Annotated in this window: 56 protein-coding genes and 1 pseudogene (2 of these 57 cut by a window edge); 37 read left to right on the top strand and 20 right to left on the bottom strand. The window is 64.6% G+C overall.

The window, feature by feature from the left end:
* The 4 genes and pseudogenes from XH92_RS09640 to XH92_RS09655 all read left to right on the top strand — a co-directional run.
* Positions 1-295: the final stretch of a TetR/AcrR family transcriptional regulator gene (locus tag XH92_RS09640; RefSeq protein ID WP_194459007.1), read on the top strand. Its footprint begins 452 nt before the window's first position; only the last 295 of its 747 coding nucleotides appear in the window; its start codon lies beyond the left edge, outside the window; its stop codon occupies positions 293-295.
* Between the two features lie 19 nt (positions 296-314).
* A complete protein-coding gene (locus XH92_RS09645; protein ID WP_194459008.1) occupies positions 315-1,184 on the top strand; it encodes an ABC transporter substrate-binding protein in 870 nt (289 codons plus the stop codon).
* Positions 1,184-2,108 (top strand): annotated as a pseudogene (locus XH92_RS09650) (DUF1932 domain-containing protein). The gene XH92_RS09645 and the pseudogene XH92_RS09650 overlap by 1 nt, the downstream one beginning before the upstream one ends.
* A gap of 86 nt (positions 2,109-2,194) precedes the next feature.
* Complete coding sequence (locus XH92_RS09655; protein WP_194459009.1) at positions 2,195-2,974, top strand: SDR family NAD(P)-dependent oxidoreductase; 780 nt, start codon at positions 2,195-2,197, stop codon at positions 2,972-2,974.
* A 335-nt stretch (positions 2,975-3,309) separates the two neighbouring features.
* On the opposite strand, the gene XH92_RS09660 is transcribed toward XH92_RS09655, so the two are convergent.
* Positions 3,310-4,122 carry an enoyl-CoA hydratase gene (locus tag XH92_RS09660; RefSeq protein ID WP_194459010.1) on the bottom strand — a complete coding sequence of 271 codons (813 nt, stop codon included), beginning with the start codon at positions 4,120-4,122 and terminating at the stop codon, positions 3,310-3,312.
* Positions 4,123-4,560: 438 nt separating this feature from the next.
* Between XH92_RS09660 and XH92_RS09665 the strand changes: the two genes are divergently transcribed.
* Positions 4,561-5,211, top strand: a complete 651-nt coding sequence (locus tag XH92_RS09665) for a PilZ domain-containing protein (protein WP_194459011.1) — start codon at positions 4,561-4,563, stop codon at positions 5,209-5,211.
* 138 nt (positions 5,212-5,349) lie between these two features.
* On the opposite strand, the gene XH92_RS09670 is transcribed toward XH92_RS09665, so the two are convergent.
* Positions 5,350-6,249, bottom strand: coding sequence for an ABC transporter substrate-binding protein (locus tag XH92_RS09670; protein WP_194459012.1), 900 nt, complete (start codon positions 6,247-6,249; stop codon positions 5,350-5,352).
* Between the two features lie 327 nt (positions 6,250-6,576).
* Between XH92_RS09670 and XH92_RS09675 the strand changes: the two genes are divergently transcribed.
* Positions 6,577-9,030: a molybdopterin-dependent oxidoreductase gene (locus XH92_RS09675; protein ID WP_194459013.1), complete on the top strand. Its 2,454-nt coding sequence runs from the start codon at positions 6,577-6,579 to the stop codon at positions 9,028-9,030.
* Between the two features lie 142 nt (positions 9,031-9,172).
* Here XH92_RS09675 and XH92_RS09680 read toward each other — a convergent pair whose 3' ends face one another.
* Positions 9,173-9,877, bottom strand: a complete 705-nt coding sequence (locus XH92_RS09680) for a hypothetical protein (RefSeq protein WP_194459014.1) — start codon at positions 9,875-9,877, stop codon at positions 9,173-9,175.
* 183 nt (positions 9,878-10,060) lie between these two features.
* Here XH92_RS09680 and XH92_RS09685 point away from each other — a divergent pair, with 183 nt between their 5' ends.
* The 7 genes from XH92_RS09685 to XH92_RS09715 all read left to right on the top strand — a co-directional run bounded on the left by XH92_RS09685 (position 10,061) and on the right by XH92_RS09715 (position 18,147).
* Entirely contained in the window at positions 10,061-10,681 is a 621-nt protein-coding gene (locus XH92_RS09685; RefSeq protein WP_194459015.1) for a trans-aconitate 2-methyltransferase, read from the top strand.
* A gap of 23 nt (positions 10,682-10,704) precedes the next feature.
* Positions 10,705-11,115 carry a DOPA 4,5-dioxygenase family protein gene (locus XH92_RS09690; RefSeq protein WP_194459016.1) on the top strand — a complete coding sequence of 137 codons (411 nt, stop codon included), beginning with the start codon at positions 10,705-10,707 and terminating at the stop codon, positions 11,113-11,115.
* Between the two features lie 356 nt (positions 11,116-11,471).
* Entirely contained in the window at positions 11,472-13,853 is a 2,382-nt protein-coding gene (locus XH92_RS09695; protein WP_194459017.1) for a bifunctional diguanylate cyclase/phosphodiesterase, read from the top strand.
* 290 nt (positions 13,854-14,143) lie between these two features.
* Positions 14,144-15,103: a DUF2778 domain-containing protein gene (locus tag XH92_RS09700; protein WP_246788353.1), complete on the top strand. Its 960-nt coding sequence runs from the start codon at positions 14,144-14,146 to the stop codon at positions 15,101-15,103.
* A gap of 246 nt (positions 15,104-15,349) precedes the next feature.
* A complete protein-coding gene (locus XH92_RS09705; protein WP_194459019.1) occupies positions 15,350-16,399 on the top strand; it encodes an aromatic ring-hydroxylating dioxygenase subunit alpha in 1,050 nt (349 codons plus the stop codon).
* An 8-nt stretch (positions 16,400-16,407) separates the two neighbouring features.
* On the top strand, positions 16,408-17,154 hold the full coding sequence (locus XH92_RS09710; RefSeq protein ID WP_194459020.1) for a GntR family transcriptional regulator: 747 nt from the start codon (positions 16,408-16,410) through the stop codon (positions 17,152-17,154).
* A 12-nt stretch (positions 17,155-17,166) separates the two neighbouring features.
* Entirely contained in the window at positions 17,167-18,147 is a 981-nt protein-coding gene (locus XH92_RS09715; protein WP_194459021.1) for a PDR/VanB family oxidoreductase, read from the top strand.
* Positions 18,148-18,168: 21 nt separating this feature from the next.
* Here the strand turns inward: XH92_RS09715 and XH92_RS09720 are convergent, their stop codons facing one another.
* On the bottom strand, positions 18,169-20,130 hold the full coding sequence (locus XH92_RS09720) for a bifunctional diguanylate cyclase/phosphodiesterase (RefSeq protein WP_194459022.1): 1,962 nt from the start codon (positions 20,128-20,130) through the stop codon (positions 18,169-18,171).
* Positions 20,131-20,281: 151 nt separating this feature from the next.
* On the opposite strand from XH92_RS09720, the gene XH92_RS09725 reads away from it, so the two are divergent.
* Positions 20,282-20,638, top strand: a complete 357-nt coding sequence (locus XH92_RS09725) for a VOC family protein (protein ID WP_246788354.1) — start codon at positions 20,282-20,284, stop codon at positions 20,636-20,638.
* Between the two features lie 40 nt (positions 20,639-20,678).
* Here XH92_RS09725 and XH92_RS09730 read toward each other — a convergent pair whose 3' ends face one another.
* From XH92_RS09730 to XH92_RS09740, 3 genes are read right to left on the bottom strand one after another with little or no spacing between them, the layout of a single operon-like run.
* Positions 20,679-21,152, bottom strand: a complete 474-nt coding sequence (locus XH92_RS09730) for a heme-binding protein (RefSeq protein ID WP_194459023.1) — start codon at positions 21,150-21,152, stop codon at positions 20,679-20,681.
* A 39-nt stretch (positions 21,153-21,191) separates the two neighbouring features.
* Positions 21,192-22,697, bottom strand: coding sequence for an aldehyde dehydrogenase family protein (locus tag XH92_RS09735; RefSeq protein ID WP_210345545.1), 1,506 nt, complete (start codon positions 22,695-22,697; stop codon positions 21,192-21,194).
* A gap of 10 nt (positions 22,698-22,707) precedes the next feature.
* Positions 22,708-24,249, bottom strand: a complete 1,542-nt coding sequence (locus tag XH92_RS09740) for a hypothetical protein (protein WP_194459024.1) — start codon at positions 24,247-24,249, stop codon at positions 22,708-22,710.
* Positions 24,250-24,557: 308 nt separating this feature from the next.
* Between XH92_RS09740 and XH92_RS09745 the strand changes: the two genes are divergently transcribed.
* From XH92_RS09745 to XH92_RS09770, 6 genes are all read left to right on the top strand, one after another.
* Positions 24,558-25,325, top strand: coding sequence for a TenA family transcriptional regulator (locus tag XH92_RS09745; protein ID WP_194459025.1), 768 nt, complete (start codon positions 24,558-24,560; stop codon positions 25,323-25,325).
* Between the two features lie 21 nt (positions 25,326-25,346).
* A complete protein-coding gene (locus tag XH92_RS09750; protein WP_194459026.1) occupies positions 25,347-25,691 on the top strand; it encodes a 2Fe-2S iron-sulfur cluster-binding protein in 345 nt (114 codons plus the stop codon).
* Between the two features lie 3 nt (positions 25,692-25,694).
* Positions 25,695-25,991: a ferredoxin gene (locus tag XH92_RS09755; RefSeq protein ID WP_194459027.1), complete on the top strand. Its 297-nt coding sequence runs from the start codon at positions 25,695-25,697 to the stop codon at positions 25,989-25,991.
* Between the two features lie 12 nt (positions 25,992-26,003).
* Positions 26,004-26,333: a 2Fe-2S iron-sulfur cluster-binding protein gene (locus tag XH92_RS09760; protein ID WP_050401690.1), complete on the top strand. Its 330-nt coding sequence runs from the start codon at positions 26,004-26,006 to the stop codon at positions 26,331-26,333.
* Between the two features lie 127 nt (positions 26,334-26,460).
* Positions 26,461-27,270, top strand: a complete 810-nt coding sequence (locus XH92_RS09765; RefSeq protein WP_194459028.1) for a GntR family transcriptional regulator — start codon at positions 26,461-26,463, stop codon at positions 27,268-27,270.
* Between the two features lie 174 nt (positions 27,271-27,444).
* Positions 27,445-29,073: a GMC family oxidoreductase gene (locus XH92_RS09770; protein ID WP_194459029.1), complete on the top strand. Its 1,629-nt coding sequence runs from the start codon at positions 27,445-27,447 to the stop codon at positions 29,071-29,073.
* Between the two features lie 164 nt (positions 29,074-29,237).
* On the opposite strand, the gene hemE is transcribed toward XH92_RS09770, so the two are convergent.
* On the bottom strand, positions 29,238-30,281 hold the full coding sequence (gene hemE, locus XH92_RS09775; protein ID WP_194459030.1) for a uroporphyrinogen decarboxylase: 1,044 nt from the start codon (positions 30,279-30,281) through the stop codon (positions 29,238-29,240).
* Between the two features lie 120 nt (positions 30,282-30,401).
* Between hemE and XH92_RS09780 the strand changes: the two genes are divergently transcribed.
* Positions 30,402-30,587, top strand: coding sequence for a hypothetical protein (locus XH92_RS09780; RefSeq protein WP_097672975.1), 186 nt, complete (start codon positions 30,402-30,404; stop codon positions 30,585-30,587).
* Between the two features lie 205 nt (positions 30,588-30,792).
* On the opposite strand, the gene XH92_RS09785 is transcribed toward XH92_RS09780, so the two are convergent.
* On the bottom strand, positions 30,793-30,984 hold the full coding sequence (locus XH92_RS09785; RefSeq protein ID WP_246788355.1) for a hypothetical protein: 192 nt from the start codon (positions 30,982-30,984) through the stop codon (positions 30,793-30,795).
* Here XH92_RS09785 and XH92_RS09790 point away from each other — a divergent pair.
* Positions 30,977-31,204 carry a hypothetical protein gene (locus XH92_RS09790; RefSeq protein ID WP_194461720.1) on the top strand — a complete coding sequence of 76 codons (228 nt, stop codon included), beginning with the start codon at positions 30,977-30,979 and terminating at the stop codon, positions 31,202-31,204. The two genes, XH92_RS09785 and XH92_RS09790, sit on opposite strands and share 8 nt — an antisense overlap.
* Here the strand turns inward: XH92_RS09790 and XH92_RS09795 are convergent.
* Positions 31,201-32,859 (bottom strand): pilus assembly protein TadG-related protein, encoded by a 1,659-nt coding sequence (locus XH92_RS09795; protein WP_194459031.1) that lies wholly within the window; start codon positions 32,857-32,859, stop codon positions 31,201-31,203. The two genes, XH92_RS09790 and XH92_RS09795, sit on opposite strands and share 4 nt — an antisense overlap.
* A gap of 1 nt (position 32,860) precedes the next feature.
* Positions 32,861-33,274 (bottom strand): TadE/TadG family type IV pilus assembly protein, encoded by a 414-nt coding sequence (locus XH92_RS09800; protein WP_194459032.1) that lies wholly within the window; start codon positions 33,272-33,274, stop codon positions 32,861-32,863.
* Positions 33,275-33,670: 396 nt separating this feature from the next.
* Between XH92_RS09800 and XH92_RS09805 the strand changes: the two genes are divergently transcribed.
* Positions 33,671-34,537 (top strand): LysR family transcriptional regulator, encoded by an 867-nt coding sequence (locus XH92_RS09805; RefSeq protein ID WP_194459033.1) that lies wholly within the window; start codon positions 33,671-33,673, stop codon positions 34,535-34,537.
* A gap of 30 nt (positions 34,538-34,567) precedes the next feature.
* Here XH92_RS09805 and XH92_RS09810 read toward each other — a convergent pair whose 3' ends face one another.
* Positions 34,568-34,783 (bottom strand): SlyX family protein, encoded by a 216-nt coding sequence (locus XH92_RS09810; RefSeq protein ID WP_194459034.1) that lies wholly within the window; start codon positions 34,781-34,783, stop codon positions 34,568-34,570.
* Positions 34,776-35,528, bottom strand: coding sequence for a rhodanese-related sulfurtransferase (locus tag XH92_RS09815; RefSeq protein WP_194459035.1), 753 nt, complete (start codon positions 35,526-35,528; stop codon positions 34,776-34,778). Before XH92_RS09815 ends, XH92_RS09810 begins: the two co-directional genes overlap by 8 nt.
* Before the next feature lie 172 nt (positions 35,529-35,700).
* On the opposite strand from XH92_RS09815, the gene ggt reads away from it, so the two are divergent.
* From ggt to XH92_RS09830, 3 genes are read left to right on the top strand one after another with little or no spacing between them, the layout of a single operon-like run.
* Positions 35,701-37,287 (top strand): gamma-glutamyltransferase, encoded by a 1,587-nt coding sequence (gene ggt, locus XH92_RS09820; RefSeq protein ID WP_194459036.1) that lies wholly within the window; start codon positions 35,701-35,703, stop codon positions 37,285-37,287.
* A 34-nt stretch (positions 37,288-37,321) separates the two neighbouring features.
* On the top strand, positions 37,322-37,780 hold the full coding sequence (locus XH92_RS09825; RefSeq protein WP_194459037.1) for an FKBP-type peptidyl-prolyl cis-trans isomerase: 459 nt from the start codon (positions 37,322-37,324) through the stop codon (positions 37,778-37,780).
* A gap of 46 nt (positions 37,781-37,826) precedes the next feature.
* Positions 37,827-38,816 carry a D-2-hydroxyacid dehydrogenase family protein gene (locus XH92_RS09830; RefSeq protein ID WP_194459038.1) on the top strand — a complete coding sequence of 330 codons (990 nt, stop codon included), beginning with the start codon at positions 37,827-37,829 and terminating at the stop codon, positions 38,814-38,816.
* Positions 38,817-38,872: 56 nt separating this feature from the next.
* Here the strand turns inward: XH92_RS09830 and XH92_RS09835 are convergent, their stop codons facing one another.
* A complete protein-coding gene (locus XH92_RS09835; RefSeq protein ID WP_194459039.1) occupies positions 38,873-39,076 on the bottom strand; it encodes a CsbD family protein in 204 nt (67 codons plus the stop codon).
* A gap of 146 nt (positions 39,077-39,222) precedes the next feature.
* Here XH92_RS09835 and XH92_RS09840 point away from each other — a divergent pair, with 146 nt between their 5' ends.
* Both XH92_RS09840 and XH92_RS09845 read left to right on the top strand, forming a co-directional pair.
* Positions 39,223-39,747 carry a cupin domain-containing protein gene (locus XH92_RS09840; RefSeq protein WP_076866333.1) on the top strand — a complete coding sequence of 175 codons (525 nt, stop codon included), beginning with the start codon at positions 39,223-39,225 and terminating at the stop codon, positions 39,745-39,747.
* A 51-nt stretch (positions 39,748-39,798) separates the two neighbouring features.
* On the top strand, positions 39,799-40,536 hold the full coding sequence (locus XH92_RS09845) for an enoyl-CoA hydratase/isomerase family protein (RefSeq protein WP_194459040.1): 738 nt from the start codon (positions 39,799-39,801) through the stop codon (positions 40,534-40,536).
* Positions 40,537-40,623: 87 nt separating this feature from the next.
* Here XH92_RS09845 and XH92_RS09850 read toward each other — a convergent pair whose 3' ends face one another.
* Complete coding sequence (locus tag XH92_RS09850) at positions 40,624-42,150, bottom strand: amidohydrolase family protein (protein ID WP_194459041.1); 1,527 nt, start codon at positions 42,148-42,150, stop codon at positions 40,624-40,626.
* 216 nt (positions 42,151-42,366) lie between these two features.
* On the opposite strand from XH92_RS09850, the gene XH92_RS09855 reads away from it, so the two are divergent.
* A complete protein-coding gene (locus XH92_RS09855) occupies positions 42,367-43,383 on the top strand; it encodes an alpha/beta hydrolase (RefSeq protein ID WP_194459042.1) in 1,017 nt (338 codons plus the stop codon).
* 117 nt (positions 43,384-43,500) lie between these two features.
* Positions 43,501-43,923 carry a VOC family protein gene (locus XH92_RS09860; RefSeq protein ID WP_194461194.1) on the top strand — a complete coding sequence of 141 codons (423 nt, stop codon included), beginning with the start codon at positions 43,501-43,503 and terminating at the stop codon, positions 43,921-43,923.
* Positions 43,924-43,952: 29 nt separating this feature from the next.
* Here XH92_RS09860 and XH92_RS09865 read toward each other — a convergent pair whose 3' ends face one another.
* Positions 43,953-45,398 carry a HAMP domain-containing sensor histidine kinase gene (locus XH92_RS09865; protein ID WP_194461195.1) on the bottom strand — a complete coding sequence of 482 codons (1,446 nt, stop codon included), beginning with the start codon at positions 45,396-45,398 and terminating at the stop codon, positions 43,953-43,955.
* Positions 45,398-46,069, bottom strand: coding sequence for a response regulator transcription factor (locus XH92_RS09870; protein ID WP_194459043.1), 672 nt, complete (start codon positions 46,067-46,069; stop codon positions 45,398-45,400). Before XH92_RS09870 ends, XH92_RS09865 begins: the two co-directional genes overlap by 1 nt.
* 360 nt (positions 46,070-46,429) lie before the next feature.
* Here XH92_RS09870 and XH92_RS09875 point away from each other — a divergent pair, with 360 nt between their 5' ends.
* The 3 genes from XH92_RS09875 to XH92_RS09885 all read left to right on the top strand — a co-directional run bounded on the left by XH92_RS09875 (position 46,430) and on the right by XH92_RS09885 (position 48,952).
* Positions 46,430-48,163, top strand: a complete 1,734-nt coding sequence (locus tag XH92_RS09875) for a glycosyltransferase family 39 protein (RefSeq protein ID WP_246788356.1) — start codon at positions 46,430-46,432, stop codon at positions 48,161-48,163.
* 71 nt (positions 48,164-48,234) lie between these two features.
* Positions 48,235-48,558: a hypothetical protein gene (locus XH92_RS09880; protein WP_194459045.1), complete on the top strand. Its 324-nt coding sequence runs from the start codon at positions 48,235-48,237 to the stop codon at positions 48,556-48,558.
* 64 nt (positions 48,559-48,622) lie between these two features.
* On the top strand, positions 48,623-48,952 hold the full coding sequence (locus XH92_RS09885) for a hypothetical protein (RefSeq protein WP_194459046.1): 330 nt from the start codon (positions 48,623-48,625) through the stop codon (positions 48,950-48,952).
* Between the two features lie 118 nt (positions 48,953-49,070).
* Here the strand turns inward: XH92_RS09885 and XH92_RS09890 are convergent, their stop codons facing one another.
* Together XH92_RS09890 and XH92_RS09895 are read right to left on the bottom strand one after the other, a co-directional pair.
* Positions 49,071-50,234 carry a hypothetical protein gene (locus tag XH92_RS09890; RefSeq protein WP_194459047.1) on the bottom strand — a complete coding sequence of 388 codons (1,164 nt, stop codon included), beginning with the start codon at positions 50,232-50,234 and terminating at the stop codon, positions 49,071-49,073.
* A gap of 2 nt (positions 50,235-50,236) precedes the next feature.
* A complete protein-coding gene (locus XH92_RS09895; RefSeq protein ID WP_194459048.1) occupies positions 50,237-50,947 on the bottom strand; it encodes a FecR domain-containing protein in 711 nt (236 codons plus the stop codon).
* Between the two features lie 236 nt (positions 50,948-51,183).
* Here XH92_RS09895 and XH92_RS09900 point away from each other — a divergent pair, with 236 nt between their 5' ends.
* A complete protein-coding gene (locus tag XH92_RS09900) occupies positions 51,184-52,488 on the top strand; it encodes a phospholipid carrier-dependent glycosyltransferase (RefSeq protein ID WP_194459049.1) in 1,305 nt (434 codons plus the stop codon).
* A 61-nt stretch (positions 52,489-52,549) separates the two neighbouring features.
* On the opposite strand, the gene XH92_RS09905 is transcribed toward XH92_RS09900, so the two are convergent.
* Positions 52,550-53,182: an OmpA family protein gene (locus XH92_RS09905; RefSeq protein ID WP_194459050.1), complete on the bottom strand. Its 633-nt coding sequence runs from the start codon at positions 53,180-53,182 to the stop codon at positions 52,550-52,552.
* A gap of 161 nt (positions 53,183-53,343) precedes the next feature.
* Between XH92_RS09905 and XH92_RS09910 the strand changes: the two genes are divergently transcribed.
* The 3 genes from XH92_RS09910 to XH92_RS09920 all read left to right on the top strand — a co-directional run.
* A complete protein-coding gene (locus XH92_RS09910; RefSeq protein ID WP_194459051.1) occupies positions 53,344-53,586 on the top strand; it encodes a hypothetical protein in 243 nt (80 codons plus the stop codon).
* A gap of 105 nt (positions 53,587-53,691) precedes the next feature.
* Positions 53,692-54,855: a winged helix-turn-helix domain-containing protein gene (locus XH92_RS09915; RefSeq protein ID WP_194459052.1), complete on the top strand. Its 1,164-nt coding sequence runs from the start codon at positions 53,692-53,694 to the stop codon at positions 54,853-54,855.
* Between the two features lie 215 nt (positions 54,856-55,070).
* Positions 55,071-56,120: the 5' portion of an MFS transporter gene (locus XH92_RS09920; protein ID WP_194459053.1), read on the top strand. The gene runs 276 nt beyond the window's last position; only the first 1,050 of its 1,326 coding nucleotides appear in the window; its start codon is at positions 55,071-55,073; the stop codon falls past the right edge of the window.

Genomic DNA, 56,120 nt, shown 5'->3' on the forward strand with positions numbered 1-56,120 from the left:
CGACGACACCAGCCATGCCTTCATCGACGCGATCCATGAAAGCCTGCCGCATATTCCGCGTACCGATCTGGTCTGGCGCGGTCACTTCCTGCTCGGCGCGCTCTACTACACGCTGGTGACGCCGGAGCGTGTCACGCGCCTGTCGCGCGGCTGCGCCGACGGCACCGATGCCGGCCATGCCATCGAGGAGCTGGTGCGCGCGACCGTCGCTGCGCTGCAGGCCGCGCCGCTCGATCAAGCGCCGCCCGCTCCGCGCAAGGCGCCGGGCACAAATCCAGGGCGAGCACTGACCTGAACCAGCGGAGTTCGTCGCCATGGAGAAACTTCGGCTGCGCACGGTGCTTGGCGATCACCCGCATATCCAGGCGGTGAAGAGCGGTGAGTTGCGCTCGGAGCTGTTCGACCTCGACTTCACCGAGTTCACGCCGACCAACGCCGCGTTCAAGCCGATGGTGCGTGAGCAGGCGTTCGAGGTCTGCGAGATGGCGATCGTGACCTATCTGATGGCGAGGGCGCACGGCAAGCCGCTGGTGTTGCTGCCGGCAGCGATGGTCGGCCGCTTCCAGCATGGCTACGCGCTCTATCGCGCCGACCGCGGCACGCTCACGCCCGCGGATCTCGAAGGCAAGCGGGTCGGCATCCGCTCGTTCACCACCACGACGGGCGCATGGATGCGCGGCATCCTTGCCAACGATCACGGCGTGAACCTCGACCGCATCGACTGGGTCACGTTCGAGGGTCCACATGTCGCCGAATATGTCGACCGCACCGAACGGGCCCCGAAGGGCAGGGCCATCATCGAAATGCTCAAGGACGGCGAGCTCGATGCCGTGCTGGGCGAGACCTCGAACGATCCGGCGCTCAAGCCGTTGTTCGCCGACCCGGCGGCGGAGGCGGCGCGGTGGTACGCGCAGCATCGTATCGTGCCGGTCAATCATCTGGTGGTGGTGACGAGGCAGCTTGCGACATCGCGGCCCGACGTGGTGCGGAGCCTCTATGAACTGCTCAAGCGCAGCAAGGCAGAGGCCGGTTCCGCTGATGTGCCGGACCCGCTGCCGTTCGGTGTCGATGCCAACCGCAGGCCGCTCGAATTGATGATCGACTATTGTGTCCAGCAGGCATTGATCCCCCGGCGCGTCACGGTCGACGAATTGTTCGACGACACAACACGGGACTTGAACTGATGGCAATCTCCAGCGATCCGCGGCAATGGCAGATCGGCATGCTCGGCTATGGCGAGGTCGGCCGCATCCTTGCCGAAGACCTGCGCAAGCAGGACATGAAGGTCGTTGCCTACGACATCAAGCTCGACCGCGAGCAGGGCGCGCCGCTCCGCGCGCATGCGGCAGAGACCGGCGTCGCGCTCGCACAGTCCCATGCCGATCTCGCGGCGCGGGCCGATTTCATCATCTCGGCGGTGACGGCGAGCCAGGCGGTGCCGGTCGCCGAAGCCTGCGCGCCTGCGATCCGGGCACGGCGCCTGGTTTCTCGATTTCAACTCGGCCTCGCCCGGTGCCAAGCAGCGCGCGGCGGCGCATATCGACGGTGCCGGCGGCCGCTATGTCGAGGGCGCGGTGATGACCTCGCTGCCGCCGTACCGGATCAAGGTGCCGCTGCTGCTCGGCGGCCATGGCGCGCGGGAACTGGCGCCGCAGCTGGTCGCGCTCGGCTTCGCGGCGAAGGTCGCGAGCGATGAGCTTGGGGTGTCCTCGGCGATCAAGATGTGCCGCAGCATCATGATCAAGGGGCTGGAAGCCATGGTGATCGAGAGCTTCACCACGGCGCGCGCCTACGGCGTCGAGGATGCGGTGCTGGCCTCGCTCAAGGAGACCTTTCCCGGCATCGATTGGGAGAAGCAGGGCGCCTATTTCTTTCAGCGGGTGATCGAGCACGGCCGGCGGCGTGCCGAGGAGGTGCGCGAAGCGGCGGAGACCGTGCGCGAGGCCCACCTGACGCCGTGGTCTGCCTCCGGCACCGCCGAGCGGCAGGGCTGGATCGCCGATCTCGCCGATGAGGGCGTGTTCGGGGTCAGGGGCACGCCGGACTTCGCCCGCAGCGCCGATTGGCGCACCGAGGCCGACCGGATTCTTGCGCGCATCAAACCCTGAAATCGCGCGCGGAGAATCCGCCGCGTTCCCTGCCGGCGCGCAATGCGCTATTGCTCCGTGAACAGTTTTGTTCTGGAGGCACTCCCATGAAGAATTCCGGCAAGGTCGTCGCCATCACCGGCGCGGCGCGCGGCATCGGCAAGGCTTGCGCGGCGCGCTTCCTGGCCGATGGCGCCAGGGTCGTCATCTCCGATGTCGACGCCGCCGGGCTCGTCCACACCGCCCAGGAACTCGGACATGAGGATCGGTTGCGGGCGCTCGAGGCCGATGTCAGCAAGCGCGCCGACGTCGATCGCATCGTGGCCACGGCGGTGAAGGAATTCGGCCGGCTCGACGTCATGGTCAACAATGCCGGTGTCGCGCGCAACCGCGACTTCCTCGACATCAGCGAGGCCGAGTTCGACGACGTGATGGGGATCAACCTCAAGGGCGCGTTCTTCGGCGTCCAGGCCGCGGCGCGCCAGATGATCGCGCAGGGCGGTGGCGGCGTCGTCATCAACATGTCCTCGGTCAACGCGCTGCTCGCGATCCCCTCGCTTGCGACCTATGCGATGTCCAAGGGCGCGATGAAGCAGCTCACTTCGGTGGCGGCCGTCGCGCTGGCGCCGCACGGCATTCGCGTGGTGGCGGTCGGGCCCGGCACGATCCTGACCGAGATGGTGGCGACGGCGATCTTCTCGTCGGAGGACGCGCGGCGCAGCGTGCTGTCGCGCACCCCGGCCGGCCGCTGTGGCGAGCCGAGCGAGGTCGCTGCCGTCGTGGCATTCCTCGCCAGCAACGATGCCTCCTACATCACCGGCCAGACCATCTATCCCGACGGCGGCCGATTGATCCTCAACTACACGGTGCCGGTCAGCGAGAAGTAGGGCGCTGCCGGGAGCATCACCAGTCGGAACCGGATCGAAAGCACGTCCCCTCTCCCGCTTGCGGGGGGGGGGGTAGGGCGGGCTGCCAAAATATCGAAAACAACCCCATGCACAGTAGCCGCCGGTGGCCGGCGTCCGACGGGGACCTTGACACGTCGGGCAACTCAGAGATATTCTTCTAATATTCAGAAATCGTGCAACAGCCATCCGGGGGTCATCACCCGCGCATGCGGGTGATCCAGTATTCCAGAGGCGGCTGTGCTTGAGCCGATGGGCCGCGGCGTACTGGATCGCCCGGTTGAACCGGGCGATGACAGCTGAGGATGAGGACGCCGCTACCGGCCCTGGAACCGCGGCTTGCGCTTTTCCATGAAGGCGTTGCGGCCTTCGCGGAAATCCGCGCTGTCCATGCAGTCGATGCCGATCTGCTTGATCGCAGCCATGTCGCGATCGGCGGGATCCTTCAGCACCTGCGCGATGGTGATCTTGGCGGCCTTGATCGCCAGCGGCGCGTTGCCCGAAATGGTGCGCGCGATCTCCATGGTCGCATCCCAGAGCTCGGCCTCCGGCAGCACGCGATCGACGAGCCCGATCCGCAGCGCTTCCGCGGAGTCGATCCGCATGCCCGTATACATGATCAGCCGCGCCCAGGACGGGCCGACCAGCGACACCAGATGGCGCAGCCCGTCATAGCCATAGGCGATGCCGAGCTTGGCCGCGGGAATGCCGAATTGCCCGCTGGCGCCGGACATGCGGATATCGGTCAGCATCGCGACCTGCATGCCGCCGCCGAGACAGAAGCCGCGGATGCAGGCGATGGTCGGCTTCGGGTAGTCGGCGAGCAAGGCACGCTGGGCGGCACTGCGCCGCGAATATTCCTCGGAGGCTTGCGCGTTGTGGCGGGTCTTCTCGAACTGGCTGATATCGGCGCCGGACACGAAAGCCTTGTCGCCGGCGCCGACCAGGATCACGACCCGAACGGCCGGATCGTCGCGCAAGGCGGTCAGCGCCTCGCCGAGCCCTTGCCACATCTCCAGTGACATCGCATTGCGCTTGTCGGGATTGTTGAAGGTGATGACGCCGACGCCGTCGACCACGCTTTGCAGGATCTTGCCGTCGGCAAGCGACTTGTCTGAGATGTTTGGCATAGGAGGATCCGGTCTGATTTCGGCCAGGGGTGGCATCAAGAGGCTGGCATCAAAAGGCCAGGCATCAAGGTTGAGGATGGCATCGAGGCTAGCACCCGGTTGCGAGACCGGGCAGGCGGTTTAGGGCACGGCGCGATTGCAACGCCGTGCGGCAACTCTCCCGGTAGTTGTACGGCTCGCAAAATAAACTGCCGTGTAAGGGTTGCGCCCTAGACTGCGCCGCCCGCGCTCCGTCCCGGCTTAACGCTTTCCTAGTCTTTCGACGGTACGACTGTACGCACCTGCGCGCCAGGACCGTTCCACGACGCGCTGGGATGCGGTGCCGCAGCGTCTCCCGCTGCCATCGCATCGGTAACGGACGTCCCCCCATCGCACCGGCAGGGAAGCCGGTCACCCCCGACCTCCGTGCACTCACATCGCCTCGGGCGAGGTTCAGTCGTGTCCGTCGAGAAGTTTCTCAAGCAACGCGCGGTCAGGATCACGGTCAACGGCAGCTACACGCTGCCGAACTGGTACGATGCGCAGGGCAAGCTGCGCACCTTCGCCTGCCGCACCACGCGCGTGTCGCCGTTCCGCATGATCGTGGACGTGCCGGTCGTCGGCAAGGTCGGCGACCGGCTGACCTCGTATTTCGAGGAGTTCGGCAAGTTCGAGGGCTGCATCACCGACACGATGAGCGGCAGCTTCCTGCTCGAGCTCGAGATGACGCGTGCGATGCGCGAGAAGTTCGCCGACAAGCTGACCTGGATCGAGAAGAAGCAAAAGGATCCGAGCGTCCGCGAGGCGCGCAACAACCCGCGCTTCGTTCCCGTCGCGCCGCACGCCATGCTGACGCTGGCGGACGGCACCATGCGGAGCTGCTTCATCATCGACATGTCGCTGTCGGGCGCGGCGGTATCCTCCGAGGTGCAGCCGCCGGTCGGCATGCCGCTGGCGATCGGCGCCTGCGTCGGCCGCGTGGTCCGGCATCTGCCGAACGGCTTCGCCATCAAGTTCGTCGAGACCTACAAGCAGGGCGATCTCGGCCGCCTCATCGCGCGCAAGTCCAAGGAGCTGCAACTGGTGTCAGCCGCTCCGTTGCCTAGCTAGGGCGAGTACTCACAAATCTGATGCGTGCGGGGATAGCGAGGTCCGAGTTCCCCTCCAGAGCAGACATCGACGGACGCCTAAGTGAATGTCCGCAAAGGGCCATAACCGGCTGTGAGCAATCGCAGCAACGAGGCTTCTCTAGTCGATCACCTCGTCGGCGTGCGCAAGCAGCGTAGGCGGCATCTGGAGGCCGAGCGCCTTGGCAGCTTTCAAATTGATGATCAACTCGAAGTCTGCTGCGTACTCGACCGGAATGTCAGCCGGCTGTGCCCCTTTCAGTATCCTGTCCACTAGCGCCGCGGATTGCCGAAACATGCGCGAAAGATTTGGTCCATAATACATCAGACCTCCGTCGGTTACGAACCGTTTGTGCCAAGACATGGCAGGTAGTCGGTTTTTTGCAGCAAGCTCCGCAATCGTGCGGCAGTGAATGGCGGTCAATACGCCAGAGAAGACAAGTAATGCGGTAGCTCGTTCACGGGCCATCTCCTCAAAGGCGGGAGCGATTTCGTTGGCATTCCCGATTCTCACTGTCTTGAATGTCACGCCGAGAGAGCGTGCAACCTCCTCTGTCTCTTGCATCTGTTTGGCATGCGTGGGCCCGGTGGCGCTTGAGAGAATGGCGACCGGCGATTTAACGCCGACGGCGTCTACGAGATACCTTAGGCGTTTGGCGCTTAGGCCAGGAACGACCTCATCGAGGCCAGTAATCGTTCTGCCCGGACGCTCCATGCTCGCCGCGAGCCCGTTGCCCACAAAATCGCCGGCAGCCGCAACTACGATCGGTGTGTTTGCTGCTGCATTCTTCGTGACCAGTGCCGAAGGTATGCTGGCGGTAACGATGACATTGACTTTGGCGGCGATCAGCTCACCGACGAGTACCGGGAGTCGCTCCGAACTACCATCCGCGTACCTTTGCTCGATCTGGAGATTCCTGTTCTCTTCATAACCAAGGTCCCGCAGTCCCCTTCGGAGCGCGCCAAGATTGATCGCTGCGGCGGTCTTGGTACCGATCGATAAAAAGCCCACGCGCTTCATTCGGTCACCTCATGAAAGGTTAGGAGGGCGAGGAGGATATCAATTCTTCTAGCCGCGGGCACTTCCGACTACATCCTGCGTCGCAACACGTAGGCAAAAGCCCAAGACGGCTTTGGGTCAAAATGCGAAAAACTCAACGTGAGCAATTCCAGTCCGCTGTGCCCCATTGACCGGACCTCAAGGAGGCGTGCCCCGACTTCGCTGATGGGCCATGAACGGACATGCCCCGCGTGGCTTGTGGTTTATGATACGATGCGGCAGCTTACCAGCCATCGGCACGAAGGCGCGATCCTACGTGCGCATCCTTTGTCACAAGGGAGCTTGTGCATGTCAGCGGAAACCCCGGACGTGCGTCAGGTGCAAGGGTACTGCGGTCTTTGTATCGCCCGCTGCGGTACCGTCGCGACATTGACGGATGGCAGATTTACGCGCCTCGATCCCGATCCGACGCACCCGACCGGCGCGGCAATCTGCGCAAAGGGTCGCGCAGCTCCTGAGCTGGTGTACCACAAGGACAGGCTGACCAGACCGCTGCGTCGAACACGACCGAAAGGCGATGCCGATCCGGGGTGGGAGGAAATTTCATGGAATGCGGCGCTCGATCAGATCGCCGCTGCGATGCGTTGCATCGCCGAGCAGCATGGACCAGAGGCGGTAGCTTTTAGCCAACCGTCCAGTTCAACAACCGCTATCGTGGACTCGACTGCCTATATCCGGAGACTGATGAACGCATTTGGCACGCCGAATTTGGTGTATGCGTTCGACCTGTGTGGCTGGGGCCGTGCGATTGCGACGCGCTATGTCTTTGGCGTTGGCACAGTTGGCATCGCAAGCAGCGGCGCGATGCCTGACATCGCCGAATCCGGGTGCCTTATCCTGTGGGGCTATAATCCCTCATTTTCGCGCATCACTCACGCTACAGCGACGGTCGCTGGCCTGAAACGCGGAATGAAGCTGATCGTGATCGATCCACGCAATGTCGGGCTGGCCAACAAGGCCGATGTCTGGTTGCGCGTGCGCCCAGGAACAGACGGCGCGCTCGCACTAGGTCTGGCCAATGTCATGATCGAGCGAGGTTGGTACGATCAGGAGTTTGTGCGCGCGTGGAGTAACGGACCTCTTTTGGTGCGCTCGGATACCGATAGGTTGCTGAGGGCAAACGAGCTGGCTTCCGGCGGAAGCCCAGACCAATTTGTCGCCTGGGATTCATCGGCCAATCGCACCGTTAGCTATGATCCGGCGGCCGGCCGCTACGAGACGACCGCCGGGCCTTTTGCTCTGCGCGGCGAGTTTACGGTCGCGACCATACACGGCGCCATCGGTTGCCGGCCCGTTTTCGATCACTATGCAGAGTTGTGCAAGACCTATTCGCCCGAGGTGATTGAGCGCACCTGCTGGATTCCGGCGAGCCAATTGGAGCAGGCTGCACGCATCATCGGGCACGCCAGGCCTGTCTCCTACTATGCCTGGAGCGGGCACGAGCATCACGCCAACAGCACGGAGACTGCGCGGGCCATGGCCATGCTCTATGCGCTGACGGGTAGCTTCGATGCGCCCGGCGGCAATGTGCTACTGCCAGCCGTGCCAGCCGGGTCGATCACCGGAGAAGACTTGCCTGCAGCAAAGCGGCTGGTTCCCGCAATCGGACTTGTCGAACGCCCGCTGGGACCGGCGCGCTTGAACAATGTCTCCGCCCGAGACTTTTACGACGCCGTGCTGGAGGGCACTCCTTATCCCGTGCGCGGACTCATCGGGTTCGGCAATAATCTACTGCTTGCACAGGGCGATCCCGTTCGCGGACGGGCCGCGCTCGCCGCGCTCGATTTTTACGCACATGCTGATCTGTTCATGACGCCCACGGCCGCGCTTGCCGATATCGTGCTTCCCGTGGCGTCCTGCTTCGAACGCGAGGCTCTCAAAATCGGATTTGAGATCAGCGCAGATGCTCAATCGCACGTACAGCTTCGGCAAGCGATTGTTGAGCCGCAAGGCGAGGCGCGTTCCGACACAGATATCATCTTTGGCCTCGCCACGCGCCTTGGCTTCGGCGAGCAATTCTGGGATGGCAACGTCGATGCCAGCTACCGGCAGCAGCTCGGTCCGAGCGGTTTTACCGTGGAGCAGCTTCGCGCGCAGCCGGCTGGATTGCGGAAGCCGCTGACGATGCGATACCGCAAACACGCCGGCAGCGAGAGCAAGGGAAACCCGTGTGGCTTTCCAACGCCTTCGCGGAAAATTGAATTCTGGTCCGAGACCTTCCTCGATCGTGGTTATTCAGCCATGCCGGACTTCGTCGAGCCGCCAATCGGCCCTGTCGCTCGCCCTGACCTGGCCGCAGCTTTCCCTTTGATCCTGACTTGCGCCAAACCCAGTCTGTTTTGTCAGACTCAACATCGTGCGCTGCCGAGCCTGCGCAAGCGTGCATTGCACCCCGAGATCGAGCTGAATCCCGCGACTGCCGCGGCTCGCGGGATCAAGAACGGAGACTGGGTTGACTTGCGGACCCCTGCAGGCGCAATGCGCGCCAGGGCGCGCTTCAGCGACCAACTCGATCCACGTGTCGTCGTCGGCGAACACGGTTGGTGGCAAGGTTGTGATGAACTGGGGATTGCGGGTTCCGATCCGTTCGCGGCGAACGGCACCAACTTCAACTTGACGGTTGATGCCGCAGTGCGAGATCCCGTCAGCGGCACGCCAGCCCATCGCTCCAATCTTTGCGAAGTTCGGCTAGTGGCTGAAGAGCCTGTAGGGCGCGCAATTCAACTGTCCGGTAAAAGCTAAGCTACGCGACCGGCAGCCAAGTCCGCTTCGGGTCAAGAGGCGACATCCCTGTGGTCGAGCCGCTAGTCCGCTTTAAGTCTCGAAAGCGGACAGGATTTATGAGCACGCACCCTAGCCTGCGGCCGCGCGTCAAATTCGCGCGTTACGCCAGCTGCTCCGGATCATCGGCCGCACGCATCCGCGCGATACTGTCCTCGGTCGCCGCCGCGCCTGCCGCCGCGATCGCGATCTCGCGCGCCAGATTGGTGCATTCGGCCCACAGCAGGAAGAACACCAGCGGCGGCCGCTCGCGTGCCTCCAGCATCTGCCGGCAGCGCTCCGCGGCGCCATCGAGCGCCCACCACTGCCGGGCGACGACCATGACCTTACGGAAGCTGCGCAGCGTGCCGGAGAATTTTTGCGGATCGGCACCGACGAGGGTGCCGCAATGGTTCAGCCAGTTCAGCGCCGCATAGATCGCGATGCCGTAATCCTCGATCGCGGTACCCGTGAAATCGACGACGGTCTTGTCGTGCGCGCGTTGACGCAGGAAGGCGTCGATCATCTCGGCCTGGCGCGATGGATCGACCAGCAGCGCGGTGTCCTTCCGCGGCACCATCGGGACATAGCGCATCGCTTCGAGCCGCGTGTGATCCCAGATCGTTCTCGCATCGCCGAGCAGGTCGCCGGGCTTGCGCTTGCAGGCCGGATAGACCAGCACGCCGTTGTCGGCGAGGTCGAGATAGCGCGGCACCACCTTGTCGAGCGCGGCGAGAAACGCGCAGGGATCGGTGAGGCCGCGCAAGTCGTTGGCGGCATCCTCCGTCGGTGCAGGCTTGTTGCCGCGTGTCCAGCCGAAATTGGCCATCCCCGGACGCCCCGATCTCAACCTGCCGTCAGGTTAAATGGAAAATATGGCGATGCAAATGCGGCATTTACTGCGGTGCCGCCGTGCGCGTCCGCCGCTCCGGTTGACGCGGGACACCGCGGCGCCTAGCTGATGGTTAATGGTGCGCAACGCAGGTTGTTGCCGCTTTCGGGACGTATCACCATGACCGCTTCTGATCGACAATCGCATTGGCAGACCGTCTATCTGACCAAGGGCGAGCAGCAGGTGAGCTGGTCGCAGGCCGATCCGCAGCCATCGCTGGGCCTGATCGAATCCGTCGTGCCCGGCCGCGACGCCTCGATCATCGACATCGGCGGCGGGGCTTCGCGGCTCGTCGATGCGCTGCTGGCGAGGGGCTTTCATGATCTCACCGTGCTCGATCTCTCCGAAGCTGCGCTGGCGAGCGCGCGGCAAAGGGTCGGAGCGACCGGCGCAGCGGTGCGCTGGGTTGCCGATGACGCGACGGTCTGGCAGCCGCAGCAGGCTTTCGACATCTGGCATGACCGTGCTGCGTTTCATTTTCTCGTTGAGGAGAGCGACCGCGCCGCTTATCTCGAGAGACTGCATCGCGGCGTCAAGGCGGGCGGTCACGCCGTGATCGGCACCTTCGCGCCGGACGGTCCGGAAAAATGCAGTGGCCTGCCGGTGCAGCGCTATGATCCGGCAACGCTCAGCCGGACCGTCGGTCCGGCATTCGAGTTGATCGCGCATGAGGCGCACCGGCACGTCACGCCCTGGGGCGCGACGCAGTCGTTCCAGTTCAGTGTGCTGCGGCGCGGGTAGCGGGCCGCGGAAGGGGAGGCGAGATGACGGACGGGCCACGGGGGATCGGCGAGATCGCGAGCTATCACGCCCATGTCTATTACGACCCCGCCACCAGCCGGGGCGAGGCCGAACGCCTGCGCACCTGGATGGGCGAGCGTTTCCTGGTCACGCTCGGGCGCTGGCACGACGTCAAGGTCGGCCCGCACGATCAGGCGATGTATCAGGTGGCGTTCGCGGCCGAGCTGTTTCCGACCCTGGTGCCGTGGCTGATGCTGAACCACGGCAGCCTGAGCATCCTGGTCCATCCCAACACCACCAATCCGCGCCGCGATCATCGCGACGATCCGCTCTGGATCGGCATGCCGCTTGCCGTCCATGCCGACAAACTGCCCGAAGAGGCAGAAATGGAGCAGGCGCCGGCCCCGAACACGTCGCCGACATTGCGTCCCTGAGCGCCAGAGCGGGATGAAGTTGACTTGAATCGGTTCGGCCTCGGGTTCGGTTCACCTCTCCCCACCGGGGAGAGGTCGATTTGCGCAGCAAATCGGGTGAGGGGCCGCAACTCCAACGAGGGACCGTAACCCCTCACCCGGCGCTGCGCGCCGACCTCTCCCAAGGGAGAGGTGGACCTCCGACGCCGCTCCAATTCAACCTGGTCTCGCTCATGCTTTGGCCCGGCTGAGGGATGGGTAAAGTTTGACGCAATTTCATTACAGCCAAGTCGTTTCAAACTCGTCGCGTTTTGCAACGTGAGGTTAAGCCGGCATTCCTAGGCTTGCCCGACATTTCAGGGTCGGGCTCATTGGGCATGTTCTTTTCGTTTCGAAGCTGGTCACTGTGGCGGGTGGTTGGGCCTCTGCTTGCGATCGTGTTGCTGCTCGGCGGGCTGTCGGCCGGCAGCCTGCAGGTGATGTCCGCGGTGCGCGCCTATGTGGCCGGCGAGAGCATGTGGTCGAAGGGCCAGAAGGACGCCATTCACTACCTTCAGATCTATGTCTCTACCGGCGCGCCGCTCTATCTGCAGAAGTTCGATGCCGCCATCGCGGTGCCGCTGGCCGATCGCACCGCGCGGCGCGCGCTGGAAGCGCCCGGCAACAACGACGCCGTGGCGCGGAGTGGCTTCGCCAGGGCGGGCAATCATGACGACGACATCGGCGGCCTGATCTGGCTGTTCAAATATTTCCGCACGATGCACCACGTGGCCGGCGCGGTGACGGCGTGGCGGAATTCGGATGCACTGCTCGACCAGCTGATCGAAATCAGGAACGAGGCAGCCAACGACGTCGCGCTGCATGATCCTTCGGCTGCGACCATCAAGCACTGGGTCGAGCGGATCGGTGTGGTCGACGCCGCGCTGAGCACGCTGGCCGTCGATTTTTCCGATCACCTCGGCAAGGCGTCGCGCCAGGTCTCCGCGCTGCTGCTGCTGGTCAATATCCTGATCGCGGCCTGCCTTGCCGGCATCGTGTTGTTTCATACGCGGCGGATGCTGTGGCGGCGCTGGCTTGCCGAAACCGCGCTCGCGGTTGAGAAGGAACGCGCCCAGCTCACGCTGGCCTCGATCGGCGACGCGGTCATCGTGACGACGCAGGACGATCGCGTCGGCTACATGAACGCCGCCGCGCAACGGCTGATCGCGTCGGGGCAGGACGTCACCGGACAGCAGCTTTCGTCGCTGTTCAACATCGCCGAGCAGCCGGTGCAGGGATCGTTCCAGAGCGCCGATGTCGACGACGAAAGCCGCCCGCAGCAGCGCCTGCTGGTGCGGCCGGACCGTTCCAGCGTGCCGGTCTCGGTGGTCGAGACCCCGATCGTGCATGCCGGCGAGCCGGCCGGCCGCGTCATGATCATTCACGACATGACCGCCGAGCGGCGGCTGGTCGAGGAACTGGCGTGGGCCGCGTCTCATGACACGCTCACCGGCCTTGCGAACCGGCGGCAGTTCGAATTCGAACTGCACAAGGCGATGTCGGGCTCGACGGCCGTCGGCGCCGACCTGATGCTGATCGACCTCGACCAGTTCAAGATCGTCAACGACACTTGCGGCCACATGGCGGGCGACCGGCTGTTGAAGCAGGTGGCAAGGCTGCTGGCTGCCGAGGTCGGTGACAGCGGGCTGGTTGCGCGTCTCGGCGGCGACGAGTTCGGCATCCTGCTGCGGGACGACGGCTCCGCCACGCACGACGTTGCTGCCGATGTCGCGGAGCGGATCAGGGCGGTGGTCGAGCAGTCGAACTTCGTCCATGAGGGCTCGAGCTTCCGGATCAGCGCGAGCATCGGCCTTGTCGCGCTTTGCGACAGCGCCGGCGTGCAGGACGCGCTGCGGCTCGCCGACGTCGCCTGCTTCCTCGCCAAGGACAAGGGACGCAACCGCGTCCAGGAGCACCGTCCGTCCGATACCGGCATGGCGGTGCGCGTCGCCGAGATGAGCTGGGTCAATCGCATCCGCAAGGGGTTGGATGAGGGACGCTTCTGCCTCTACGAGCAGGAAATCCGCCCGCTGAACGGCATGCTGAAGGGTAACGAGCGCCGCGAATTGCTGCTGCGCCTGCGCGACGAGAGCGGCGCCCTGGTGCCGCCCGGCAGCTTCCTGCCGGCGGCCGAACGCTACGGGCTGATGCCGCTGATCGACCGCTGGGTGGTTCGCCGCGCCTTCGAGATCATCGCCGAGCGCAAGCACCACCCGCGCAAGGTCGCGAGCTACGCCATCAATCTCTCCGGTGCCACGATCGGCGACGGCGATTTCGTCGACTTCGTCGCCGAGCTGTTTGCCCAGCATGACGTTGCGCCGGCTTTGGTGTGTTTCGAGATCACCGAGACCAGTGCGATCTCCAATCTCGACGAGGCGCAGACATTCATCGCGCGGCTGCGCGAGATCGGCTGCAGCTTCTCGCTCGACGATTTCGGCACCGGCATGTCCTCGATCGCGTATCTGAAGCACCTGCCGGTCGACACCATCAAGATCGACGGCTCGTTCGTGAAGGAGATCCTGAACAGCAAGGTCGATCGCGCGATGGTCGAGATGATCACCAAGACCGCGAAGATCATGCAGAAGCAGGTGGTGGCCGAGTTCGTCGAGAGCCTCGCGATCCTGGACGAGCTGCGCCAGATCGGGGTCGACTACGCCCAAGGCTACGCGATCGGCAAGCCGGTTCCGGTGCTCACGCTCCGGGAAGAAAAGATCGCCTGAGTCGCCAAAATCGTCCCGAAACGGGACCTTTTCGGCCGTTCCGGCCCTCCCGGGGCTGATTCCCGGGCACTTTCCATCCGAAAAACGTTTAAAAATCCTGTCGTTGCCCGCTCCGTCTCGATTATGCCTTACTCTAATTCCCTGATATGATGAGCGAACGGTGAATCCAACGTGGGCCGGGTAACAGGCCCCAGAGCACCGACTTGGGGATGATGGGTCAACGTACGACGAAAGCTGCCGCGCGTAAGTCGAACCGCGGCGTGTCTCTGGTGGGCAGCACGGCGTTTGCCGTGAGCGCGCTCGTCCTGTCGTCTGGCCTTGCCGCCTGGATGGTCGGCATCGACCCTACCGCTTGGCTGCATGGACCGGCGCTCGCCAACACCACCGCCTCGCTGAATTTCGACGATCGCTTCGGCTCCCGCTCCACGATCAACACGGCTTCGCTCTATTATCCGCTGCGCCGCGGGTTCCGTTCGAGCCGCGGCGATTTCAATTCCGAGTTCGGTCAGATCGAGGACGCGCTGGCTGGCCAGCTGCGTGACACCCAGTCCGAACTGCCGGCCAGCCAGCCGGCGACCGCATCCGTCGCGGCGACGACCACGACGGCTGCACCCGCAGTGCCGATGCCGCGATCGCGGCCGGCCGAGGCCAATCTGCTCGCGCGCAATGATCAGCCGCTGCCGCCGCAGGCGCCGGTGCAGCAGGGTGACAACCGGACCTTCCTGCAGAAGATCGCCGACATGATGCCGGGCAAGATACAGCTCGCATCGGTCGATCCGAATGACGGCTTGCTGTCCGGCCCGAGCCCCGACCTCGGCAAGCTCGGTTATGACAGCAGCACGGCGGTCTACGACATCACCGGCCGCATCGTGTACATGCCCGACGGCACCAAGTTCGAGGCGCATTCAGGCCTCGGCAATCTGCTCGACGATCCCTCGCATGTGAATGCCCGCAACGCCGGTGCGACGCCGCCCGGCCTCTACGAGATGAAGCCGCGCGAAAAGCTGTTCCACGGCGTGCCCGCGTTGCGCATGACCCCGGTCGATGGCAGCGATACGTTCGGGCGTGTTGGTCTGTTGGTGCACAGCTACATGCTCGGGCCGAACGGCGACTCCAACGGCTGCATCTCGGTCAAGCACTACGACAAGTTCCTGCAGGCCTACCGCAGCGGCATGATCAAGCGCATCGCCGTCGTCATCAGCATCAAGGACGTCCAGTCGGCCTCGACCCGCGCGGCGTCGAACTCGTAAGCCGACCACCGGCGCGGCCGGTACATCACATCCGTCAATCCTCGGTGAGCCTCACTCGCCTTCGCTGCGAGAAGCGCGGGACGAGACGCCATGCGTGCGGAATGCGCAGGTAGAGCTCCTATCGGCTGGACGGCGACTATCTGTATACTTCAATGTCGAATACAATTACTATGTTACCTCTATTTGCCATTTTATGTGCAATTATGTATACATGAAGTATCCGAAACGACCCCAAGAGGGCGACCAATGCCAAAACCCTTTCCAATGAACGCGTGGTACGCGGCCGGCTGGGATGCCGAGATCAAGCACGCGCTGTTGCCGCGGACGATCTGCGGCAGGCATGTCGTGATGTACCGGAAGGGCGACGGCGAGGTGGTAGCGCTCGAGGATGCCTGCTGGCATCGCCTCGTGCCGCTCTCCAAGGGCCGGCTCGACGGCGACACCGTGGTCTGCGGCTATCACGGCCTGAAATACAACGCGCAGGGCCGCTGCACCTTCATGCCCTCGCAGGAGACCATCAATCCGTCGGCCTGCGTGCGCGCCTATCCGGTGGTCGAGCGTCATCGCTTCATCTGGCTGTGGATGGGCGATCCTGCGCTGGCCGATCCCGCGCTGGTGCCCGACATGCACTGGAATCACGATCCGGCCTGGGCCGGCGACGGCAAGACCATTCACGTCAAATGCGACTACCGCCTCGTGGTCGACAATCTGATGGACCTGACCCACGAGACCTTCGTGCACGGCTCGAGCATCGGCAATGATGCCGTCGCCGAAGCGCCGTTCGACGTCACCCATGGCGAGAAGACCGTCACCGTGACGCGCTGGATGAAAGGCATCGAGGCGCCGCCGTTCTGGGCGAAGCAGCTCGAGAGGCCGGGCCCGGTCGATCGCTGGCAGATCATCCGCTTCGAGGCGCCGTGCACCGTCAATATCGACGTCGGCGTCGCGCCGGCCGGATCCGGCGCGCCGGAGGGCGATCGCTCGCAGGGCGTCAACGGCTATGTGCTCAACACCATCACGCCGGAGACCGAGAAGACCTGTCACTACTTCTGGGCCTTCGTCCGCAATCACCGCATCACCGAGCAGCGCCTCACCAGCGAAATCCGCGACGGCGTCGCCGGCATCTTCCACGAGGACGAGATCATCCTGGAAGCGCAACAGCGCGCGATGGACGAGAATCCGGACCGCGTGTTCTACAACCTCAACATCGATGCCGGTGCGATGTGGGCGCGGCGCGTCATCGACCGCATGGTGGCGAAGGAAAATCCGCCGCAGCAGTTGCAGGCGGCGGAGTAGGCCGGGTCATGGCGGAACGCGAAACCGATCGCTCAGTGTCGCAGACCGTGCGGGCGCAGCTCGCGCTGCGCGACCTGGTTCTCTCGGGCCGGCTGCGGCCGGGCGAGCGCATCTCGGAGCTGCAAGCGGTCGAGATCACCGCCGTGTCGCGCACGCCGGTGCGGATGGCGCTGGTCCGGCTGGAGGAGGAAGGCCTGCTGGAGGCGATCCCGTCCGGCGGCTTCATGGTCAAGGCGTTTTCCGAGCGCGACATTCTCGACTCGATCGAGCTGCGCGGCACGCTGGAGGGCCTTGCCGCGCGCTTTGCCGCCGAGCGCGGCGTCTCGTCGCGCGATCTCGAGCCGCTGAAGCAATGCCTCGACGAGATCGACGGCCTGGTGCGACAGGACCCGATCTCGGTCGAAGCGTTTTCGTCCTACGTCGCGCTCAATGCGCGGTTCCACGCGCTGCTCACCGAGCTGTCGCGCAGCCCGCCGCTGATCCGGCAGATCGATCGCGCTTCGGCGCTGCCGTTCGCCTCGCCGAGCGGCTTCGTGATGGCGCAATCGGCGCTGCCCGAGGCGCGCCAGATCCTGCTGATCGCGCAGGACCATCATCGCGTGGTGGTCGACGCCATCGAGAACCGCGAGGGCGCGCGTGCCGAAGCGATCATGCGCGAGCATGCAAGGCTTGCGGCACGCAATCTCCGGCTGGCGCTACGCAACCGCACGCACCTCGATCTGCTGCCGGCGCTGGCGCTGGTCACGGCCGGCTGAACGGAGCGCGCCATGCGATTCATCGAAACCTGGACAACGGCCACGCTGCTTGCCGTGCGCGACCTTGCGCCCGGCATCCGCGAATTCCTGCTGCGGCCGGACGATTTCACCGGCGCGCCTTATCCGGTCGGCAGCCATATCGATGTCGGCGTCACCATCGATGGTCAGCCGCAGACCCGTTCCTATTCGCTGGTCGGCGAGGCTGACCCGCAAGGTTTCCGGATCGCGGTGCGGCACGCGGCGGATTCCCGCGGCGGCTCGCGCTATATGTGGTCGCTCGCGCCGGGCGCGCGGCTCAACATCACGCAGCCCGCTTCGCTGGTGCAGCTCGACTGGACGCGGCGGCATTTCTGCCTGATCGCGGGCGGCATCGGTATCACGCCGATCGTCGGCGCGGCGCAGGCGCTGGTCCGCCGCGACGCTGGTGTGACGCTGCACTATGCGGTGCGCGCGCGCAGCGATGCGGCCTATCTCGAGACGCTCGAGCGCCTGCTCGGCGAGCGTCTCGTCGTCCATGCCGGCGACGAGGGCAGGCGGCTCGACCTCGACGGTGTCTTCGCCGGCTTGCCACAGGATACGATGGCGCTGTTCTGCGGCCCGATGCGGATGCTGGATGCGGCGCGGCGTGCCTGGGAGGCGTCAGGCCGCCCGCTGACTGATCTGCGCTACGAGACCTTCGGATCGAGCGGACTGTTGCCGACCGAGGCGTTCCGCGTGCGGCTCAGGGGTGAGGGGACCGAGTTCGTGATCCCGCGCGACCGCTCGATGCTGGACGTGCTCAACGAGGCCGGCCATGAGGTGATGAGCGACTGCCGGCGCGGCGAGTGCGGCGTCTGCGCGCTCGACGTGGTCGCCGTCGACGGCGAAATCGACCATCGCGACGTCTTCTTCAGCGACCACCAGAAGCAGGAGAGCCGCAAGATCTGCGCGTGCGTTTCGCGCGCCCGCGGCACCATCACGGTGGATACCCTGCATCGCGCCGACGCGCTTTGACGCACGGGTGCTCGATCAAGGCTACGCCGCGTGCACCGAGTGCTGCGGATTGCGGTCGAGCAGGGCAGTGATCTCGCTGCCCGACATCGGCCGGCCGATCAGGTAGCCCTGCACCTCGTCGCAGCTGGTCTGGCGCAGATATTCGAGCTGGTCGGCGGTCTCGACGCCTTCGGCCACGACGCCGATCTGCAGGTCCTGCGCGAGGCCGATCACCGATTTGACGATGGCGGCGCAATCCGGCTGGGTCAGCATATCCCGGATGAAGGATTGATCGATCTTGATGCGGCTGAACGGCAGCTTGCGCAGATAGGTCAGCGACGAGAAGCCGGTGCCGAAATCGTCGAGCGCAACCGTCAGGCCGAGCTCGAGCAACCCGTTGAGGATCGCGGGCGCCGAGCCGTATTTCGAGATCAGCATCGACTCGGTGATCTCGATCTCGAGCCGGTTCGGCGCGACATTGGCCTCGGCGAGCGCCTCGACGATGGTCTGCAGGATACCGACGTTCTGGAACTGGACCGCGGAGAAATTCACCGCGATCCTGATGTCATCAGGCCAGCGCGACAGCATCGCGCAGGCATGGCGGATCACCCACTCGCCGAGCTGGTGGATCAGTCCGCTCTCCTCGGCGATCGGAATGAAGACGCTTGGCGGGATCAGGCCGCGCGTCGGATGCTGCCAGCGGAGCAGCGCCTCGAAGCCGGTGACGCGGCCTTTGCGGATGTCGAGGAACGGCTGGTAGACCAGAAACAGCTGATCCGCCTCGATGGCCTGTTCGAGGTCGCGCTGCAGGGCGCGGCGGTCGCGCGCCGACTGGTCGTCGCTGGCCTCGAAGAAGCAGATGGTGCCGGGGCCGGACTTCTTCGCCCGGTAGAGCGCGATGTCGACATGCTTGAGCAGATCGTGGGACGTATTGCCGTCGCGCGGCGCGAGCACGATGCCGATGCTGATTGCGCTGCTGATCTCGAACCCGTCGACCGGGAATGGCTCGGCGAACGCTGCGACGAACCGCTCGGCGATCGCCAGCGCATCCTCGGGCCGCGTCAGATTGGACATGATCAGCGCGAATTCGTCGCTGCCGATCCGCGCGACGTGCTCGGCCGCGCGCGTGCAGCGCTGCAAACGGGCCGCAAGCTGCACCAGGAGCTCGTCGCCTGCCGGATGGCCGAACCTGTCGTTGATCTCCTTGAGGCGATCGAGGTCGAGCAGCAGCACCGCGAATTCCTCGCCCGAGCGGGCCAGCCGGCTCAGCGCGCCATTGAGCTGTTCGTTGAAGGCGACGCGGTTCGGCAGATGCGTCAAAGGATCCTGCCGCACCGTCCGTTCGGCCTCGTGCTGGGCGATGATGCGGCGCCTGAACTCGAATGCGTTGAGGAACACGCCGCGCAGCAGCACGGAGCCGTAGACCAGGACGAGGACGGCCATCAGCAGATAGATGAAGTCGCCGTCCCGGCCGAGGCAGATCGCGGTGCCGAGAAAGATCGGCGCGGTGAAGGCGATCGCGGCGATCGGGATGGTGGAGAAGGCGAAGGCGCCGCCGGCCAGCATGCCGGCGCAGAGACAGGTGATCACGAGTTGTGCGCCGCTCGAAGCGCCGGCGAAGAAGGCAACCGGGACGACACCCCAGGCGGCGCCGAGCGCCAGCGCGTTGCGCACCAGCCGGTACATGGTTCGCCGCGACACGAATTGCGGCTTGGCGACGCGGCGCGATGCGCGCGCCTGCAGGCCGAAGAACAGCGCCGCGCTGCTTACGGCGGCAGCCCACACCAGCGCGAAGGCCCAGTCCGGCGATTGCCACAGTGCAGCCGCGAGCACCAGCGCGTTGCAGGCGTTGGCCAGCATGATGCCGAAGGAATAGCCGAGCACGAGCGAAACCTGCTCGGCGCGGATATGGCCGGCAAGCGCTTCGTCCGTCGGTGGTGCGCCGAAGGCCGCGAGGTCACCCGCGAACAGGGCCGCGAAATATGATCTGAGATCGATACGCATCTCAATACGTTGCCTGCGCGGTTTGGCGATGGCGCAGCGGCGAAGAATTCTCTGCAAACCTTTGACAAACTATGAACTATTGGAACGGACCGTGTCACACCGGGCTCACGTTTCGGTTCCGCCGGCAGGCATTGCTAACAAATCGATACAAATGCGTGATGCGACGTCACCAACCGGCGGGGATTGCCGATCCGCACTGCTTGATCGCCTGCCGGTTTTTCGCAATGAGTTGGGTTCCCGCGAACGGAAAAACCAGAAGGTGCACATGAGCTTGCCGACCACGAACCACGATCCCGGGTTTCGGATCACGCGGGCCGGCCACCTCGTTCTTGATGTCCGTGATTTCGCGGCGAGCCGGCGGTTCTACGAGGAGGTGATCGGGCTGATCCTGACCGCGGAGGAGGGTGATGCGCTGTATTTCCGCGGTGTCGAGGAGGCCTGTCATCACAGCCTTGTGTTGCGCAAGGGCGGCGCCGCCGCCTGCGCGCGGCTCGGCCGAGACCGCTGACGCTCGAAACCTACCCCTTCGTCACTGCCGGCGAGCCCTGTCACTTCTTGATATCGGCCGCGACCAGCACGCGATGGCCGCGTAGCAATTCCTGCAAGGCCTGCAGCGCGGCGACGCCGCATTGGGTGTCCTGCTCGCCATTGCCGCCGCTGAGTCCGATGCCGCCGACAACCTCATCGTCCACGACGATCGGAAAGCCGCCGACGAACACGGCAAATTTTCCGTCGAAACTCCACTGGATGCCGAAGGCTTCGTTGCCGGGCAGGGCAGGTCCGTTCGGCGGCTGGTTGAACAAATGGGTGGAGCGCTTGTGTCCGGCCGCCGTGAACGCCTTGTTCCAGGCGATCTGCGGGCCGGTGACCCGCGCGCCATCCATCCGCTCCAGCGCCAGCGGATAGCCGCCCTCGTCGGTCACACAGACCGTCTCCGCAACGCCGATCTCGGCGGATTTGCGGATCGCGGCGGCGATCATGTGGCGGGCTTCGGCAAGTTCGAGTTTGAACGACTGTCTCATCGCTATCTTCCGGGATTGGAGTGGGCGGTCGGCCGCAGCTCAGGTGCCGCGGTAGACCGTCTTGATCTGGGTGTAGAATTCGAGGCCAGTGCGGCCGGACTCGCGGAAGGTCGAGGTGCTCGACCGTTTCAATCCGCCGAACGGCGCGTTGATCAGATTGCCCGTGGTCGTGCGGTTGATCTTGACCGTGCCCGACTGGATGTCATTGGCGAAATCATGCATCGCGCGCGGGCTGCGCGTCACGATCGCGGCCGACAGGCCGTACTCGCTGGCATTGGCCTTGGCGATCGCATCAGTATAGCTGTCGACCTCGATGATCGCGATGACCGGGCCGAAGATCTCCTCGCGCGCGATTGTCATGTCCTGGGTCACGTCGGTGAAGACCGCGGGTGAGACGAAGTATCCGCCGTCATAGGCTGCACCGGTGAGCCGGTCGCCGCCACAGAGATGCGTCGCCTCCTTCTTCCCGATTGCGACATAGCGCAGCACGGTTTCGAGCTGCCTGGCGGTCGCCAGCGGCCCCATCTCCATACCGCTGGTGAGGCCGCTGCCGATCTTGATCGCCTTGACCTTGGCGAGCAGCTTTGCTGTGAACTCGGCGCGCACCTGCTTCATGACCAGGACGCGACTGGTGCCGGTGCAGGCCTGGCCGGCCAGCGACAGGCCGCCCTTGACGGTCAGATCGACCGCCAGATCGAGGTCGGCGTCGTCCATGACGATCAGCGGGTTCTTGCCGCCGAGCTCCATCTGCGTCCGGGTCACGAAGCTGACCGCGCGGCAAATCTGTTCGCCGGCGGACGTCGATCCGGTGAAGGAAATCGCGCGGATGACCGGCGGCTCGGTGATATCAGGCCCGATTTCGCCGGCCTTGCCGGTGATGTAGTTGAGCGCACCGTACGGCAAGCCTGCCGCGATCAGCGCCTCCGCCAGGCGATAGCCGCTGAGCGGCGCATCGGACGACGGCTTGAACACCACCGTATTGCCGGTGATGAGGGCCGGCGCGATCTTGCGCGCCGGGATCGAAATCGGAAAATTCCAGGGCGTGATCACCGACACGACGCCGAGCGGCTCGCGCAACGTATAGACCGTCATGTCCGCATCGTCGTTCGGAAACACCTCGCCGGTCAGCGACTGTCCCTCGACGGCATAGAACCGCAGGGTCTGGGCCGAGCGCAGCACCTCGTCGCGCGCGAGGCCGAGCGATTTGCCCATTTCGCGCGTCATCTCCCGCGCGATTTGATCGGCGCGGGCCTCGAGATGATCGGCGGCCCGGTTCAGGATGGCGGCGCGCTTGGTGATCGGGGTCCGCTTCCAGCCTGCGAACGCGGCGGCCGCGGCATTGACGGCCGCTTGCGCATCGGCGGCGGTCGATTGCTGGAAGCGTCCGACCAGGTCGCTGGTGTCGGCGGGATTGATGTTCGCGAACAGTCTGCCGGAGGCACTTGCGATCCGCTCGCCGGCGATCAGGTTCGGAAATTCCTCGATCCCTGCGTTGCCCTCCGTGGAGAAGGACATCTTGTGTGCGGTCGTTTCAGCTATCGTCACGGGATTCTCCTCAATGCCAGATCAGGACGGCGCAGACGGTCGACACCGCGAGCCCGGTCAATACGGGGATCATCGCGGTCCGCACGATCTGGAAGACCGGGACGCGCGCGAAGCCGGCCACTGCGATCAGCGACGACCAGGCCACCAGGGTGCCGCCGCCGGTCCACACCGCGCCCATCTGGCCGATCGCGGCGAGCGTCGCCGGATCCAGCCCGACCGACGGCGCCAGCGCGCCCGACAGTGAGCCGGTCAGCGGCAGGCCGGCAAAGCCGGAGCCGTCGATGCCGGTGATCATGCCTGATATCAGGATGCCGAAGGCGACGAAGAACTCGTTGCCCGGTATCCAGGCCTGCGCGGTCTGGATCAGCTCGAACAGCAGGCTCGGCGCCTGGGCCGTGGGCACCCCGAGGATCGGCGCGGAAAGGCCCGGCTCGGCGCCGAGAAAGAAGAAGCCCGCGATCGGCAGCACGGAGCCCATCGCCTTGAATGCGAAGACGAAGCCTTCGGTGATGTGGTCGGCGCTGGTGTCGAGGAATTTGCGCAATTCGTCGGTGACGAAGGACGCGCAGATCATCAGCATCGCGGCAACGCCGCCGACCAGTGCGGCGGCGTCGCCGCCCTTGAGGTCGTGGCCGATGCCGAGCTTGGCCAGCACCATCACCGCGATGACGCAGAGAAAGGCGAGCGGGGTCGCAACCGCGAAGAATTTCGACCAGCCTTCGCGGCGCGCCGGCGCCCCGGCGAGCGCCTTGTCAATCTGCGCCTGGGTTGCGAAGGGCTGCTGGCCATCAGCAGTGCCGCGCGCGATCTGCGCTTTGTCGAAAGTGCCTTCCTGCGCCAGCCGCGCCAATTCGCCATTGCTCGATCGCGCCTGCCAGCGTTCCAGCAGCCGGTCGTCGGGCTTGGTGATCGACTTGCGGATCGAAAGATAGGCGAGCGTCAACGCGATGCCGCCGGTGATGAGGGACAGCACCAGCGCGCGGTCCGCGACGGTGGCGGCGCTGACCGCAGCGCCAGCCGCCTTGGCGCTGATCCCGGGCGCAACGCCGATCACATAGTCCGACGACAGCGCCATGCCTTGTCCGGCGAGCGCGATCGCAATGGCGCCGCCGAGCGGCGACAGGCCGGCCGCAATCGCCGCGGGCAGCAGCACCGCGGAAACCAGCGGCACTGCCGGTGTCGGCCAGAAGAACAGCGAGATCACGTAGGTGATGGCGGCGAGCACGAAGTAGGCGGTGTGTCCGCTCTTCATCACGGCGCGGAACGGCTCGACCATGCGGATGTCGGAGCGCAGCACCTTGAGCGCGTTCAATAGCGCCGTCATCAGCGCGATCACCAGGAAGATGTTGAACAGCTCCTTGGCCGCGGTGAAGCTCGCGTTGAAGACGCTGGCGAGTGCCGCGACGGGGCTGTGTGTCCAGGCAAGCGCGACCAGCAGCGTCGCGATCACCGACGGCACCACGACGTTGGCGCGCCAGATCATGGTGAGAACGATGACGGCAACGCCGAGCAAATAGACCCAATGTGCGGCGACGATCGGAGCGTGCTGCATGGTTGTTGCTTCCCCCTCTAACGTGACGAATAATGTATACTGTATTCCGATATGGCAAGCGTAAATTGCAGCCATCGATCCGTGCGTCGCGGAGGGGTGGAAGGCATCTACGATCGCATTTTGTGCGGAATGTGCCTGATTTTAAGGCGATATGGCGCGGCGATTGCCGGGCGGGATGGCGGGAGGGGAACCCGGGTTTCGGTGTTGACAGCGGTCAATTTAGTATACAGTATACCGAAATTGTCGGCCAGAATGCGCCCATGGCCCGTTGCTGGACGGCGATTTCTTCACGGCACAGGAGCGCCACGATGCAGAAGCTGATGGATCACGTGGAATTTCGAGCGGCCCTCGAAAATGCCATCAAGGGAAAGAGCGCCAACAAGGCCCCGTTCAGCGTCGCCTGGGCCAGCGGCAAGCTCAGCCGCGCGCATCTCGCGCGCTGGGCCGAGAACCACTACCACTATGTCGGTCCGTTCGCCGACTACCTCGGCTACATCTATGCGCGGATGCCGGAGCAGTACCAGGAGGCCAAGGACTTCCTGCTCGCCAACATGTATGAGGAAGAGATCGGGGGCGACCGTCACACCGACCTGCTGATCCGCTTCGCGGAGGCCTGCGGCACGACCGCGGCGCGCATCAAGAACCCGGACAACATGACGCCGACGACGCGCGGGCTGCAGAGCTGGTGCTATTCGGTCGCGATGCGCGAGGATCCGATCGTCGCCGTGGCCGGCCTCGTGGTCGGTCTGGAATCGCAGGTCCCCTCGATCTATCGCAAGCAGACGCCGACCCTGCGCGAGAAGTACAAATTCACCGACGAGGAAGTCGAATTCTTCGACCTTCACATCGTGTCGGACGAGATTCACGGCGAGCGCGGCTACCAGATCGTGCTCGAGCACGCCGACACGGTCGAGTTGCAGCAGCGTTGTCTCAAGATCTGCGAGATCGGCGCCCAGATGCGGCTGCTCTACACCACCGCGCTGTACCACGACTATGTCGCGGGCGACATTCCGCTGGCGGAGCTCGATCTGGCCAGCGGCGTCTCCGCCGAAGAACGCGTGCTGTTGCAGGCCTGAGCCGCGGGGAGCAGCGGCGCGATGCCCAACGTCATCTTTCACCGCAACGGCGAGACATTTGTCGGCGAGGTCAAGGAGAACACCAATCTCGTCGTCCGCGCCGGCATCCGCCAGTTTCCCTATCCCAATTTCCTTTACGGCTGCGGGATGGGGAAGTGCGGGAAGTGCGCGTCGCTGATCATCAAGGGCGGCGAGCATTTGCCCGAGCCGAACTGGAAGGAAAAGAAGCGCCTCGGTGCCAGGATCGAGCAGGGATATCGCCTCGCCTGCCAGCTCTGGCTCACGCATGACGTTGAACTGTCGCAGGAGGCAGCCCCGCTGGCCGACGTCGTCGCGCCGGCCGGCGCCGCGGTTGGGAGGACGTGACCGATGTACGTGATACTGACGAGCAAGCCGGGGCAGTTTCGCACCGAGATCACCGGAGGCCTGCGGCCGCTCGCGGCTTATGACTACCTGTTCTACGGCATCAGGAAGGCGACCTTCGTGATTGCCGAGCTGGTCGAGGAGACCAAGGTCAGGGTGATCGACGAGGCCTGGTCGCCGCCGATCGTGAACGAGGTGCCCTCGAAATTCCTCGAGAAGTTCGAGACGCCCGAGCGGGCGCTGAGCGAGCTCGAACACCTCGTCACGTTCGGTCACATGGACACCAAGCTGCGCAAGCGCTGAGCGGATCGCGGGATGATCGAAGTCACGTTTCTGACCAATGGCGGCAAAACCGTCACTGCCGCCGAGAACAGCAATCTGCTGCGCGTCTCGCTGCGCGAGCAGGGCGGCATTCCGTTCAAATGCGGCGGCGGCCTGTGTGGAACCTGCAAATGCCTGATCGAGAAAGGCATCGAGAACACCGATGCGATCAAGCCGAAGGAGCGGAAGCACCTCACCGAGGAGCAGTTCGCCGCCGGCTATCGGATGGCGTGCCAGACCTTTCTCACCGGCAGCGTGAGCGTGTCGTGGGTGCCGAAAGCCGCGGTGCCGGCGGCGCGACCTGTAGCTGTTGACGGCGAATGAGCGCGGCTTGATGGCATGCAGCCGGCGGTCTAAATACCGAGCAGCGGTCATTCGGCCAGGACTCTGGCAGCTCGTTGGACCTCCGGTGTCCATGCATTGAGCGAGGCGCGGCCGGACAGGTCAGTTGATGGCAGGCAAGCTCGGAAGCTCCAAACGTCTCGGCGACGACTACCTCTCCCTCCACGGCAGGGTCATCGAGGAGCTGCGGCAGGCGATCCTGAGCCGGCGGCTGAAGCCCGGCGAGCGCCTGGTCGAGGGCCGCCTCGCCGATGAGCTCGGCGTTTCCCGCAATCCCGTGCGCGAGGCGATCCGCGTGCTGGAGTCGGAGGGGCTCGTCGAGGTGACCGCGCGGCGCGGTGCTTCGGTCATCACGATGAGCGACGAGGAAGCGCGCGAGACGGTCGAAGTCCGCGCGCTGCTCGAGGGACAAAACGCGCGCCTGGCCGCCCGTCGCCGCGAAGAGAGCATCATCAAGCGGATCGCGGCGGTCCTGAAGCAGGGCAACGAGGCGGTCGCGGGACGGCGCTACGACCTGTTGCCGGATCTCAACCAGCAATTCCATCATGAACTGGCGGAGGCCGGCCGCAACCGCGTGCTGGCGGATCTGCTCAAGCGGCTGCGCGAACGCACGGCGATGCTGTTCTCGCCGACCGATCCGGTGCGCCAGGCGCGCACCTGGGATGAGCACGCCGCGATCCTGCGCGCCATCATAGCAGGCGACGAGCGCGCCGCCGCGACGCTTGCCGCCGAGCATGTGATGCGGGCAGGCGCGGATTTTCTCTCGAGCCTCCATGTGCCCGATGAGGAAACCTCGCTGGAGGCGGCGTCGGCGAAATACGGCCTGCCGTCCGGCTCCCGCGTGGATCAGACGACGACCAGGCCGACGCGCCGGAACCAGGAGCGCGCCGGCACGCGGCGGCGAAAAGCGGAGAGCTGAACGCGCCCGTCGCATTTGCGGGCAGCCGACGCCGTGGTCGAAGGTCCGGTGGTACCGCTCCGGATCGTCAGCTAACTTTCTTGACCGCATCTGCCACGCTCGCTACCTCTCTTCCCAATGCTGGGCAGGGGCACAACTCTGCCGGCCGCGCCGCATCATGGCCGGGGGAAACGAATGAACAACAATCATGGCGCGTCGACGAACGACGTCGCCGAGTATGATTACGTGATCGTCGGCGCCGGCTCGGCCGGCTGCGTGCTCGCCAACCGCCTGAGCGCCGACGGCAGGCATTCGGTGCTGCTGCTCGAGGCCGGGCCGAAGGACACCAACATCTGGATCCATGTGCCGCTCGGCTACGGCAAGCTGTTCAAGGAAAAATCCGTCAACTGGATGTACCAGACCGAGCCTGAGCCCGGCCTGAACGGGCGGCAGGTGTTCCAGCCGCGCGGAAAAGTGCTCGGCGGCTCCAGCTCGATCAACGGCCTGCTCTATGTGCGCGGCCAGCACGAGGACTATGACCGCTGGCGGCAGCGCGGCAACGCCGGCTGGGGTTACGACGACGTCCTGCCGTATTTCAGGAAGGCGGAGGATCAGCAGCGCGGCTCCGACAAATATCACGGCGCCGGCGGTCCGCTGCCGGTGTCGGACTGGCGGCATCACGATCCGCTGTCGGAAGCCTTCGTGCATGCCGCGGCCGAGGTCGGCATCCCGACCAATCCGGATTTCAACGGCGCGACCCAGGAGGGCGCGGGCTTCTTCCAGACAACGACGCGGCGCGGCCGTCGCGCCTCGACGGCGCGATCCTATCTGCGGCCGGCACTGACGCGCGGCAATCTGCATGTCGAGACGTCGGCGCTGGCGCAGCGCGTCCTGTTCGACGGCAAGCGCGCCAGCGGCGTCGCGTACCGGCAGAACGGCCAGTTGCGCACGGCCAAGGCGCGCAAGGAGGTGCTGGTGTCGAGCGGCGCGTACAATTCGCCGCAATTGCTGCAGCTCTCCGGCGTCGGCCCCGCCGAGCTGTTGAAGCAGCACGGCATCGAGGTTCTGCTCGATGCGCCCGGCGTCGGCAACGATTTGCAGGATCACATGCAGGTGCGCATCGTCACGCGTTGCGCGCAGACCGTGACGCTGAACGACGTCGTCAACAATCCGGTGCGCCGCGTCATGGCCGGGCTGCGCTACGCGGCGCTGCGCAAGGGGCCGCTGACGATCGCCGCCGGCACGTCGGGCGCGTTCTTCAAGACCAGCCCGCGGCTGGCGTCGCCGGACATCCAGATCCACTTCCTGCCGTTCTCGACCGACAAGATGGGCGAGAAGCTGCATCCGTTCTCCGGCTTCACCGCCTCGGTCTGCCAGTTGCGTCCTGAGAGCCGCGGCTCGCTGAAGATCAGGAGCGCGGACCCGGGCGTGCCGCCGGAAATCCGCATCAACTATCTGGCGACCGAGACCGACCGCCGCGCCTTCATCGACGGCATCCGCATCCTGCGCAAGATCCTGGCCGCGCCGGCGCTGAAATCATACTCGGTCGGGGAGGTCGATCCCGGCGCCAAGGTGGTCAGCGACGACGACCTGCTCGAGTTCTGCCGCCGCACCGGCAGCACGGTCTATCATCCGACGTCGACCTGCCGGATGGGCAACGATCCGCTCGCGGTCGTCGACAACAGGCTCAAGGTGCGCGGTATCGAGGGCCTGCGCGTGGTGGACGCGTCCGTGATGCCGGACCTGATGTCGGGCAACACCAACGCGCCGACGATCATGATCGCGGAGAAGGCGTCGGACATGATTTTGGAGGACGCGAGGTAGCCGCCGCTGTTGAGTCCGTCACCCTGAGGAGCGCGTAGCGCGTCTCGAAGGGTCGACGGCCCCGCTCTATCGGCGCGCGGCCAGACCCGGGCCGTCGACCCTTCGAGACGACCGCTGCGCGGTCTCCTCCGGGTGACGGTGAAAGGTCCGTAACTCGGGCTACATCACCCCTTATACGCGCGCACCCGTGCGACCATCTGCTCGACATGGGCGATCGGCGTCTCCGGCAGGATGCCGTGGCCGAGGTTGAAGATCAGCCGCCCCTTGCCGAAGTTCGCCAGCACGTCGTCCACCGCGCGATCGAGCGCGGCGCCGCCGGCAATCAGGGCCAGCGGATCGAGATTGCCCTGCACGGCGACGCGGCTCTGCACCCGCTCGCGGATCATCGACGGCTCGGTGGCCCAGTCGATCGACACGGCATCGACGCCGGTCTGCTCGACATAGGCCGGCAGCATGCCGGCCGCGCCGCGCGGAAAGCCGATGATCCGGGCACCAGGGACCTGCTTGCGCACGCCGGCAACGATGCGCCGGGTCGGCTCGATCGACCAGCGGGCGAACTCGCGTGGCGGCAGCACGCCGGCCCAGGTGTCGAAGATCTGCAGGCAGTCGGCGCCGGCCTTGAGCTGGCCGACCAGGTAGTGGATCGAGTTCTCGACCAGGACATCGATGATCCTGGCGAAGGCGTCCGGATGGCGGTAGGCGAGCATCCGCGCGGGGGCCTGGTCCGGCGTGCCCTGTCCGGCCACCATGTAGGTCGCGACCGTCCACGGCGCGCCGCAGAAGCCGATCAGCGCGATCTCGGGCGCAAGCTCGCGCCGGACGCGGCGCAGCGCCTCGAACACCGGCTCGAGCTGGTCGAAATTGGCCTCGGTTGCCAGCGTCGCGATCTCGCCGGGCGTTGCCAGCGGATCGAGCCGCGGCCCTTCGCCGGCCTCGAAGCGCACCGAACGGCCGAGCGCGTAGGGGATCACCAGGATGTCGGAGAAGATGATCGCGGCGTCGAAGTTGAACCTGCGGATCGGCTGCAGCGTGACCTCGGTGGCGAATTCGGGCGTGAAGCAGAGATCGAGAAAGCCGCCGGCCTTGGCGCGCAGCTCGCGATATTCCGGAAGATAGCGGCCGGCCTGCCGCATCATCCAGAGCGGCGGTACGGCTTGCCGGTGGCCCGACAGGAGGTCGATGAGCTTCTTGGTGGGATCCTGGGGCACGCGAAAGTTCCTGGTCACGGTCAAATTTGGCCCCTGATACACGCTGCGGCGCAATGGGCCAAGGCGGTTCTGGAACCCCCCTTTGCGCGGGCGCGTTGTTTCCGGGAATGGAGGGACGACATGGCCGAGAAATTCGATCCTGCCCCGCATGACAAGCATGCCGAGAAGCCGCACGAGGCGCAGGCTGCCGACCGCAAGGCGCGCTCCCGGTTGAAGGAGGGACTGGAGGATACCTTCCCGGCCTCCGACCCGGTCAGCGTCACGCAGCCCGCGCCGACCAAGCACGACGGCAATCGGGACAATTAGCTGGTATATCCCAGCGGTTGCTAACCACGATGCGAAATGAGTTCAATCATGCGAGGAACGACTCGCCGCGTAGCGCACCGCGCCCGTGGTGCGGGGCGCGATCGTCGCGGTAGCAATCGCCGTGATGCTGTGGCTGACGTTGCACCCCTGACATGCTTGCGGGCGGCCTCGATCAGCGAAGCCGCCCGCATATCGTGATGGAAGGCTAGACCGGACCGGCTTCGGGGCGCTGCATCCGGTCGAATTCAAAGGTCACGCCAAGCCTGCGCTCCAGGCGCCAGGCCAGAATGCAGTGCCGCCGGATCGGTTCGCTCTCGATCTCGAGATCGAATGCGAACGGAATTGCGACGTCGCTTTCCACGGCCAGCCCGGCGCCGCCGGTCGAGATGTTGAGCACGACGCATCCGATGCTGGCGTTGCGGAAGAAGATCGTTCCGCGCTTCATCAGGACGGTTCGTTGGCTGTCGATCTTGTATCTTCTTATTGTGGCACTCACGGCAGTCTCCTACCCCGATGTGATGCCCGTCGCGATCGTTCCCTGGATCATGCTCTATCTCTTTGTTTTGAGCATGATCGTTCCGGAAAACCGCTACACACTTTTCCGGATCATGCTCTAGTTCACCAGTACCGCGCCGTCGCAACGGATGCCCAGCACCCAGACGTCGACCTGACCGAGCCCGATGCCGAGCGTCGAGAGCAGGGTCGCCAGCACCTGATCGATCGGGCTCGTCACGGCGTTGAGGATGCTCATCACCAGCGCGCCCAATCCCGGGAGCGGAACGCCAGCGATGCTGAGCGAGAGATCACCGAGCAGGCTGGCCGTCAGCGACGACAGGAAGTTGGTCGTCGTCACCGTCTTCTTGGTTCCCGACTGGATGTCGCTGTAGCTGAAATTGACATTGGTCGGCGTAGTGTTGCCCATGCCGGCATGAGCGCGGCCGGTGACGGTGATGCCTAACAGAGTGACCAGCGTCGCCGGTGGCGGATTGGGCTTGGTCGTGAAATTGGTCATGTCGGCAGCCGTGACGTTGCCGATCCAGGCGTCCACGATCCCCGGCGTCACACCGATCGTGACCTGCGAGGTGTTGATGTTCGGATGGCCGCAGGACACCGCATTGAGCGTCGCGGTCCCCGAGGCGACCTCGACATAGACCGGCAGATTGATCGACGCGATGCTGCCGGAGCCGAGAACATTGATTGTCGCCAGGATCCTGGTCTGCGCGGTATGGACGCTCACGCCCTGGGTGCCCATCGCGATCCAGCTCGAGCCGACCGGGCGCTCGCCGATCGTCGCGATCACGGACACGTTGGCGATGCCGGGCAGCCCTAAATTGACCGAGGTCGCGATCTGATTGCTGCCGTTGGCGATCTGCGCCACCGTGTTGATGAGGTCGAACACCGAGACGCTGGCCCCGACCTTGGGTTTCTGGCCGACCGTCAGGTTGGCGAAGGGGCCGAGGTCGATCAGGGTGCCCGGCGAAACCTTGGTCGAGGAGCCGGTGACGGCCTGGGAGATCGTCGACAGCGCGGTCGTCGCGGCGCCCGCGCCGTTGGTGATCTGCTGCGTGGTCAGCGCGGCTGCCATGAGGTCGCCGACCTTGACGTTGCTGCTCAACAGGTCGCTGTAGGTGACGCCGGTCAGGTTGATCCGGGTTGCCAGCGCCGACAGGAAGTCGAGGGCGTCGATCTTGGCGCTGATCAGCGCATTGTAGTCCATCACCGAGAGCGACAGCGTGGTGCCGAGCATCGAGCCGAGCAGCGCGTTGAGCACGCCGCCGTTGACCGAGAGCAGCCGCGAGCCGATCTCGAACGACGCCATTTCGGTCGATGTCGCGGTGGCGGTGGTCGTGATGTTGAAGCTGCTCGCGCCGGTCAGATAGCGCGCGAAATAGAGCGGGGTCTTGGTCGTGAGCGTGACGCGCGCGGCGTTGGGAATGCCGACCGCCGGGGTCACGAACCGGGCCTGCGGCGCGATCGCGCTGCTTGCGGTGTAGGTCCCCGTCTCGACCTTGACCAGCGCGCTGGCCGGGTAGTTGTTCTGCGTCACCGTTGCGGTCGCGGCGTTGACCGGATTGCTCAGATTGGCGGCGGCGACGATCGCGGCGAGGTCGGCGGTGCTCTGGGTCTTGCGCCGGTCGGCGAAGATCGTGCCGAGATCGATGGCAAGCCCGGCGCACCCGATCACGAGCGTCATCAGGCCGGCCGAGATCATCGCGAAGTTTCCTCGTTCGTCGGCGCCGAAGCGCCGCATCAGCATGAGGATGCCGCTCATCCTAGAATCCCCCGTACTGGATCGCCGCCGAGCGGACGATGGTGCTCGCAGGCGCCGGGACGAAAGGCAGCTTGTAGATGAAGTTGCCGGCCGCGTTGTAGTTGACCGTCACGACGTAGACGTTGGCGTTCGAGGGGGACGGCGCGGCGTTGACGGTGAGATTGCTGGCGACCAGCAGCGGATAGGTCGATGCGTTCGCGGTGACGTAATTGGTCGCGAGGCTGTTGCGCTCGGTGTCGGTCATTCCGGCAATCGACGACCGCGCCGCTTCGGCGGCGAGTTGCTGAACGCCATGCACCATCGCGAGATACGAACCGAATACGATGATGCCGAAAATGAAGGCAAGAAACAGCGGCAGCATCAACGCAAATTCGACGGCAGAAGCGCCGCTGCGACAGCGAAAGAACCTGGTCATGGCATTACCTCGAAACGCAAACTACGCCGCCACGTTGCGAGGCTTTGATTAAGGAAAACTATGAAAACGCTTTCGCGAATCAGTGACGTCAATTCAGACTTATCGGGTCAGCGATGCGTTATGGGGCGATCAGAATCTTTGATGCGATACCCGCAAAAACCCGGAGTGCGGTTCGGTTGAGGTGTTGCGGCGTGTGGCGATGCAGTTGTGGGATACCGTGATATCCGGAGTAATGCACGTAACAATACATATGGCCTGCAATATCAGTGCCTTGGTGGCAATTGTAGCTAAACGAAAGTGCAACCAAATGTTAGTATAGCCTGATCACATACTGTGGAGATTGGAACTGCGTCTGCTGAGATTGGAGCGCTCGCGATGCATAGACCGCGTCAACATTTGAATATTCCTACTGAGATTGTTCGCACCGTCGTTGCGATCGCAGAGACGGGAAGTCTATCGAAGGCCGGCGAGCGTCTCGGCCTCAGTCAGCCGGCGATCAGTTCGCAGGTCAAGCGGCTGCAGAGCCTGGTCGGCGGCGCGCTCTTCGTCAGAACTGCCAACGGCACCACGACGACGGAGCTCGGCAAGGTCGCCGTGCAGCAGGCAAGGCGAATCCTCGAGGCGAACGACCAACTGCTCCGGCTCGGCGGCAATCACGAAGGACCGCAGCCGTTGCGGCTCGGAATGAGCACGATGCTCGCCGATGAATTCCTCAAATCGCATCCGGCCGACGCGCTCGCCGACGTGCTGGTTCACGCCGACATGTCGCCGATCGTCATCAGGGGATTGATCGACGGCTACATCGACATCGCCTTCGTCTACAGCAACCCTTCGCTGGAGAACGAGGGCGAGGTGACGATCGCAGCCGAGGCCGACGAGCGCTCGGTGTGGGTACGATCACGCGATTTTGTCCTGCGGCCGGGCGCCCCGATCCCGATCCTGGCGTGGCCGGGCGACGACTGGATGATCCGGACGCTCACCAAGCACAGCATCTCATACAAGATCGTGTTCAGGAGCCCGAACCACCAGCTGCGACTCGAAGCCGCACGGGCCGGATACGGCCTGACCGCGTGCCCCGAGCGGATGATCCCGTCCTCGCTGATTTCGGCCAAGGACTATTATCTGCCGGAGCTTCCAATGCAGAAGCGCCTGCTGTGCGTTCGCCCGGGCCTCGAGGGAAGCCGCGCGACGGCGATGGTGCAGCGCCTGTCGAGCCTGTTCTTCAGCGGCGCCAAGCCGATGCGTCAGGTGAGCAACATGTAGTCCGGCGTCGCCGGCCTGCGGCGGCTCCGGTCAGTAGTGCGGTGGGCGCTCGTTGGCGGGACCCGGCGCCTGGCGTTCGGCCTCCTGAAGCCGGTCGCGCAGCTCGGCGAGCTGGCGCGTCAGCGCGTCGATCTGCTGCCATTGTGCCGTGATGGTCTGGTTCAGCGTCTCGATGGCTTCGTCCTGATAGGTCAGGCGAACCTCCAGCGCATCGATCCGCTCGCTCAGCTTTGCCGCGTCATTCATTCACGGCATCCTCGTGGCCACGCTCGCGCAGGCCGTGGCCGAGCGCGACGCGCTCGTCGAACACAAAGCAGTCGCCGCGCCAGCGGCTGTCCTGCCGCGGCGTTTGCTCGAGATATTTCAGGATGCCACCCTTGAGGTGATAGACCTCGCCGAAGCCTTGCGCGAGCAGATAGGCGCTCGCCTTCTCGCAGCGGATGCCGCCGGTGCAGAACATCGCAATCCTGCGGTGCTTCGCGGGATCGAGGTGCCGGGCGGCAAATTCCCTGAATTGTCCGAAGCTCGCGATACCTGGATCGACCGCGCCTTCGAAGGTGCCCATCGCGACCTCGAACGCGTTGCGGGTGTCGAGCACCATGATGTCGGGCGAGGCGATGAGTTCGTTCCAGCCGCCGGCGTCGACATAGGTGCCGACCCGCCGCGTCGGATCGACCGTGGTGTCGCCGAGCGTCACGATCTCCTTCTTGAGCCGTACCTTGAGCCGCTGGAACGGCATCTGCGCGGCTTCTGAGAATTTCAGCTCGAGATTGTCGAGGCGGCCGCCGAACAACGGCCCGTCCTCAAGCTCCGCGACGAAGCGCCCGATGGCCTCATCGCCGCCGGCGATGGTGCCGTTGATGCCCTCATGCGCGAGCAGCACGCTGCCCTTGAGATCGAGGTCGGTGCAGAGCGCGCGCAGCGGCTCGCGCAGGGCGCGGAAGTCGGGCAGCGCGGCGAACTGGTAGAAGGCGGCGACCTTGAGCGGCATGGCCGGGGTTTATCAGGCCGGCCAGATCGGCGAAACCCCGCAAAGCCATGCATTATCGGGATAATTCCTCTGGCATGCCATGCATTGCCCTGCCGGGGATGAATATGCCATGTACGTCGCGTCCATCCGCCGCAGCGGCATCAGACCATCACGATCAAGCGAGCTCTCCGTCATGAGGAATTTCCACTTCGCCGGCCGTTCCTCGGTCCACGCCCAGAACGCGATGGTCGCAACGTCGCATCCGGAGGCGGCGCTGGTGGCCATCGATGTGATGCGCGAGGGCGGCACCGCTGCCGACGCTGCGGTCGCGGCCTGCGCGCTGCTCGGCGTCATCGAGCCGCAATCGACCGGCATCGGCGGCGACTGCTTTGCGCTGATCCAGCCGAAGGGCGAGGGCAAGATCACCGCCTATAACGGCAGCGGCCGGGCGCCGATGGCCGCCACCGCCGACTGGTACCTCGAACGCAAGATCCATTCGGTGCCGCTGACCTCGGCGCATGCCGTCAGCATCCCCGGCGCGATCGACGCCTGGGACGTGATCCTCAGGGATCACGGCAAGTTCGGCTTCGACCGCCTGCTGCAGCCCGCGATCAAGGCCGCCGAAGAGGGCTATGTCGTCGCTCCGCGCATCGCCTTCGACTGGAAGAACGGCTTTGAGAAGCTGAAGAACGGCACCAACACCGAGCGCTACCTGCTGCCGCACGGCAAGCCCGCGGTCGCCGGCGACGTGATCCGCCAGCCCGAGCTCGGCAAGACGCTGCGCGCCATCGCGCAAAAGGGCCGCGACGCCTTCTACAGCGGCGAGATCGCCGCCGACATGGTCGACACCCTGCGCGGCATCGGCGGCCTGCATACGCTGGAGGACTTTGCGGCGCATTCGACCGAGACGACCTCGCCGATCGGCACGATGTACAAGGGCTACGACGTCTGGCAGTGCCCGCCGAACGGCCCCGGCATCACCATGCTGGTGATGCTCAACATCCTGTCGCGCTTCGACCTGACCAAGTTCAAGCCGCTCAGCATCGAGCGCTTCCACCTCGAGGCCGAGGCGGCGCGCATCGCCTACATGATGCGCGAGCAGTATATCGCCGATCCCCAGCACGCCCATGTCGATGTCGCCGGCATCCTCTCCAAGGAGTTCGCCGACGAGCACATCAGGAACATCCGGATGGACGCCCTGCTCGAATTGCCGAACGTCGCGCCGCCGATGAATCCCTCGACCGTCTACATCACGGTGGTCGACAAGGACCGCAACGTCTGCTCCTTCATCAACTCGATCGCGCATTCGTTCGGCTCGGCGATCGTCTCCAACAAGACCGGCATCCTGCTGCAGAACCGCGCCGGCGGCTTCCGCATCCAGCCCGGCCATCCGAACTGCATCGCGCCGGGCAAGCGTCCGCTGCACACCATCATCCCGGCGCTGGCCACCAGGAACGGCCGTGCGGTGATGCCGTATGGCGTGATGGGCGGGCAGTATCAGCCGGTCGGCCAGACCCGCGTTCTGACCAACATGCTCGACTATGGCTGCGACATCCAGGAGGCGATCGACATGCCGCGCGGCCTGCATTACGAGGGCGTCTACCAGCTTGAGGACTCTGTGCCGGCGGAGATCGTCGAAGGCCTGAAGAAGATCGGACACAAGACCACCAGCGTGGTCGCGCCGCTCGGCGGCGGCCAGGGCATCTGGATCGATTGGGAGAAGGGCACGCTGACCGGCGGCTCCGATCCGCGCAAGGACGGTTGCGCGCTCGGCTACTGATTGGATCGAGATCAATCAAGGAAGGACGTCCAGAATGCAATCTTCACGACGCAAGATCATCACGACTGCGTTCGCCGGCCTTGCGGCGGCAGTCTCCACATCCGTTGCCGGCAGGACGGCAACGGCCCAAACCGCGGGAAAGCCCATGACCACAGCTTCAGGCCTCCAGATCATCGACAGCAAGGTCGGCACCGGCGCTTCGCCGAAGACCGGCCAGACCTGCGTCATGCACTATACCGGCTGGCTCTATGAGAACGGCCAGAAGGGCAAGAAATTCGACTCCTCCGTCGACCGCAACGAGCCGTTCGAGTTTCCGATCGGCCAGGGTCACGTGATCAAGGGCTGGGACGAAGGCGTCGCCACCATGAAGGTCGGCGGCAAGCGCACGCTGATCATCCCGCCGGACCTCGGCTATGGCGCGCGCGGCGCCGGCGGCGTGATCCCGCCGAATGCCACGCTGATGTTCGACGTCGAGCTGCTTGGCGTAAAGTAACCTCATGGCCGTCAAATAGCGGGCTCACAACAAGAGGGGCGCAGCGATGAAGATCTCGATCCTCGACGATTATTTCGACACGCTGCGTACCCTCGATTGCTTCCGCAAGCTCGACGGCTACGACGTCACGATCTGGAATGATCATGTCCAGGACGTCGATGCGCTCGCCGAACGGCTGCGCGACAGCGATGCGCTGGTGCTGATCCGCGAACGCACCCAGATTCGTAACGCCCTGCTGGAACGGCTGCCGAAGTTGAAGCTGATCAGCCAGCGCAGCGTCTATCCGCATATCGACATCGACACCTGCACGCGGCTCGGCATCATCGTGTCGTCGAGCCAGCATGCCGATACGCCGTCCTACGCCACCGCCGAGTTCACCTGGGGCCTGATCCTCGCCGCGATGCGCGCGATCCCGCAGCAGATGGCGGCGCTGAAGGCGGGCAAATGGCAGATCGGCGTCGGCCATACGTTGCGCGGCAAGACGCTTGGCATCTACGGCTACGGCCGTATCGGCGCGGTGGTCGCGGGCTATGGCAAGGCGTTCGGCATGAATGTGCTGGTCTGGGCGCGGGAGCCCGCGATGGTGAAGGCGCGTGCCGACGGCTACGAGACCGCTGCCAGCAAGGCGGATTTCTTTGCCCGTTGCGACGTGCTGTCGCTGCACATGCGGCTGGTCGACGCGACGCGCGGCATCGTCAAGGCGGAAGACCTCGCGCGGATGAAAGAGACCGCGCTGATCGTCAACACCAGCCGCGCGCCGCTGATCGAGCCGGGCGCGCTTGTCAACGCGCTGCGCGCCGGCCGGCCTGGAATGGCCGCCGTCGACGTCTATGAGAAGGAGCCGATGCGCGATACCGCCGACCCGCTGCTCAACATGGACAATGTGGTCTGCACCCCGCATCTCGGCTACGTCTCGCGCGACGAATACGAGATTCAGTTCACCGACATTTTCGACCAGATATTGGCCTACGCGGCGGGTACGCCGACCAATGTCGTGAACCCGGATGTGCTGGCGCATGTGCGCCCGCGCGGCTAGCAGCGTCGTTCATGCTCGAACGGCCGGCTCGATGGGGCGGCCGTGTCATCTCTCGTTCAGCGAGGCCAGTGAGCCGCTGCGGTCACCCTGCCGACGATCCTCTTGATGCCGCCGAGTGCCTTCTGTCCCTTGCCCTTGGCCTGCAGGATCGCACCTCTGCCCTGCATCGCCGGAGAACCGGTGACCTTGCCAAGACGCCGCTTGAACCTTCCGATCGCGTCGTTGGCCGTGCCCTTGATCCTATCGGTCGTGCTACCCATGAAACTACTCCTTCGGAATACGCCGAGACAACGCGTCGGCACATGGCGATGTTCCGATTTGGCGATGTTCCGATTTTCCGCTCGCCTGCGCGCCTGCTTTTCGCTAGCGTTCCACGCACGAAATCAGGCCAACGAAAGCAAGAACGATGAGCGGTTCCCACGATCACACCCATTCTCACGACCATGATCACCACCATCACGACGACGAGCGCTGGAAGCACGACGGCGTCCGGGTGATTCCTGGTAACCAGCTCGATCCGAATGTGCCGTCGACCGCCGGCATGGACCGCAAGGCCGCGATCAACTTCGCCCGCGTCGGTGCGCAGAAATTGTGGGCAGGCACCGTCAGCATCAAGCCGGACGCCAAGACCGGCGCGCATCATCACGGCCACCTCGAAAGCATCATCTATGTCGTGAAGGGCAAGGCGCGGATGCGTTGGGGCGAGAAGCTGCAATTCACCGCCGAAGCCGGTCCTGGCGACTTCATCTTCGTGCCGCCCTACGTGCCGCATCAGGAGATCAACGCCAGTCCGGACGAAGTGCTGGAATGCGTGCTGGTGCGCTCCGACGGCGAGGCGGTGGCGATCAACCTCGACATCGAGCCGGTCGAGAAGCCGGAGAACGTGCTGTGGGTCGATCCGGTGCACCGGCATCCCGACGAGAAGAAATAACGTCGCGGCGCAGCCGCGACGAAACACAATAACAAAAGCGGGGAGGCCAGCATGACGCTCGTTCGTTACGAGAGCGCCGACCACATCGCGACCATCACGATGGCACGCAGCGAGAAGCACAACGCGCTCAACAACGCGTTGTGCAGCGAATTGCGCGATGCCTGGCTGCGCTTCCGCGACGGTGAGGATCGCGTCGCGGTTCTGGCCTCCGCGGAGGAAAAGTATTTCTCGGTCGGCGCCGATGTGGCCGACCTTCCCGTCAATATGTGGCACGCGGTGCCCGGCCTCGGCGTCGAGCTCGACAAGCCGGTGATCGCAGCGACGTCAGGCTGGGTCGTGGGTGGCGCCTTCGTGCTGGTCCAGATGGCCGATCTCTGCGTGGCGTCGGAGACGACGCGTTTCATTTACCCGGAGGGAAAGATCGGCACCACCGCGGGCGGCGTCTCGTCGGTGATGGCGCGGATGCCGCACAAGATCGCGATGGAGTTTCTGCTGGTCGGCGAGGAAATGTCGGCGGAGCGCGCCTTCCAGATCGGTTTCGTCAACAAGGTCGCGCCGAAAGGTCAGCACCTCGCGCTGGCGCAGGAGATGGCTGCGAAGATCGCCGGCAATGCGCCGCTGGTGGTTCGCGCGCTCAAGAAGTTGGCGCGCGAGGCGATGCCGAAGGGGCCGCTGGAAACGGTCGCCGATGTGCGGAGGTTGCTCGATGGGGTCAGGGACAGCGAGGATCTCAAGGAAGGCGTGAAGGCATTCAGCGAGAAGCGGAAGCCGAGGTTTACGGGGAAGTGACGCAGTCATTCCGGGGCTCGCGAAGCGAGAACCCGGAATCTCGAGGTTCCGGGTTCGACGCTCGCGCGTCGCCCCGGAACGACGGACTCAAGCAAACACCCGGTGATCGATCGCCCCGCTCGGCACCACATAGCCGTAGCGCGTGTTCGACGGTTCCGCGCCGGCCTTCTCATATTGCGCCTTCATCACCGCGAAGCGGTCGCCCTTGATGTCGAGCATCGCGCGCTTCGGCTGGATGTTGTAGAGCCGGGCATTGTTGTCGCCGAAGATCGCGGTCTTCACCGGTCCATCGGCGGGACCGAGCGGCGCATAGCCGAACTTCTTCTGCATCGCTTCGGGGATTTCCAGCCGCCGCAGGCCCTCGATCTGCCATTGCGGCGCGCCGGTCCACAGCGCGTCGGTGCCCCAGCAGATATGGTCGACGCCGAGGCCCTTGATCAGGGTGCCCATCAGCGCGGCGCAGACATTGGGCTCGGCGACCAGCGTGGTCGCGAACAATTGCCCGACGTCGCCGTAGACATTGTTGACGCCGTACTGCGTCGGGATGTCGGCGAGGTCGGAGGTCCAGGCGATCCGGCCGGTGCGCTCGAATTCGGCGAGCGCGACCTTGGGATCGCCGCCGACATGGCGATAGGCCGAGTGATAGATCACGAAGTTGAGCTGCGGCCAGTCCTTGGCCGCCTGGCCGACATCGGCAACGTCGGCGAAGCCGCGCAGGTTCGGATACTGCTTCTCGATCCCGGGCGGGAACAGCCCCTTGTGCACGCAGACATTCTTGATGCCCGCCTTCACCATCTTCTCGTAGCCCTTGTAGGCGACCTTCTCGTCGTCCAGCCGCCACGGATAGCGGCTGATCTCCTTGTGAGTGTTGTCGCCGATCGTGTAGCCCTTGCAGGATTCCGGGTTCAAGGCCAACGCAGCATCGAGCTTGTCGAGCCAGCCGGGCTGTCCGGGCGTGAAGATCGCGTGACAGAACACGCGGCGCGAGCCGGCCTCGTCGTTGATCTGCTTGCGAGCGGCGGCCATCTGCTCGTTGGTCAGGAACCAATCCTGCTCGATGTCCGACGGCGCCGAGGAGATCAGCGCAATCTTGGTGTCGGAATCGAGAAACATCTCCTTCTTGTAGTTGTTGAACTTCAGATCCTCGATGGTCTGCTCGTGATCGTTGAGCTCCTTGTTCCAGCCGGCCTTGCCGACGGCCTTGCGCATCTCCACGAAGCCCATGATGCGGGTGTCGTCGCGCAGGAAATGCGTGTGCATGTCCATGATGAACTGGTCTTTCAGCCCGTTGGCGCGCTCCTGCGCCATCGTGGGCGTTGCGGCTTCCGCCGGCGTCACGTCGAACAGCTCCCCGTAGACCTGGTTCATCGCGACGAACGAGGCGGCCATGCCGGCCGCGGTCTGAAAGAAACGGCGGCGGTCGAGGCCCTGCTTGCCGCCGAGATCATCGGCCATCGCCAGCAGCCGCGCCTCGACCTCGCGCTGCCGTTCGTTCTGCGGGTCGGGATAGAACTCGTCGCTGGAGACGATCTGGGTCGGGATCGGCGTCTGGTACTGGCACAGTTCGGAGGGCATCAAGGCGGCAAGTTCTTCGTCGGTGAGATTGCTGCTCATTCTTCGCTCCCGCTCTCGCCGGATTTTTCCGGTCGGACCGCGGCGGAGACTAGGACCAAGTCCGTCCCTCGTCCGCGCCGATTGCCGGAAACCGCGTTCACAAAATCGTGCATCGCATCTGCGGCCGCAAGACGCGCCCGTTGCGCAACCAGTGATGCACGCTGCTATGCTCGGTCGCACCGGGTCGGACGAAGAAATCCGGAAGGGAGGCGAACCATGATGCCAGCGGACCATTCGCGGCGCACCATCATCAAGTGCATCGGCGTTGCGGCGGCGGCCGGCGTGCTCGGCGCAGCGCCGGCGCAGGCCGCGGTCGCAGTTCCTGCCGAGGGAGAAATATGGAGCAACGAATATTGGGCGAAGAAGGGTGACATCCCGCTGTGGATGTTTCGCAAGCGGATCGGCGCGCCCAGGCCGGGCGAGCCGGCGCGGCCTGTGGTGTTCTTCGTCCACGGCTCGTCGGTGACGTCGAGGGTGTTCGACCTCACGGTGCCCGGCAAGGGCGAGTATTCGCTGCTCAACGTCTTTGCGCGTTACGGCTTCGACTGCTGGACCATGGATCACGAGAACTACGGCAAGTCGGGCCGCACCTCAGGCAATGCCGACATCGCAAGCGGGGTCGAGGACCTGAAGGCGGCGGTCGAGGTGATCGCGCGCGAGACCGGGCAGGCGAGATATCACTTCGTCGGCGAATCCTCCGGCGCGCTGCGGGCGGGTGCCTTCGCGATGGCCGCGCCGGAGCGGATCGACCGCCTGGTGTTCGCCGCCTTCACCTACAAGGGCGAGGGCTCGCCGACATTGGCAAAGCGCGCCGAGCAGCTTGCCTATTACCGCAGCCACAACATGCGCAAGCGCGACCGCGACATGATCCGCTCGATCGCGACCCGCGACAGGCCCGGCACGTCCGACCCCGCCGTGATGGAAGCGCTGGCCGACGTCGAGATGCAGTTCGGCGACCAGATCCCGACTGGCACCTATCTCGACATGACCGCCAATCTGCCGGTGGTGCATCCGGAGAAGGTGCTGGCCCCGGTGCTGCTGGTCCGCGGCGAATATGACGGGATCGCGGCCGTCCCCGATCTCGAGGAGTTCTTCAACAAGCTGCCGAATGGCGACCGGCAGTTCATCATCCTGCCGGGCACCGCCCATTCGGTGGCGCTGGCCACCAATCGTGAGCTGTTCTGGCACGTGACGCGGGCATTTCTGACCATGCCGGCGCCGATCGTGACCTGAAGCCTGCGGCAGGACGCCGCAATAAAAATTTGCGCTGTCATGTCGGGATCCGGCTATGCGGTTCGTCCTCGGGGCACAACCCCGCCAACAGGAGTTCTTCGCGTGGCCAATCCCAAAATGATCTTCGTCAACCTGCCGGTCAGCAATCTCGCCCATGCCACTGCGTTCTATGAGGCGATCGGCGCGGCCAAGAATCCGCAATTCTCGGACGATACCGCCTCCTGCATGGTGATCTCCGACACCATTTTCGTCATGCTGCTGACCCACGACAAATTCCGGCAGTTCACGTCGAAGACAATCGCCGACGCCAAGACCACGAGCGAAGTGCTGGTCTGTCTCTCCGCCGACAACCGCGACGCCGTCGACGGCTACGTGACCAAGGCGAAGGGCGCGGGCGGCACCGCCGATCCGTCGCCGAAGCAGGATTTCGGCTTCATGTATGGCCGCAGCTTCGAGGATCCCGACGGCCACATCTGGGAAGTGATGTGGATGGACCTCGAAGCCGCGACGAAGGCGCAGGCCGCCGCGGCCACTGCCTGAGCCGCCGCACGATGCGTTGAGACAGCACTTCAGGCGATGGAAATGCCGTCCGGCCGGACTTCGGTCATGGCTTGGACGGCTTTTCTGGCTGGAGGCAGGTCGGCTTGCCGGCAGCCGGGGACCGGAAAGTTCAGTTCGACCGTGGTGCCGCCGCCAGGCGTCTCGCAGAGGGCAACGGTGCCGCCGTGGGTGGTCATCACCTGGGACACGATCGAAAGCCCCAGTCCCGTTCCTTCCGTGCGGGTGCTTCCGCGCTTGAAAGGCTCCAGCAGCAATTCGGGCTGACCAAGTTGGAGACCCGATCCGTGGTCAATGACGCTCAACCGCGCGGGTGCTCCGACCTCGATGAGGACGGAGCCGCCTGCGCCGCCATGGGTCACGGCGTTCCGGATCAGATTCGAGAGCGCGACGGCGATCGCGGTTTCCGAGCCGCGCACCCAGACCGGGTGACGAGGCTCGGTGAACTCGACATCGCTGCCGTTCTTCAGCGCCATCGGCACGTGTTCGGCCGCAACCCTGCGCGCCAGCGCCGCAAGATCCATCTCGATCAGCTCGGCAGGTTCGGCTGAGATCCGCGCCAGCTGGAGCAGCATGGTGACGATCGACGACAGCTTCTGGTTCTCGGCAATCAGCCTTGCACGCAACGGATCATCCTGGACCTGCTCGAGGATGGTGCGCGCATTGGTCAGGGGCGTCCGAAGCTCGTGCGCCGCATTCGAGAGGAAATTTCGCTGCGCTTTCGAAGCGACGTCTATCCGCGACAGCGCGCGGTTGAAGGCCGCGACGAGCGGCAAGAGCTCGGCCGGCGCATCTTTTTCCGGCAATCGGCGGCCATCCGAAACCCCGTCGATCATCTCGGCGGCCGCCGCGACGGCCCGGACCGGACGCGCGATCAGCGTCGGCACGAACACCATCGCGGTGAACGCCGTCGCCGCCAGCACGAGGATGATCGGGAGCGCGACGATCGTCGCATCGGTGAGCATTCCGGTGGTCAGTTGTGCCGCCGTATAGGCCACGCCGCCGGTTTCGATCCACACCTCGCCGACAGGCGTATTCCTGACCGCGGCCATCTTCTTCAGATTGGTGGTCTCGCCGTCGAACGCATAGGCGAGGAAGCTCGTCCCGTCACGCGACGTCTGGGTTTTTTGCGGACGCCACTTCGGGATCGGGCCGTAGCTGACCTCGCCGCTCTTGTCGGACACGACATACCAGAATGTCGGGAAACTGCGGGTGATCTCGTCCAGCCGCGACGTCCGCTTCAGAGCCAGTTGCCCGTTCTCGTTGCGGATGACGGCTTCCTTCAATGCATCGGCGACGTCGGCGGCGGCCCAGGTGCCGTCGTCGTCACCGCCAAACCGGATCAGCAACGCTGCCGCGCAGATCAGCATGATGGTCGTTACGGCGCCGATCAGCGTCGCGGACAGCACCGCGATCGAGCGACGGACACGCTTGAGCCTTTGCCATTGCAAAATCATCATTCGCCACTCAAAAGATATCCGAGGCCGCGGACCGGTTTGATCACGACCTTGCAGTTGGCCGCGCGGAGGCGCCGGCGCAGCCGCGAAACATGCGCCTCGATTGCGTTCGATTGAATCTCGTCGTCAAAGCTGTAGGCGGCAACTTCAAGGGTCTCGCGCAGGACCACGCGCCCGATCCGCCGCACCATCGCTTCCAGGATCGCCAGTTCGCGCCGCGGGACGACGATCGGCTCGTGATCGACGCAGACCTCGCGATTGAGGACGTCGTAGCTCAGATTGCCGATGCGAACGACCGCCCCTCGATCGAGGAAGAGACGTCGCAGCACTGCCTTGGCTCTCGCAATCAGCTCGATAGGCTCGAATGGCTTGGCCACGTAGTCGTCCGCGCCCTCGTCGAGGGCGCGCGCGATATCAAGGGGGTCATCAAGCGCCGTCAGCACGATCGTCGCGGGGCTGGGCTTCTGCTGCTTCAGGTCGCGCAGCAAGGCGAGGCCGTCGCCATCCGGCAGTCCACGGTCGATCACGACGAGTTCGAAGCTTCGCACCGCGACCGCGGCACGCCCCTCCTCGAGCGTCGTGACCATGTCGGATGCGCCGAAGGCCGTAGCCAACGTATCCCGCAGCCATGGCCCAAGCTGAGGGTCATCCTCCACGACCAGAACTCGCACCGCATTCTCCCAAGCGTAAAACACGGCTTCTACCATTACGGACGGATTACCATAAGATTACGGCCGGCGAGAAAACCGCAGCGTGCACTGGAATACATTGATGTGATTGGCCTTTTCCGCGGGTGGTTTGTCGGCTTTCTGTGCGGCTTCGCAGGGGCAGCGACATCGATCTGCATTACCGGCGAATGACAGCGCGTCGGCGCGCGCACGCGTAGCGGCGTGAACGGATCAGCGTCAGGCTGTCGTAATGCTCGCTGTGAAAAGCCTGTCGGACAATGCGAAGCACTTCGCGTTTTCCGATCTCCGTCCCTAGCGGTCAGGCTTCCATACGATATGCCGGTCGATTTTGCGTTCTCAGCGATGGCCAAGCGGTCAGATCGCAGCCCGGCGGCTTGGCGCCGTCCATTCAATCGATGGCTGGAGGGCGTCGAGGCAGGGTGGTCGGTGCCGCTGCTGCTCGCCTGCTTCGTCGGCATCTGGACGGTGTATCTGTCGGTCGCCTATCACGGCGCCGGCCTGCATCCGGACGTGCTGGAGACCTGGACCTATGGCAGGCATTTCGCGTGGGGTTATCCCAAGCACCCGCCGTTGATGGGCTGGATCACCGGCGCGTGGACCTCGGTCTTTCCGCTCACCGATTGGTCGCTGCAGCTGATGGCGATGACCAATGCAGCGCTGGCGTTGTGGTTCGTCGACCTCATCGCAAGACGGTTCGTGACCGGGCACAAGCGCCTGATCGTGCTGCTGCTGCTGATGCTGACCCCGGCCTACCAGTTTCACGCCCAGCGCTTCAACGCCAACGCCGTGTTGCTCGCGGTCTGGCCGCTTGCGACCTACTGCTTCCTCCGCGCCTTTGAGACCAGGGCGCTGCTTTGGGCGATTGCTGCCGGTGTCACGGCATCGCTTGCGATGCTGGGCAAGTACTATTCCGTCTTTCTGGTCGCGAGCTTCGCGTTGTCGGCAATCATCCATCCCCAGCGACGCGCTTATTTCACGTCCAGTTCGCCCTGGATATCGGCCGCGGTCGGGCTGATCGCGCTGTTCCCGCATCTGCACTGGCTGGCCACGACAGGTGCGGAGCCTGTCCACTATGCCGCGACACATGTCGGGGCCGATTTCCTGACCTCGCTGCGGGATGCGGTCAATTTTCTGCTCGGCCTTGCTGCGGCGACAAGCCTGTCCGCTGCGACGTGGGCGATGATAACAGGGTATCGCATTAGGCGCCTTCCTCGGGATCTCGCGGCGGCGGATCCCAACCTGAAGCTGCTCTGCCACGTCGCGATCGGCACAATCGCGCTTCCCTTCGCCACGTCCATATTGCTCGGCACCGATTTGCCGTCGCTCTGGGCGCTTCAGGGATTGTTCCTGCTGGCGGTGGTCGTCGTGTGCAGCACGCGTTATCGCATCGAGCGGTTCTATGCGGTCAATGCAGCGCTGCTGGTTGCCGGGATAGCGATCGTTGCCACCGCGATGGCGGCCCCGGCCCATGCGCTCTACCGCAACAGCTACGGTTACGAGGAAGGGCGAAATGTCTATCACCAGGCGGCAGACAAGCTCACCCGGCTGTGGCGCGAAGAGATGGGCACGCCTCTGGCGATCATTGGCGGCAACGACAGCCTGGGGCTTGCGGTGGCTTTCTACAGCGCCGATCACCCGCACTATGGCGATCCCTTTGCGTACCAGTATTCATTGCCATTGCCGCGCGAGGTGACACCGGAGCGCGGCTGGGCGGCGCTCTGTTTCGATGACCAGGACGATTGCCTCGAATGGACCGAACGAATGGCGGCCCACGCCGGGCGCTATGTCAGGCGCGAGTTTTCCGTGCAATCGAGCCTGTTCGGAATTCCGGGCGTCAAGCGAACCCTGGTCGCATTCCTGGTGGCGCCGCTTCGTGAGCCGGACGACGCATCGTCAAGCCTTGCCAATGATGCCGGTCAGAGTCCGGGACATGTCGCTCCGCAAACGGAGCCGCCGCTCCGCGCCGAGCCTGATGTCGCGCTGCCGGAAAATCAGCCGCCGGGAAATGTGCCGCAGATGATCGATCCGGGGGGCAACATGCGCGTGGAACATCGCGCGGCACGATCGCGCCCGTAATCTTGCGGTAATCGGCCCCCGCTTTATCGGCGGCGGGGTCAAGGGCGTCATATCTCGAAGGATAGCAGTCCATGCTTATCAGGTTGGTTTGCATCAGCCTCGGCGTCTGCGGCGTCATCGGTGCTACCGCGTTCGCGCAGACATCCCCGTCAACGACCGGCTCACCTCAGCAGGCGCCGGCACCACGTGCGTCGATCAGTCGAGCCGACAGGATCAATCTCAACACCGCTCCCGTCAGCGAGCTGGTGAAGCTTCCGCATCTCAGCGTGCGCGGCGTCACTGCGATCACGGAGGCGAGAGCAAAGTCGAAGTTCAAGGACTGGAATGATTTCGTGGCCAGACGGGTGGTGCCGCGATTTGTCAGGAACGACCTCAAGGAGCTCGTCACCTTCTAGGGGGCTCCGTCGATCGCTGCCAGGAGACGGCGCGGTTGGTCAACTCGGATAAGGATACGCTTCAATGAAACGAATAGCTGTTTTTGCGGCCGTGGCGGTGATCGCTGCGGGATGTCTTGCGTCGACTGAAGCCACGGCACGTGGACGTCGCGGAGAAGCGGTGGCTGTCGGCATCGTCGGCGGCCTCGCCGTCGGCGCCCTGTTGGGCTCCACCATGGCTGCCGGTGCCGCTCCGGCCTATGTCTACGAGAGGGACTATTATTCGCCGGCGCCTGTCGTCCACACCCATCGTCACGTGTACGAATACGGCGACGAATATCCGGGCGGATATGATTACGGTTATAGATCCGGGTACCGGGAAGGCTACTCGGACGGCTATTGGGACAACGATTGAGCATGGATCGGCGTTCGTCGCCGGCGGACAGTTGTCACACGGCGGCTACTCGCAGATTGCTGGTAGCTGCCACTGATCCCCTTGCTCGACCGTGCGGATCCGGACCAGCGGTCCCGGCCTAATAGCTGATCCGCAGCCCGACGCCGCCGTGAAGCGTATTGCCGACCGGCTGCGGCCCGGCAGTGCCGTTGAGGAAGAGGTCGGCGATCCAGCCCTTGGTGATACGGAAGCCGACGCGGCCGCCATATTCGAACCAGCCCTGATTGCCGATCGTCGGCACGATGGTGCCATCGCCGGTGACGGTGGCGACGATGCCGGAATGGGTGGCGAAGGATTGCACCCAGCCGCCGTTGATGTTGGTTTCGATGTTCGATCCGAACAGATGCGTCCACTGGCCGCCGATCTTGACCAGGCTGGTGCGATCGGTGCCGTCGGCGATGGTGGCATCGAACGGGTTGAAGGCAACGGCAGGATCGCTGTAGCCCTTGACCCGCTGCCACAACTGCCAGACCTCGACCGAGGCCGCGACCTCGTCGCGCGCCGAGAGCCGGCTGATCCAGCCCGCGCGGCCATACACGCCGTAATTCTCGCTCGAGGTTTCGCCGGTGACCGACACCGCGCCGAGGCTGGTCGTGTAGCTGCGGGTGTAGCGCACCTTCTCCGACGGTGAGAGGATGGTGCCGACGTCGAAGAACGGCCGCGACGAGCCCCAGTCGACGAAATCATAGCGCAGCGCGAAGGCGCCGATCGGCGCGCTGGTGACGTTGTAGCCGCCCTCGCCATATTGCGTGTAGGCGATGCCGGCGAGCAGCGACAAATTCGGCGTGATGGTCTTGCGGCCATGGATGCCGGCCGAGAACGAGCCGGCCGAGCCGAAGGCGCTGATGCAGTCGTCGCAATTGACCTGCTCGTTGACGCCGAGCAGCACCGATCCCAGCACGCGGTTGGTGATCATCTGGTTGAAGCGCTGGTCGGCGAGGTTGTTGATCGAACTGCCGCTCGACGGCGCGCCGGTGATCGGCGTCGGCGACGGGCTCGGCGTTGGTGTCGGCGTGGGCGTAGGGGTCGGCGTCGGCGTTGGCGACGGTGTGGCGGTAGGTGTCGGCGTCGGCGTGGGGGTCGAGTTACAGTTCGGCGACGCTGAAAACGAATCGGGATTCGAAGTGCAGTTCGGCGTTGGAGACTGCGCCTTGGCCGACACAGCGAGTGCATGGAGCATCGCAAGCGACAGCGCCATCGTCAGCGCCGCCGACAGGACCAGATGATGGATACGCCGCGCCATGCTCACCGTCCGCACAGCATGCCGGTCGGGTCGTCCTCGACCGGCGGCGTCACCGGTGAGGCGTCCGCGAACTGGGTGACGGTGCAGAGGCCCGCGGCCTGGGTGCAGGTCGCGGCGAAGGTCCATGGCGGATTGTTGGTCTTCTGGATCGTGGTGCGGCCGCCGCTCGAGGTGATGATCGCGGTGTCGCCGGGCTGGGTCAGATCGATGCATTGCCGGTTCGACGTACACACCGTCGATGCGCCTTCCTGCAACACCACGGTGGTCTTGCCGCGCTGTGACAGGATGTCGAGCACCGTGCCGCGAACGCCGATGGTGGCAAGCGGCGTGGTGATCGTGTAGGCGGCCTTGTTGGAATGGCCGGTGACGAAGCGGAACGCTCCCGAGGTCAGGCGGATTGCGACATCGCGATAGTGATGCTCGTCGTCGAACACGGTGCGATCGAGCTTGAGCGAGGCATTCGGTCCGAGCGACAGGTTGGTGCTGTCGGCCATCACCAGCCGCGCGGCGCTCTCGAGGCCGGTGCGCACGGTCTCGTCACGCAGCAGCGCGTCGCCGACATTGATCGGCGTGGTCGAGGTCGCAACTCGGACAACCTCGTTCTTCACCATGGCCGCTTCGCCGACGCGCGTCTGCGCCTGAACGGGGTGTGCCGTCAGTGCGACCGCAAGACCGAGTGCAAGGAAGGAGAAAAAGCTGTGACGCGAATTCATTGTAAAACCGATCGACCTATCCTCTCACCGTACCGGATCGCTGACGCAGCTGATATTGTATAATTGTCACAAGCTGTGTTGAGTTGCGCTGGATGGTGAGTGCCGATGGATTCGAGACTGCTCGCCGCTGCGGACATCAACGTGAGTCTTGATCACACTCGTCACACACATCACACTCGCGGCCGTTGTATCTCACACTTCGCTCACACTGGTTCCTCTCGCACCGTGCCCGTCCTTTGACCATCGCATCCCAATCTCCTTCTGTTCTACAGCAGGCCGGCGCGCGCACGGCTCTCGTTGCGACCATCATCTTCATTGTCGCGCATGTCGTGCTGCTGCTCGGGATCACCACACCGGACAAGCTCTATTTCGATGAAGTGCATTACGTGCCGGCGGCGCGCCAGATGCTGTTGCCGGTGGTCGAGGGCCCGATCCTCAACCCGATGCATCCGCCGCTCGCCAAGGAGATCATCGCGCTGTCGATCAAGGCGTTTGGCGACGTGCCGCTCGGATGGCGCTATCCCGCGGCGCTGCTCGGCGCGCTCGCGCTGGTCGCCGTCTATCTCGGCGCGCTCGCGCTGTTCGCTTCGCAGGAACGTGCCATCGCGGCCGTGCTGCTCGCTTTCTCCAACCAGATGCTGTTCGTGCAGTCGCGGATCGCGATGCTGGATATTTTTGCGCTCGGCTTCTGTCTGTTTGCGATCGCAGCCTTCATCCACGGCTTCAGGCAGAAGCGGCCGCAGCTTGCCTTCGCGCTGACGGGCGTCTTCGCCGGGCTTGCCTGCGCCTGCAAATGGAGCGGGCTGTTCGTGCTCGCGACCTGCATTGCGATCGTTGTGGTGATCCGCCTGATGCAGGGCTGGCGCACGCGCTTTGCCGACGCCAACGCGGAGGACTGGTACCGGCCGGACCTGTGGCCGGACTTTCGTCTTTCCCACTTCATCGGCTGTTTCGTGCTGATTCCGGCGGCCATCTATCTCGCGAGCTTCGTGCCGCTGTACGGCTTCTCCTTCACCGACCTCGTCGAGGCACAGCGCCGCATCTTTGCCGACAACACCACGACCGCGATCGCGGGCCACACCTATATGAGCTCATGGCCGTCCTGGCCGTTCCTGGCGCGTCCGGTGTGGTACCTGTTCGAGAAGGTCGGCGATGACAGCTTCGCCGCGGTCGTGTTTCTCGGCAATCCGCTGATCTTGTGGCCGGCGGTGATTGCGCTGATCGTCGCGCTGCGCGACTGGATCGTGACCCGCAGCCGCGACGCCTTTCTCGTGCTGGCGTTCTATCTCGGCCCGTATCTCGCCTGGGCGCTGCTGCCGCGCACGCTCGGTTTCGTCTATTACTATCTGCCGGCTGCGACCACCGCGAGCTTCGTGCTGGTCTATGCCTTGACGCGGAAGGGTGCGCCGCGCTGGCTGTTGTGGACCTTCGTGGCCGTCGGATGCGCGGGCTTCATCGCGATGCTGCCGATCACGGTTGCCGCCATCGGGACCTCGATGGCGATCTTCAATCGGCTGATGCTGTTCCAGAGCTGGATTTGAATCTCGCTGAAACAAGCGATCCGCCTGCCAAGTGTAACAGACGGATCGAGGCTCCGGGAGATTACTGCGACGCCGTCTTGGTATCCATGTTGACGACCTGCACCCGGCGGTTGGTCGGGTCCATCGGCGCGTTCGGATCCTTCGGCCGGGTCTTGCCGTAGCCGACGGTCACGAGATCGGAGCCGTTCAGGCCGTAATGCTCGACCAGATAGTTCTTGATGGTGTCGGCGCGGCGCTCCGAGAGGTCCTGGTTGTAGGCCTCGCTGCCGATCGCGTCGGTGTGGCCGGCGAGGACGAAGGTCGAGCCCTTCATGCTGGCATCCGACAGTGCCTTGCCGAGCTCCTGCACCACCTGGGTCGAGCCCTTGGCGATCTCGGCCGAGTTGTAGTCGAAGTGAATCTCCAGATCGATCTTCGGCTTGTTGGCGGCGATGTCGGCAATCTCCTGGCGTTCGCCCAATGACAGCGAGCGGGTCTGCCGGTTGCGAACGGTGTTGAGGAAGCTCGCCTCCTTGGCCGATGCGGCGGGGTCGACCTGCGTCCCGGCGGAGAGGCCGCGGGTGGCCGATTTCGGCTTCAGCGCATTGAGGATCTGGGCGGCCGGAACGGTGTCGCTGCCGGCCAGTGCGACGCCCGCCGTCATCGACAGTGCAGCGCCGATCGTCAAAAGAGACATGGAAAGGGAGCGGGTCATGGGTCTCGTCCTTAAATATCAGGCCAGCCAATCCGGCTGTTATCGTTTTGATGCTGGGAACCTAGGACCGGTTCAAAGCCGGGAATGTGACCTAGATCACGGTTGAGTGTGCCGGGCCTGTCTCGTGCCGGGCAGGGGCCGGCGACGGCGAGGAGAGCATCTTGGCCCACGTAAATCGCGTCCTCCGCTCGATCAATGACGACGGTGCCTCGCACTGCGTCGATATCTTCGTTCGCCTGGACCGGACGATCGGCTTCGAGGAATATCGGCGGGATGTGGAAGATGGCCGCGGCTGGTTTCCGATTGGCGGTCATGCGTCCCGGGTCTTCCACGACGAAAGCGCCGCGCTCGAGGCGGCGATGGCGGAGGTTTCCTGGTTGCGGCAGGTCGTTGGATCGCAGTAGGCGGTCCGAACCGCCGCCCATCATCCGGAGGCGATCATCATGCACGGCTGATTTCCGTAGCGCGGCTCTCCACAGCCGCGCGAATCTCACTACATTGCTCGGGCAATGCCCCGCGCCGCCGAACCCTTATTCCTGACCAATGCCGCCGCCCGCCATATCTGGCTGCGCGCGCAGCGGCTCGATACGACGGCGCCGTTCGGGGACGGGGCGTCAGCCGTGGCGGCCGCCGTCGACCATCTCGGCTATGTGCAGATCGACACCATCAACGTGATCGAGCGCTGCCATCACCACATCCTGTTCACCCGCATTCCGGACTATCGCCGCGCCGACCTCAAGCAGGCGCAGAGCCGGGACAAGAGCGTGTTCGAATACTGGACCCACGCGCTGTCCTACGTGCCGTCCAAGGACATCAACATCTTCCTGCCGGCGATGAAGGCGCACAAGCGCGAGGGCCACAAATGGTTCTCTTCGGTGACGCCCTCGGATACGCGCAAGATCATGCGGTTGCTGCGCGGCGGTCCGCTGACCATCCGCGACATCGAGGACGACGTGCTGACCGAGAAGGAGCATCTCTGGCAGAGCCGCAAACCTTCCAAGCGCGCGCTGCAACTCGCCTTCTATGGCGGTGTGGTCACGATCAGCGAGCGCGTCGGCATGCTGAAGACCTACGAGCTGATGACCAGGCATTTCGGCTGGGATAAGCCGCCGAAGCCCGCACCGGCCTCGGCCAGAACAGCCTATCTGCTCGACCGCGCGCTGCGCTCGCAGGGCATCGTCAGCCTCGACTCGATCTGCCACCTCGATGCGCCGAGCAAGAAGGCGGTGCGCAGCCTGATCGAGGCGAGGGTGCGCCGCAAGGAGCTGGTGCGGATCGCGCTCGACGGCGCCGGCAAGCAGGAGCATTGGGCGCGGCCCGAGGTGCTGGAGGCGACCGGCGAGGGTGATCCGGCTTTGGTCCACATCCTCTCGCCGTTCGATCCCTTGATCATCCAGCGCAAGCGCACCGAGGTGTTCTTCGGCTACGGCCACCGCTTCGAGGCCTATGTGCCGAAGCAGAAGCGCCTGTTCGGCTATTTCGCGCTGCCGGTGCTGGTCGGCGACGACATCGTCGCCGCGCTCGACCTCAAGACCGACCGGCAGAACCGGAAGCTCCTGATGCAGAAATGGAGCTGGGTCGGCAACGGCAAGAAGCAGGCGGGACGCAAGGAGCTGAAGCGCCTCATCGAGCAGGAGCTCGACCGGTTCGAGCGTTTCCAGTTGGCGGAGTAGGGCTCGATTCTGCCCGTCATTGCGAGCGAAGCGAAGCAATCCATTTCACCGCGTATGCCGAGCGATGGATTGCTGCGTCGCTATCGCTCCTCGCAATGACGCAGTGGAATGCCACCTGGGTTCCCGTCTGGCCTGTGTGCTATGAGTTTTTGCCATTGCTCAATGCGGGGCCACCCAATAATCCTCAAGGCAAGCAATAGCTTTGGGGGAAACAGATGAGCCAGACCGCGTCCATCGCGCCGAACAGCGGCGCCCGCAGCGAGATCGAGACGTCCACGATCAGCGCGATCTCCTGGCGGCTGATCCCGTTCCTGATCCTGGCCTACTTCTTCTCCTATCTCGACCGCGTCAATCTCGGCTTCGCCGCGCTGACCATGAACAGCGAGCTGAAGTTCTCGCCGGTGGTGTTCTCGTTCGGCGCCGGCATCTTCTTCATCGGCTATTTCATCTTCGAGGTGCCGAGCAACCTGGCGCTGGAGCGGTTCGGCGCCAGCAAGTGGATCGCCCGCATCATGGTGAGCTGGGGCATCCTCTCGGCCCTGATGGCGGCGGTCTATGATGAGCACAGCTTCTACGCGTTGCGCTTCTTCCTCGGCGTCGCCGAAGCCGGCTTCTTCCCCGGCATCATCCTGTATCTCACCTATTGGTACCCGGCCGAGTATCGCGCGCGCTTCCTCGCCGCCTTCGCGCTTGCGGTCCCCATTTCGACCGTGATCGGCGCCCCGATCTCCGGCCTGTTGCTCGGGCTCGACGGCGTGATGGGGCTGAAGGGCTGGCAGTGGCTGTTCGTCATCGAGGGCGTCCCCTCGGTGCTGCTCGGCATCGTCACCTGGTTCTATCTCACCGACCGGCCGGAGAAGGCCGATTGGCTCTCGGCCGAGCAGAAGGCGTGGCTGAAGGGCAAGCTCGATGCCGAGGTCGCGGCCAAGCAGGCGGCGCAGCACTTCACGCTCGGCCAGGCGTTGTCCTCGCCGAAGGTGCTGGCGCTCAGCGCGATCTATTTCGGTTTCGTCGCCTCGCTCTACGGCATGCAATTCTGGCTGCCGCAGATCGTCAAGGCGTTCGGCCTGACCAACGCGCAGACCGGTTTCGTCACCGCGATCCCCTATGCGTTCGGCACCGTCGCGATGATCCTGTGGGCGCGCCGCTCCGACGCCACGCGCGAGCGCGTGTTCCATGTCGGCGCGCCGCTGCTGCTGACCGCGCTGGCGCTCGGCGTCTCCAGCTATATTTCGGATCCGATCATGACGATGGTCGTGCTGACG

Origin of the sequence: Bradyrhizobium sp. CCBAU 53421 (assembly GCF_015291625.1) — a bacterium.
Classification (GTDB): domain Bacteria; phylum Pseudomonadota; class Alphaproteobacteria; order Rhizobiales; family Xanthobacteraceae; genus Bradyrhizobium.

Coding starts and splice junctions, on each gene's coding strand:
- XH92_RS09645 (WP_194459008.1), top strand. CDS start 315: ATGGAGAAACTTCGGCTGCGCACGGTGCTTGGCGATCACCCGCATATC.
- XH92_RS09655 (WP_194459009.1), top strand. CDS start 2,195: ATGAAGAATTCCGGCAAGGTCGTCGCCATCACCGGCGCGGCGCGCGGC.
- XH92_RS09660 (WP_194459010.1), bottom strand. CDS start 4,122: ATGCCAAACATCTCAGACAAGTCGCTTGCCGACGGCAAGATCCTGCAA.
- XH92_RS09670 (WP_194459012.1), bottom strand. CDS start 6,249: ATGAAGCGCGTGGGCTTTTTATCGATCGGTACCAAGACCGCCGCAGCG.
- XH92_RS09675 (WP_194459013.1), top strand. CDS start 6,577: ATGTCAGCGGAAACCCCGGACGTGCGTCAGGTGCAAGGGTACTGCGGT.
- XH92_RS09680 (WP_194459014.1), bottom strand. CDS start 9,877: ATGGCCAATTTCGGCTGGACACGCGGCAACAAGCCTGCACCGACGGAG.
- XH92_RS09685 (WP_194459015.1), top strand. CDS start 10,061: ATGACCGCTTCTGATCGACAATCGCATTGGCAGACCGTCTATCTGACC.
- XH92_RS09690 (WP_194459016.1), top strand. CDS start 10,705: ATGACGGACGGGCCACGGGGGATCGGCGAGATCGCGAGCTATCACGCC.
- XH92_RS09695 (WP_194459017.1), top strand. CDS start 11,472: ATGTTCTTTTCGTTTCGAAGCTGGTCACTGTGGCGGGTGGTTGGGCCT.
- XH92_RS09705 (WP_194459019.1), top strand. CDS start 15,350: ATGCCAAAACCCTTTCCAATGAACGCGTGGTACGCGGCCGGCTGGGAT.
- XH92_RS09710 (WP_194459020.1), top strand. CDS start 16,408: ATGGCGGAACGCGAAACCGATCGCTCAGTGTCGCAGACCGTGCGGGCG.
- XH92_RS09715 (WP_194459021.1), top strand. CDS start 17,167: ATGCGATTCATCGAAACCTGGACAACGGCCACGCTGCTTGCCGTGCGC.
- XH92_RS09720 (WP_194459022.1), bottom strand. CDS start 20,130: ATGCGTATCGATCTCAGATCATATTTCGCGGCCCTGTTCGCGGGTGAC.
- XH92_RS09725 (WP_246788354.1), top strand. CDS start 20,282: ATGCGTGATGCGACGTCACCAACCGGCGGGGATTGCCGATCCGCACTG.
- XH92_RS09730 (WP_194459023.1), bottom strand. CDS start 21,152: ATGAGACAGTCGTTCAAACTCGAACTTGCCGAAGCCCGCCACATGATC.
- XH92_RS09740 (WP_194459024.1), bottom strand. CDS start 24,249: ATGCAGCACGCTCCGATCGTCGCCGCACATTGGGTCTATTTGCTCGGC.
- XH92_RS09745 (WP_194459025.1), top strand. CDS start 24,558: ATGCAGAAGCTGATGGATCACGTGGAATTTCGAGCGGCCCTCGAAAAT.
- XH92_RS09750 (WP_194459026.1), top strand. CDS start 25,347: ATGCCCAACGTCATCTTTCACCGCAACGGCGAGACATTTGTCGGCGAG.
- XH92_RS09755 (WP_194459027.1), top strand. CDS start 25,695: ATGTACGTGATACTGACGAGCAAGCCGGGGCAGTTTCGCACCGAGATC.
- XH92_RS09760 (WP_050401690.1), top strand. CDS start 26,004: ATGATCGAAGTCACGTTTCTGACCAATGGCGGCAAAACCGTCACTGCC.
- XH92_RS09765 (WP_194459028.1), top strand. CDS start 26,461: ATGGCAGGCAAGCTCGGAAGCTCCAAACGTCTCGGCGACGACTACCTC.
- XH92_RS09770 (WP_194459029.1), top strand. CDS start 27,445: ATGAACAACAATCATGGCGCGTCGACGAACGACGTCGCCGAGTATGAT.
- XH92_RS09780 (WP_097672975.1), top strand. CDS start 30,402: ATGGCCGAGAAATTCGATCCTGCCCCGCATGACAAGCATGCCGAGAAG.
- XH92_RS09795 (WP_194459031.1), bottom strand. CDS start 32,859: ATGAGCGGCATCCTCATGCTGATGCGGCGCTTCGGCGCCGACGAACGA.
- XH92_RS09800 (WP_194459032.1), bottom strand. CDS start 33,274: ATGACCAGGTTCTTTCGCTGTCGCAGCGGCGCTTCTGCCGTCGAATTT.
- XH92_RS09810 (WP_194459034.1), bottom strand. CDS start 34,783: ATGAATGACGCGGCAAAGCTGAGCGAGCGGATCGATGCGCTGGAGGTT.
- XH92_RS09815 (WP_194459035.1), bottom strand. CDS start 35,528: ATGCCGCTCAAGGTCGCCGCCTTCTACCAGTTCGCCGCGCTGCCCGAC.
- ggt (WP_194459036.1), top strand. CDS start 35,701: ATGAGGAATTTCCACTTCGCCGGCCGTTCCTCGGTCCACGCCCAGAAC.
- XH92_RS09825 (WP_194459037.1), top strand. CDS start 37,322: ATGCAATCTTCACGACGCAAGATCATCACGACTGCGTTCGCCGGCCTT.
- XH92_RS09830 (WP_194459038.1), top strand. CDS start 37,827: ATGAAGATCTCGATCCTCGACGATTATTTCGACACGCTGCGTACCCTC.
- XH92_RS09835 (WP_194459039.1), bottom strand. CDS start 39,076: ATGGGTAGCACGACCGATAGGATCAAGGGCACGGCCAACGACGCGATC.
- XH92_RS09840 (WP_076866333.1), top strand. CDS start 39,223: ATGAGCGGTTCCCACGATCACACCCATTCTCACGACCATGATCACCAC.
- XH92_RS09845 (WP_194459040.1), top strand. CDS start 39,799: ATGACGCTCGTTCGTTACGAGAGCGCCGACCACATCGCGACCATCACG.
- XH92_RS09850 (WP_194459041.1), bottom strand. CDS start 42,150: ATGAGCAGCAATCTCACCGACGAAGAACTTGCCGCCTTGATGCCCTCC.
- XH92_RS09855 (WP_194459042.1), top strand. CDS start 42,367: ATGATGCCAGCGGACCATTCGCGGCGCACCATCATCAAGTGCATCGGC.
- XH92_RS09860 (WP_194461194.1), top strand. CDS start 43,501: ATGATCTTCGTCAACCTGCCGGTCAGCAATCTCGCCCATGCCACTGCG.
- XH92_RS09865 (WP_194461195.1), bottom strand. CDS start 45,398: ATGATTTTGCAATGGCAAAGGCTCAAGCGTGTCCGTCGCTCGATCGCG.
- XH92_RS09875 (WP_246788356.1), top strand. CDS start 46,430: ATGGCCAAGCGGTCAGATCGCAGCCCGGCGGCTTGGCGCCGTCCATTC.
- XH92_RS09880 (WP_194459045.1), top strand. CDS start 48,235: ATGCTTATCAGGTTGGTTTGCATCAGCCTCGGCGTCTGCGGCGTCATC.
- XH92_RS09885 (WP_194459046.1), top strand. CDS start 48,623: ATGAAACGAATAGCTGTTTTTGCGGCCGTGGCGGTGATCGCTGCGGGA.
- XH92_RS09890 (WP_194459047.1), bottom strand. CDS start 50,234: ATGGCGCGGCGTATCCATCATCTGGTCCTGTCGGCGGCGCTGACGATG.
- XH92_RS09895 (WP_194459048.1), bottom strand. CDS start 50,947: ATGAATTCGCGTCACAGCTTTTTCTCCTTCCTTGCACTCGGTCTTGCG.
- XH92_RS09905 (WP_194459050.1), bottom strand. CDS start 53,182: ATGACCCGCTCCCTTTCCATGTCTCTTTTGACGATCGGCGCTGCACTG.
- XH92_RS09915 (WP_194459052.1), top strand. CDS start 53,692: ATGCCCCGCGCCGCCGAACCCTTATTCCTGACCAATGCCGCCGCCCGC.